We start from the raw sequence: 57,671 nt of genomic DNA, 5'->3' as shown, positions 1-57,671 counted from the left end.
GTTTGTCGTAATTTGAAGCAGGCGATCGCCCAAGTGGCGCTGACGGATTGGCTGGTGGTGAGCCGATCGGACTCAACCCTGCGTGGCCACTACCCCGTGGAGACCGACGCGATCGCGGAGGAGTTGGGGCCCTTTGATGCCCATTTTCTCGTGCCGGCCTTTTTTGAAGGGGGTCGCATCACCCGCGACACTGTGCATTACCTGAAGGTGAACGGTGTGGATACCCCCGTCCACGAAACGGAATTTGCCCGCGATTCGGTGTTTGGTTATCGCCACAGCTACTTGCCGGATTACGTGGCGGAAAAGACGGCGGGGCGCATTCCCGCAGACCAGGTGGAGCGGTTTCAATTGGCCGATTTGCGCGGCGATCGGCTGACCCTGGAGCAACGACTGCAAGCCTTGACCGGGAATCGATGCTGCGTGGTGGATGGGGAAGTGCAGGCCGATTTAAATCAGTTTGCGGCGGCCCTGTTGTCTCAGGCAAGCCAGGGGAAGCGATTCCTGTTTCGATCGGCCGCTAGCATCCTGACGGCCTTAGCGGCTCTGCCACCCCAGCCGGTGGCCGCTGAAGCGATGGCCCAGTATGTCCGAGACGGGCGATCGGGAGTGGCGATTGTGGGTTCCCATGTGCGCAAAACCACCGAACAGCTTCAGCAATTGCTGGCGGAGCCGGGGGTGGTGGGCATTGAAGTGCCCGTGGCAGAACTGCAAGGGCCCGATCTCGCTGCCATTGCCGCTAGCCTGTGCGATCGCGCGTTGACAGAGGTGCGGCGGGTGCGTGCTGATGGTAAAACACCTGTGATCTACACCAGCCGCCAGGAGCTGACCTTTGAGACGGTGGACATTCGCTTGGAATTCGGGCAAGCAGTCTCAGCCCTGCTGATGGCGATCGAGCGGGGGCTGCCGGAGGATATTGGTTACCTCATTAGCAAAGGGGGCATTACCTCCAACGACACCCTCAGCGACGGTTTAGCCTTGCGATCGGCCCGACTGCTAGGCCAGATCTTGCCCGGTGTTTCCGTCGTCAAAACCGCCGACCATCATCCCCAATTTCCGAACTTGCCTGTGGTTTTATTCCCGGGCAATGTGGGCGATGCCAATGCGCTGGCATTGGTCTATCGCCGCCTCAGCCAAATTTAGTGCAATTTCTCGGTCTGAGCGATTGCTGTTCAATCACAGTTCAGTAACTGCTCAGTAACTGCTCAGTGACTGCTCAGTGACTGCTTAGGTGCTGTTCGGCTTTTGCGCGATCGGTCGCGCTAGCCCAGATTTCCTCGCCCATGACTGGCGATTGAAGGGGCCCGACCCACCAACAACGCCTCGGAGCACTGAAGTACAACAGAAAAAGAATCAGGAGGTTTAAATTTGCCTCAAAACCCTGAAATCTCTTTGAAATCCCCCGATCCCATCCTTTTGCAATTGCCATCGACGATGATCCGACTGAGGAGGACACCTTGACTGACAATCCACGGCTTGCCCTGATTGAACGGATCGCCACCGCGAGACGTGAGTGGCGCTGGGCTAATTCTGAGCTGGTGCATTTGGAAAAAGGGGTGAACGCTTGGAACCACTGGCGCTCTCGTCAGTCGGAGGCGAAACCCGACCTCAGTGGCATTGATCTGCGCGGTGTGGATCTCAAGGGGGTGAACCTGAGCCATGCCAAGCTAATTCGGGCAGATCTCTCGGGGGCAGACTTAACCGGGGCCAACCTGACCGGGGCGGATTTGGGCCAAGCAAACTTGACCCGGGCCAATTTGCAGGGAGCGATCTTGGTCGATACGGATTTGATTTGGGCCAAGTTGGTGGAAACCAATTTGCGCAAGGCTGATTTGCGGCGATCGAAGCCGATCGAAGCGGAATTTATCGGGGCTGACCTCAGCGAAGCGAGCTTGGCCGATGCCAAACTCAGCCGCGCCAGTTTTATGGATGCGGTGCTTTGTCGGACGGATTTCAGTCGATCAAAGTTGCTGGAAGCCAACTTTAGCGATGCCATCTTGGCCCAGTGCAGTTTTGCCGATGCCATTTTGATTGGGGCGGATCTGTGGCGTGCCCAGTTAACCGGCGCGAATCTGACCAGTGCGACCTTGACGGGAGCCAAGCTGAATAAGGCTGATTTCACCCGAGCGAATCTGTCTTCGGCGGATTTGACGGAGGTGGAAGCAAGGGGCGCAAGGTTCATGGGAACGGTGCTGACGGGGGCTTGCATCCAAGGCTGGGAAATTGATTCTGAAACGTCCCTCAGTGACGCGGTTTGCGATTATCTGTACCTGACGAGGGGCGATCGCCTGCCGGAAGGAACCCGATCGTTCATGCCCGGCGAATTTGAGCAAACGGTTCGCAACGAGCTGATGGCGATCGAGTGGACTTTCCCCCAGGGAATTGACTGGTCTGCTTTTGTGAGTGCCTGTCAATCCGTGAGTGCGGTGAATCCCGACTTACAGTTGGGCTTACAGTCTTTTGAGCAGCGGGCCAGCGGAGAGCTGGTTGTGCGGCTGGATGCCACGGGGGCGCGCGATCGGGCGGCGGTGTTCCAGCAACTGCGCACGGCCTATCAGGCGGCCCTGCCTTCTCCCAAGCCTTCCGCCAAGGGAGCACCCCCGGAACAGGAACCCAGTTGCCATAGCCTTTGGGCGATCGCTCAAACCCTGTCGCGGGTGCAGCATCTGCCCATGGTTCCCTAGGGGCGAGGTTCCCTAGGGGCGAGATCGGGGCGATCGATCCCTGGTTGCCCACCTCCCCAGGGCCGAAATGGAGAAACCACCCGCAGAACCCCCTTTGGGGCCAGGGGGTTCAACAATGGTTTGGTATCCTAGAGACGGCCATCTGTGCAGTCGTCCTATTTTTCCCATCGATTATTGTCAGAATGTTGCCCAGCGGATCTTGTTAACCTCCTAATCAGATCTGGTTTATGGCGCAATTGATGACCCGAATTGATGCAATTGGGCGCTGTGCCGCTTGCCTAATCCATCCGAAAGCCTGAGAATTTTGCAGCCTTTCTACGCATCCTGAAGCATTCCCAATGGCATCCATCCGCGAGCTACACCAACAACTCGTTCGCAAAGAGCGCTCGGCCGTCGAGATCGCCCGCGAAGCGCTTGACCACATTGCCCAGACCGAGCCACGGGTGAAGAGTTTCTTGACCCTCACGGCTGATTTGGCCCTGGAGCAAGCCCAGCGTGTGGATGCCAAAATTGCAGCGGGCGAGTCGATCGGCCCCCTAGCTGGCATCCCGATCGCCATCAAAGACAACATGTGTACGCGCGGCATTCGCACCACCTGCGCGTCCAAAATGTTGGATAACTTTGTGCCGCCCTACGAATCCACCGTGACCCAAAAGCTCTTCGATGCGGGAGCGGTGATGGTCGGCAAGACCAATCTGGATGAGTTTGCCATGGGCAGCTCCACGGAAAACTCCGCTTTCCAAGTGACAGCGAACCCCTGGGACTTGGAGCGCGTGCCCGGTGGTTCCTCCGGTGGGTCGGCGGCGGCCGTTGCAGCAGGTCAATGCCTGGTCTCGATCGGTTCTGATACCGGTGGCTCCATCCGTCAGCCCGCTGCCTTCTGTGGCGTGGTTGGCCTGAAACCCACCTATGGCCTGGTGTCCCGCTATGGGCTGGTGGCCTTTGCCTCTTCGCTGGATCAAGTCGGGCCCTTTGGGCGATCGGTGGAAGATACGGCCCTGCTTTTGGGGACGATCGCGGGTTATGACCCCAAAGATTCCACCAGTTTGAATGTGCCGATTCCCAACTATGCCAAAAGCCTGCTTCCGGATTTCCGCCCCAAGAGCAAGCTAAAGGTAGGGGTGATTCAAGAAACCTTCGGTGCTGGCCTGGACGCGGAAGTGGAAAAGGCCGTTGAAGATGCCCTGAAGGTGCTTCAGGAGCTGGGTGCTGAAATTGAGGTGGTCTCCTGCCCCCGATTCCGCTACGGGCTGCCAACCTACTACATCATTGCGCCGTCGGAAGCTTCAGCGAACCTGGCGCGTTATGACGGGGTGAAGTATGGTTTCCGGGCCCCCGGCGAGAACCTGCTCGAGATGTATGAAAAGACCCGCGCCGCCGGATTTGGCTCCGAGGTCAAACGACGGATTGCGATCGGGACCTATGCCCTGTCAGCGGGTTACTACGATGCCTATTACCTGCGGGCCCAAAAGGTGCGCACCCTGATTAAGCAAGACTTTGAGCGAGCTTTTGCAAGGGTGGATGTGCTGATTTCGCCCACGGCCCCAACCACGGCCTTCAAGGCGGGTGAAAAGACTGATGATCCGGTGTCCATGTACCTGTCGGATTTGATGACAATTCCGGTGAACTTGGCCGGCTTGCCTGCCCTGAGCTTGCCCTGTGGCTTTGATCGCAACGGGATGCCGATCGGGATGCAAATCATTGGCGATGTGCTGCGGGAAGATTTGGTGCTGGAAGTGGCCCATGCTTATGAACAGGCAACTCACTGGCATGTGAAACGACCGGAGATCGCCCCCGACTAATGACGCTTCGTTTAGCGGTTTTCGACAGACTCCATGGGCTATCCCCGATCGATTAACGATCCTTCGCGACCGGTTTTGCGTGCTGTGGTGTTAGTAGCCCATGGCAGTCGCGATCATCGTCCCCGTCAAGCGGTGGAGTTGTTGGCGAGTCGGCTTTCGGCAACGCTGGCGGCGGCCAACGTGCGATCGATTGTGGCTGTGGCCCAGTTGGAGGGGGCTAGCACGCCGCTGCATCAACAGTTAGTGGGGTTCGCCCAACGCGCGCGATCGGCCGGGGCGGTGCGGGTGGAAATCATTCCCCTCTTTTTGTCGATGGGAGTCCATGCCATGGTGGATGTCCCCGAGGAAGTGGCCTTAGCAACCCAGAGTATGGGGCCCCAATGGGGCGATCGATGGCAGCTCTATCCCCCCCTGGGCGTATGGCCCGGCTTAGATCGGGTCATGACGGAGGAGTGGCGCAAGGTGGCGGTGGAGTTGCCGCGCCGGGCTTGGGTGCTGGTGGCCCATGGCAGCCGGAACCCGCTGGGCAATCAATTGGTGGAACAGTTGGCGGAGCAACTGGGCATCACGCTGGCTTACTGGGCGATCGCCCCAACGCTGCTCGATCGGCTCACGGAGTTTGCCGCTGCCGGCCACCGGGCGATCGGCATCTTTCCCTATTTCCTGTTTGCCGGTAGTCTCACCGATGCCTTATTTGAGCAGGTATATAGCTGGCAGCGCGATCACACCGATGTGGATGTGCAATGGCTGGAGCCGATCGGCCCGGCGGCCTCCTTGGTTCGGCTCATGGCCAGTCAGTTGCTCGATGACCTCAACGACTGAACGCTTTTCTTGGGAAAGCAATTCCTTGAGGAACAAAGTCCAAGCAACCAAAAACAAGACCAAAACGCGAAAAACAAAATCGGGCTAGCCACAAGGACTAACCCGATTGTTTGTTCAAAAAATAAATTGTCGAACGAGATTCAGTGGTCTGCCGGGTCACAAGGGGCCGTGACCCCTTGCAACCGAACATCCAAGCTGAGCGTTGGTGCGGGGATTAGCCGAGCAGGGCCTTAGCCTTATCCAACACGTTCTCGACGGTGAAGCCGAACTTCTCCATCAGCACGCCACCGGGAGCCGAAGCGCCAAAGGTGTCCGTCCCGATCGAAGCGCCGGCCGAACCCACGTAGCGGGCCCAACCGAAGGTCGTGCCAGCTTCCACCGACAACCGCTTGGTGACGGCAGCGGGCAGCACCGATTCCTTGTATTCGGCGCTTTGCTCTTCAAACAGCTCCATGCAGGGCATCGACACCACGCGCACCTTGCGGCCAGCAGCGGTCAGTTGCTCGGCGGCGGCGACGCAGAGGCTGACTTCCGAACCAGTACCGATCAGGATCAGCTCGGGCGTGCCTTCGCAATCGGCGATCACGTAAGCACCTTGGGCCACCTTGTCAGCGCTGGAACCGGCCAGGTTGGGCAGGTTTTGGCGAGTCAGGGCCAGGGCACTGGGGCGCTTGCGGTTAGCCACGGCCACCTTGTAAGCACCGGAGGTTTCCGTGCCGTCGGCGGGGCGCAGGGTCAGCAGGTTGGGAATGATCCGCAACGAGGCGATCGTTTCCACGGGTTGGTGGGTCGGGCCATCTTCACCCAGGGCGATCGAGTCGTGGGTCAACACGTAGATCACACCGGCTTCCGCCAGGGCCGACAGACGCATTGCGCCGCGCATGTAGTCGGCGAACACCAGGAAGGTGGCGCAGTAGGGAATCAAGCCCGAGTTGTGCAGGGCGATGCCGTTGCAGATGGCGGCCATGCCGTGCTCGCGCACCCCAAAGCGGACGTTACGGTTTTCGTAAGCGCCCTTTTGGAAGTCGCCGGAGCACTTCAGTTCGGTCAGGTTGGAGTGGGTCAAGTCCGCCGAACCGCCAATCAGTTCGGGCAGCTTGGGGGCGATCGCATTCAAGCAGATTTCCGAATGCTTCCGGGTTGCCACCGCCTTGTCAGCGGGAGTGTAGGTGGGCAGATCCGCATCCCAACCTTGGGGCAGTTCACCGCGCAGCAACCGCTCAAATTCAGCGGCATCGGCAGCGTACTGGGTCTTGTATTGGGCGAAGATGCTGTTCCACTCGGCTTCCAGGCTGGCACCGGTTTCGATCGCCTTCTTCGTCCAACCCTCAGCCACTTCGGCGGGCACTTCAAATTCGCCATAGCTCCAACCCAAGCTTTCGCGGGTCAGCTTCACTTCGTCGGGGCCCAGCGCCGCACCGTGTACGCCAGCGGTGTTGGCCTTGTTGGGCGAACCGTAGCCGATCGTGGTGGTGACCTTGATCAGGGTCGGCTTGTCGGTGACGGCCTTGGCTTCCTCGATCGCCTTCGCGATCGCGGCCAAATCCGTGTTGCCGTTGGTCACGTGGATCGTGTGCCAGCCATAGGCTTCAAAGCGCTTGCTGACATCTTCGGTAAAGGAAATATCCGTGTTACCGTCGATCGAAATGTGGTTGTCATCGTACAGCGCGATCAGCTTGCCCAAGCCCCAGTGGCCAGCCAAGGAGCAAGCTTCACCGGACACGCCTTCCATGTTGCAGCCATCGCCCAGGATCACGTAGGTGTAGTGATCGACGATCTTGGCATCGGGCTTGTTGAATTTGGCAGCCAAGTGGGCTTCCGCAGCGGCCAAGCCCACAGCGTTACAAATCCCTTGACCCAAGGGGCCGGTGGTAACTTCCACGCCGGGGGTTTCGAAGTTCTCGGGGTGGCCGGGCGTGCGCGATCCCCACTGACGGAAATTTTTGATGTCTTCAATGGTCACGCTGTCATAGCCCGTCAGATGTAGCAGCGCATACTGCAACATACAGCCGTGGCCAGCCGACAATACGAAGCGATCACGGTTAAACCAGTTCGGATTCTTGGGATTGAAACGGAGGAACTGATTCCACAGCACATAGGCCATGGGAGCCGCGCCCATCGGCAGACCGGGGTGACCCGAGTTCGCCTTCTGAACGGCATCGATCGCCAAAAAGCGAATGGCATTAATAGACAGTTCGTCGAGGGATTGGGTAGCGACAGCCATACTTGCTCGAACTCGTTCGACTGGAGAAGGTGAGTGGGGGACAGCGATCGGCGCGCGCCGCGATCTCAAGAAACAGCTAAATCCCGGGGTGTAGAGCGCGCGTCGCAGTAGGCAGATGGACTACGACCGCCCGAGTTAGCCCCTACACTATCTCACCAGAGGGGAATGGGAGCAAGCAGACCGTGGAATTGCTACATGGGGAAGTCTTTGGGAGCCTGAGTGGGGCCCCGGAGTGATTAAGAAAGGTGTGATGACGGGGCGATCGGGACGGAAATTGACCCAGGCAGTGGGCGATCGACCAATTGATTAACCCGCTCAATTAACCCGCGAATTTTCTAACCCGCGAATTTTCATTAATTTGCATCGGTTAACCGGCGCTTATAACCGGTGCTTAAGCTGCGCCGTGCCTAAGCCGCCTTGGGGAAGCACTCAAGAACGTCTTCATGGCCGATCGCTTCAGTGGGTGAGGCTGTGGGTGGATAGATCGGGAGGGGAGCTGATGGATTTGACGATGGATTTAGCGTTGAGGAGGAGGGTGGTGGGCCATGATTTTTCATGCAGCGAGATGATTCTTAATTGACTGGTAACCTTTGTTGTCATTTTGAGTTGTTATTTTGAGTTGCGATCGGGCTAGTTAATTTGCATCCCGTAGTGGGGGATACAACTTTTGGGTTGGCTTTTGCCTAGGGTATGTTTGAGGGTAAGCTAAACATACATGGCTTCTAGGGTTCCGGCAGCTTCCAGGTAATTCCAAAAGAATTTCAGATCGCTGTGACTGGTCCGAGAGAAGCAAGCTGATGACTCAGTGGCGTGACCAGTGGATTTATCCCCAATTCTCTGGCCTTGAAAACCAGCTTTGAGCATCAGCTACACGGCGGGATAAAAGCCCGGGAGGTCAAAGGCACATCGCGTGGATTGCCTGGAACCCCCGGGCTTTGTAGTTCGGATTTTCGGGAAGTTCGCGCAGGTGACCTCAGCCGAATGGAGCGATCGATTCGGCCCCATTTCCGTAGTCATTTGCAAACCCAAACCCCCATCGCGATCGATGAGTATTTTTGAACGTCCCAACTATCAGGGTGGCGAATCCGAAGCAAAACGTGCCTTGGATTTAGAAGCTCGGCTGCCCATGACCGGCTGGCAGCAGGAAGTAGATCAGGCCCTGCGGTTTGGTTTGGAAGCCGCCGACAGCATCAAAGACCGGACAATTTCGACCTTTTCCCGGGGAGAATTGCCGCACTATGCTGGAATTAATACCTTCATGAAAGCGCCCTACCTGGAAGATGTGAACCAGGTGGGAAATTATGACGTGGCCATTGTGGGCGTGCCCCACGATTCCGGCACAACCTATCGCCCCGGAACGCGGTTTGGCCCCCAAGGAATTCGGCGTATTTCGGCTCTTTACACGCCCTATAACTTTGAGCTGGGCATTGATTTGCGGGAACAAATTACCCTCTGTGACGTGGGGGATATTTTCACAATTCCCGCCAACAATGAGAAGTCTTTTGATCAGATTTCTAAGGGAATTGCCCACATTTTTGCATCGGGTGCGTTCCCGATTATTTTGGGCGGTGACCACTCGATCGGCTATCCCACAGTGCGGGGCGTTTGTCGCCATTTGGGGGACAAAAAAGTGGGCATTATCCACTTCGATCGCCATGTGGATACCCAAGAAACCGACCTCGATGAGCGGATGCACACCTGTCCTTGGTTCCACGCCACCAACATTCAGAATGCGCCGGCCAAGAACCTGGTGCAGTTGGGCATTGGCGGTTGGCAAGTGCCGCGCCAAGGCGTGAAGGTTTGTCGAGAACGGGCCACCAACATTCTGACCGTGACGGATATCACGGAAATTGGGCTAGACGCGGCGGTGGATTTTGCCTTGGAACGCGCCTTGGACGGCACCGATTGCGTTTATATCAGCTTCGATATTGATTGCATTGATGCGGGGTTTGTGCCGGGAACGGGCTGGCCGGAGCCGGGCGGTTTGCTGCCTCGGGAGGCGTTGTATCTGCTGTCGCGGATTATTCGCCAAGCGCCGATCTGTGGCTTGGAGGTGGTGGAGGTGTCGCCGCCCTACGACATCAGCGACATGACTTCCCTGATGGCAACGCGGGTGATTTGCGATGCGATGGCGAATTTGGTGCTGTCGGGACAGTTGCCGCGCCGGGAAAAGCCGTCCTATATCCATGAGGAAGCGCAGATTTTTGAGGATGGCTGGTCTTAGTGGCCCTGACGTTTTTGGGGACTGGTCATGAACCTCAGATATCTCGCCCAGTACCTGAGATCTCAACCCAGTGCCAGACCTCTAACCCAGTTAAGGAATAGGTGCGCCCATGCATGAAGTCGATATGACCCGATCGCTCGTGTTGACGTTGCGGGATTGGTGGGAGTCCCAGCCCGATCGCCCGCAAATTTCGCGGGTACATCTGCGGGTGGGAGATTTCACCTGCGTGGAACCGGCGGGACTGGTGTTTGCCTTCGATGCTTATCGAGAAGGGACATTTCTGGCGGCGGCGGAGTTGGTGGTTGAGTCGGTGCCGTTGGTGGCCTTTTGCCACGCTTGCCAAACGGAATATCGGCCGGAGATGGGTTTGCACTACGCCTGTCCCACCTGTGACGCACCGATGGAGGACATTCGATCGGGTCGGGAGCTGAAAATTTCCCACATTGAATATCAGAACGCCCATCAGGAAACCCAAACCGATCGCTGGGCTGCGGCCTAGTAACGCTTCCGAGGGGAGCGCTGCGGTGGCGGTGGCGGATCCCCTCCGGAGGGACGGCATTGAAACGGCTGATCCCAATGTGGTTTAACGCCAATCCACCCTGAGCGGCCGTTTCTGGCGATCTCGAATGCTGGTGTTGCTAGGTCTGGCTATTTTTGGGCGATCGGGCTTTTGATCCTGATTATTGGTTTTCCTTTTCATTGCCTGATTTCTTGCCTGATTTCTTGCCTGATTTCTTGCCTGATTTCTTGCCATTTTTTTGTTTTGCTGTCGTTTTGCTGTTGCTTGCCCTAGGAGTTGATTGCCATGCACCAAACCTTTGACGCGGCCTTGGAAATGAACCTGCTGCACGCAAACCAAGCGGGGGCAGACCACAACCGCGAGCATTTTGACGAGTGGGGAATCACTTGCCTGAATGTGATGAGCAGCCCCGGAGCAGGGAAAACCTCCCTGTTGGAGGCGACCCTGAGCGCGTTGCAATCGGAGTTGGCGATCGCGGTCATTGAAGGGGACATGACCACGGAACTGGATGCCGATCGACTGCGGCGGTGTGGCGTGCCGGTGGTGGCGATCAATACGGGGCGATCGTGCCATCTGGATGCGCGGATGGTTTCTGGGGGCATTCATCAGCTCAAGACGTTGGTGGATCCCCAAACGATCGATTTGGTTGTGGTGGAAAACGTTGGGAACTTGGTTTGCCCCGCCGAATTTGAGGTGGGGGAACATGCCAAGGTGGCGCTCCTGAGCGTCACGGAGGGGGAAGACAAGCCCCTGAAATATCCGGTGATGTTTCGGGAGGCCGATTGCTTGCTGATCACCAAAACGGATTTGGCCCCCTATTTGGAGGTGGATCTCGATCGAATCATGGCCAACGTGCGGCAAATCAACCCAGGGGTGGCAATTTTCCCGGTTAGCGCCAAAACCGGCGAAGGGTTAGCCGATTGGTTGAACTGGGTGCGCCAGGCCACGGGGCGATCGATCCAGCCGGCCACGACTCAACCGGGCGATCAGGTCGCCACCCTGGCCACCGTCTAAAACCTTGCAGGGCAGTTCTTCGGAATTGCCCTGTGTTTTTTGGAGGGTAAGGATTGAGGCAATCTTGTTTGCTCAACTTCTGGTTCTGGAGCCGATGGTTTTGAGTTCCCTCGTTTTGGGTTCCCTAGTTTTGAATTTCTCATCTTTCTGTCCATTCACGAAAACTGTCCATTCACGAAAATCCTCCTGAAAGCCCCTGAAAGCCTATGAATGCCCTCAAGCTGAATGCCCTGAAACGTCGTCGATTGCTCAGTTGGTTGGGCTGTTTTTTGGCCGCCCTGTTTCTGTCCATTAGCTGTGCGCCCGCGCCTGACTCCGGTGGCAGTTCCAACGGCACTCCCGGCAGCACCACCGCCCCGATCGTCCGGATGGGTTTTAGCGTTTGGCCCGGTTGGGTTCCTTGGCAGGTGACCCAAGAAGCCAAAATCTTCGATCAAAACCAAGTCAATGTGGATTTGAAATGGTTTGACGGCTATTTAGATTCAATTAACGCCCTGAATGCGGGGCAGTTGGATGCCAATGCCCAAACCCTGAACGACACGATTAGTTCTTTGGCCGCTGGGGCCGATCAGGTGATTGTTTTAACCAATGACAACTCCACGGGCAATGACAAAATTATTGTCAGTGCTGAGATTAAAACAATTGCTGATTTGAAAGGAAAACGGGTTGCCGTTGAAGAAGGAACCGTTGACCATTTCCTATTGCTCTTGGGTTTGAAAAAAGCTGGCTTGGCTCCGGAAGATATTCAAATTCAGCCGTTGGAAACTGGCGCGGCGGCGGCAGCTTTTGTGGCCGGTCAGGTGGATGCGGTGGGCGTTTTTGCACCCTTCACTACGAAGGCCTTGGAGCGACCCGGCAGCCGTGAACTCTTCAGTTCTCGAGACTTTCCGGGAGCCATTTCCGATCACCTAGCAGTTAGCCGCAAGCTGGTGGATGAGCAACCGGCAGCCGTGCAAGCTTTGGTGGATAGTTGGTTTGCCACGCTGGATTACATTAAGCAAAATCCCGAGAAATCCTACAGCATCATGGCTCAACGGGCGGGAGTTTCCGTTGAGGAATATCGGGAATATGAAGCAGGAACCAAGATCTTTACCCTGGAGGACAATTTGAAGGCCTTTCAGCCAGGAAATGATCGCTCTTCGTTGGTGTTTGCTGCCCAAGAAATTTCGGACTTTTTAACCAGTTCTGGATTGGCAAAATCGAAGCCGAATCTGAACAAACTCTTTGACGATCGCTTCGTGAAGGCCTACGCCGCCAAACGCCAACCGGCAACCTAGGGCGAGCCCGTCATCTGCTGCCCGATCGCCCCTTTCATGGCCCTGCAAACTCACCCTCTTTCCTCAGACCATGACTTCCCATGTGCCCATTCCCCACAATCCGCCCCTAGTGCGCGATCCGGGGCCCGCTCGGATGCTGCGCCCCAGCACCTTTTGGACGATCGCCGATCCGATTCCGTCCCGGCTCAGTTGGTTGTTGATGGGGTTGTCGATCGGGGTGCCCTTGGTGCTGTGGTGGCTGCTGGCCAGCACGGGCTGGGTGCGGCCCCTGTTTTTGCCCTCTCCGGCCCAAGTGGTGGGGGCGATCGGGCAGCTTTGGAACAGCGGTGCATTGCCCAAGGATATTCAATTTAGTTTGATGCGGATTTTGGGTGGGTTTGCTCTGGCCACGGTGATTGCAATCCCCCTGGGCACGTTGATGGGCACATTCGCCAGCATTCGATCGCTCCTGGAGCCGATCGTGGGCATTGTTCGCTACATGCCTGCCACCGCCTTCATTCCGTTGTTGATTTTGTATTTCGGCCTCGGAGAAGTGCCCAAAATTCTCTTGGTTTTTATTGGCACACTCTTTTTCAATACCTTGATGGTGATGGACTCGGTGAAGTTTGTCCCCAAGGAAATGATTGAAGCCACCTATACCTTGGGCGGCAACCGATTACAGGTACTTTTTCAAGTCATTTTCCCTTACATCACCCCCGGAATCATCGATACCTGCCGGGTGAATATGGCGGCGGCTTGGAACTTGGTGATTGTGTCGGAATTGGTGGCGGCTACGGAGGGCTTGGGACGGCGAATTAGCGTGGCTCAACGCTTTCTGAAAACCGACGAGATTTTTGCGGGCTTGATTGTGATTGGCTTAATTGGCTTGGCGATCGATATTTTGTTTCGGATGTTTTTGCGCTTTTCCTGTCGATGGGCGGTGAAATAATCCCACAAATAGAAAAAACAGTCATCCCTCGATCAAGCTAATTTGAACTGAGCGCGGAATCAATGGGCACAGTAATCGCTCGATCGAATTGATTGGAATTGATTGGAATTGAACGCGGAATTCATGAGCACGGGATCAATGAGTACGGAATCAATGAGCAATGCATCTAGAAGTCAAGCATTTGTATAAGCAATTTGTCACCCGTCGCGGCCCGGTGGTCGCCCTCAAAGATATTAATTTGCATGTGGAAACGGGTGAATTTGTCTGTGCGGTGGGTGCGTCCGGATCGGGAAAATCCACCATGCTGCGAATTGTGGCGGGGCTGGAGCAACCCACGGCGGGGGATGTGTTGGTGGATGGGCAGCCGGTGACGGGGCCGGGAGCCGATCGGGGCATGGTGTTCCAAAGCTACACACTCTACCCCTGGATGACCGTTGAGGAAAATATTGGTTTTGGGTTGAAGTTGCAGGGGGCCCCGATCGCCGATCGCTACGAACAGTCCCGGTACTACATGGATGTGGTGGGATTGTTGCCCTTTGCCAAGGCCCTGCCCAAGGAGTTGTCCGGTGGGATGAAACAGCGGGTGGCGATCGCCCGGGCCCTGGCTTCCCAGCCAAAGATTCTGCTGATGGATGAACCCTTTGGGGCGCTGGATGTGCAAACCCGCGAGTCGATGCAGGGGTTTCTGCTGGAACTGTGGCGCAATACGGGCACTACTATTTTGACCATCACCCACGACGTGGAAGAGGCGGTGTTTCTGTCGCAGCGGGTCTATGTGATGAGTGCGCGGCCGGGCACGATTCGCCGAGAGTTATCGATCGAGCTACCGGCGGAACGGGATGAGGCCCTGCGGCGATCGAGCGCTTTTCAGGACTATCGCTACCAAATTTTGGATCTGTTGCGACAGACGGAATCCACCGCTCCAGAACTGACAGCCCCACCTCAGTCGGCCTAGGTTTTAGGCGACGGGGTGCGCTCTGGGCTAATTAATTCCCAAACTTGGACAAATTTGGGCAGATTTCGGCCACCGCGCCATGTTCAAGACTCATCCACAATCCGAAAGCCCAGGATGCCCATGCCTAAAACCCCAACAAAGTAAACCATGACCGCCAGCACCGGACTCAGCTCCCACAGGAAATGCGTCAAGGCATAAAGCAGCGGAGTGAGCAGCAGCAGCGCCAAGAAAATTTCAGGAAGCTTCAAATAATCCATAGACCAGATCGTTACCTATCGTCGCAACGTCGTTCAACCAGACTAATGCAACTCTGTGGCGGATCAGGATTTCCGCACGGGTGTTGTTCGATTGTGCCAGTGGCTCTCTGGGGCTTGAGCGGGCTGGCGGTGAACTGATGGGTTAAATAACTGATGGGTTAAATGATTTTGGATATTTGGTGCAATGCCTGGCGCGATGAATGCCTGGTGTGATTAATGCTTGGTGTGATTAATGCTTGGTGTGATTAGTACTTGGCGTGATTAATGCTTGGCGCGACAATCGCCAAACCAGCGACGCTTCCAGCGGGATGTGGGTTCAAGGGGCGATCGCGCCTGTTCTTGGTTTTTGCGATCGAGGATCGTTGCCGCATCGTCGGTCAAGTGGGGATCGCGGTAGGGCACGGCGGCCTTGGTTTGCAAATGTTCTTGTTCTTGGGCTGAAAGGGGCGGTAAATCTAAGGGCACAAAGGCCGCCACAGTTCCGGGCCAGCGCCGGCCAAAGGGAACCGTAGCCCCCAATTGCAACCCCGCCGCCAATAGGGCCGATCGCACCGCCGCCGCGCAGGAATAGGTGGCCAAGCGGCCGTCGGGAGCCAAGCAGCGGCTCACCATTCCCAAAAATTCCACCGTCCACAGTTGCGGACAGCGGGGTGGTGAGAAGGGATCCAAAAACACCGCATCTGCCCGAAAACCCCGATCGAGGACGGGCCGTAAGGTTTGCCGCGCATCCCCCCACAGCAGTTGCCCGCGAAATTGGGGGGTTGGCGATGGGCTGGTGATTAATTCCGGGGTGCTGAATTTTGGAGTGACAGAGGCCGGAGCCGGCCAAGCCGCTTGCCCCTGTTCTGCCAGATCGGTCAACAATTGGGCGATCGCCCCGAGGATGGGTTCCGCCAACCCCAACGCTGCCCCAGCCGATTGCGCCGTGGCCAACAGGTAAGGCAAAGCCGCCCTTGTGGCCACTGGATCCAGTTCCAGACCCACCCACTCCACCGCACAGGCCGGATTGAGGGCCCAGAGGGCGGTGAGGGCGGCCGCCGTGTTGTAGCCCAAGCCATAGCAGATATCCAGAATCCGAATCACCGGTTGACTGGTTGCCCGTTGGGGTAAATGGGTGGGTTCCACAAACTTACTCAGCGCCTCTTGCCAGGCCCCTTGGCGGCTGTGGAAGGTTTCGCCAAACCGCTCTGAGCGAAAGGTCATAGACCCGTCCGCTGTGGGTTCGATCGACAAATTGCCATTTTCAGCCGAGACCCAATCGATCGCCCCTTCAACCACCCTGGAATTCATCCTGCTCGATTACCGATTTCGCAAGTCAACGCAATCCGCTAGGGCACAAAGCGCCGCACCGTTTGCATCAGCTCATCTGGATCGACTGGCTTTCGTAAATAGGCATTGGCCCCCAACATCGTGCCCCAGGTTTTGTCTACGTCCGTTCCCTTCGTGGAACAAATCACAACGGGAATGCTTTTGGTGGCTTCGCTTTGCTTCAGTTGCCGACAAATTTCAAAGCCACTTTGACCGGGCAAAATCACATCGAGAACAATCAAGGCGGGCTTTTGGGTGTCCAAAACCTTCTGGGCTTCTTCCCCGCTGCCCACGGCCACCACCGTCAAACCAGCGTCTTGCAGATATCGAATCATCACGCCGCGATCGGTCGGGCTATCTTCAACAACCAAAATCGTTTGCATAGGGAGAAGGCTGAGAGGAGGAGTTTGAAAGGATGATGCTTCGTTAACTTGGAGCCAACCCTGAGTGTCAACTCCGAGTCAATTCGTCGTCAACTTGGGGCTAACTTGGGGCTGACTTTGGGCTAACGCTGGACTAATTCTGAGTCAATTTTCGGTCAATGATGAGTCGAAAAACAGAGCCAATCCAACAGAGTAAACAGCGGTGAACAGAATAGATAGACTAAGCAGAAAAGCATCAGTCAAGCAGCAAATTTGAATTGCTAACGCTTGAATGGCGATCGACCCAATGATGATCGACCCTCATCCCAATTGGAGAGCAAATCTCCATCGTGCATTCTAAGCGTTTACTGCGAGGGGTCAAGGGATTGATTCACGATGGAAACCTGAGTCATTTCATGGCCCAGAATGGGGCAGGAATCGCGAACCTTCTGCCTTTTCAGGCATCGAAAATTGCTTGGCGGTGGAGTCAGCATGGGACATGGGGGGCGAAACAACAGCAAAAATCGAGAGGGGATGGGGGCGAGACCGTGCCAAATTGGTTCAAAAAATTTCAAAAAACAGAGATTTCAGGCATTGATCAGCCAAAAGTGCTGAAAAGCGAGCTTTTTAGCTCCAAATGAGCAATTTTTAGCCCGTTTTGGGGTTCAAGCTGGCAGCCGTTGCCCCAGCGGGACTATTCACCGGAGCGGTGGCGGCGCTCAGATATTTTTGAATCAGGGTCAAAATTTTTTCGGTTTCAACGGGTTTGCTGACAAAATCCGTGGCTCCCACCACTTTGGCCCTGACGCGATCGATGATGCCGTCACTGCCGGTCAGGATGGCGATCGGGATATCCCGAAACAGGGCCACCCGCCGAATTTGGGCACAAATTTCGTAGCCATTGGCCACGGGCATAATCAAATCCAGAAAGATCAGTTTGGGCTTGCGCTCCAGCAGCACCGTGAGCGCCTGGGTGGAATCCTGGATGCAAAGGGGAACATAGCCTGCCTGTTCAATGATTTGGCTCATGGCTGCACAAACCTGGGGGCTGTCGTCAATGCAGGCGATGGTGGCGGCGGTGGCGGTGGTGGCAGCGGCGGGGGTGGGGACTGTTTGGCGGCGATCGCTTGATCGACCGTTGCCCTCTGCTCCCGGCGTGGGAAGCACCACCAAGGATGGCAAATCCTCGATCGGGTGCAGATCAATAATGTTGCGGCGAATGTAGGGAACCAGCGATCGGGTAATGGTGGGCACGTCCTTCCGCATCAGCACCGCCAGATCGCGGACGGTGCGTTGGCCATCGATCGCCAAGGCCAGTTTTTGATAAACCTCCGGGGCCAGCCGTTCCCGCAACTGATCCGTGCTGCGAATGGCCAAGGCCCAGTCGGGATGAAAATCGCCCAGTTGGGCTTCTTGCCAAGCAGCCCAGGCCTGGGCCGCTTCCGTAATTGCCGCATGGCTTTTCACCGTCACCGAAGCCATCTTCAGCACGTCCAGGGGGTCGTAGGGCACTTCAGTTCCCACTTGCACCGCGCCGCCGGTTTGCCAAAGCAGATCAAACACCGCCTCGGCAATCACCCCATTCACCACCTGGCAAAACAGTTCCTGGGACAGAACACGGCGGTGCAACAACACCATTAACAGACTGTAGTTTTGGGCCGCAAAAGCATCCCCTTCCCGCAGTGCAAAGCGCTTTTGTTTGATGCTGGGACAGACGGCCTGCAACAGGCGCAGGGTGCGGCGGTTATCGCTTTTGCCGTCATCGACCCAAAACAAACGACCGAGACAGAAAAAGAATGACCAACGTTGTTGATTGCCTTTGGTGGGAACTAGGGTGATTTGACCGGTGAACTGTTGCTGTCGGTATCGATCGAGCGATTCATTCAGGGTGTTGGGGGTCGCATCGTCTGGAGTCATGGTCAAAGTTGGGGTTGGCGGGCCAAGCGCACAGGGGCGATGTTATGGAAGAGTCATGCGGTTATGGTTGGTCTCATGCACCCGATCGAAATTGACGATCAGAATCGAAATTATAAAAATTATCGAAAATTAACGATTCCGATGGTCAAAATTGACGATCACGATTGATTCCACGATCGAGCAATGAATTGAGCTGGCGTTTGCCGGTCCGGTTTGCTGATGTCTCAACTGGCTGAGCCTGGGGAGCCGGAAGCTGTTGTGCCCATGACGCTGTTGGCTTGGTCGAGGGCCTGGGGCAGGCTGAGCAAGAAGAGGGTGCGTGGGGTGGTGTCTGGAGACAGCACGACGGCACATTGGGCCAAGTGAGCCAGGGGCGATCGCTCAAAGCGGGCCGGCAACGGCAGCACCTGATCGCGCGGCAGGTCGATCGAGTCCGGTGGCGAATCCGTGGGCAGTCCACAGAGCGTGTTTCCCGATCGAGCAATCACGAGAAATTGGCCCATGCCCTTGGGCGATCGTTCCGGACAATCCAGCAGCAGAGCCAAGTCCAGCACCTGAATAAGCTGACTGTCGATGTAGACCAAGCCCGATCGACTCCAATCACCATTGTCCAGCGGCGGACAGTGCGTCACCTTCAGCACCACCGCCATCGGCAGCGCGAACTCATACCCACCGGAGCGAAAGCAAATGGCCCGAATGGTGGGTAACTCTCGGGCACGGGAGCGGCCGGAAGCCGCCGTGGGCCCCGTCAAATTAGTTGACAGCATCGTTCCGTTCTTCTCCGTTGCGCCATCGCCTTGGGGTCTAAAGACTCGATCGCCCAGTGGTCAACCCTCATCACCCGTCGCCCGATCGAGATTCCAAAGGAATCATGATCGATTGCGGCTTGGGCGATTGGTTGGATTGATCACGATCTTGACCAACGATTAGGAAATCCACCGCTAGCCCTCTCAAGTCAGGCAATCTTGAGTTAACCAATCCGGTCAACGTTGCTTAACTATTCACCCTACTTTTACCCTACCCAAAACAGCAATCAATTGAATCGCCTTTTGAGATAGAAATTTGCCAGTCCCTAGCCCTTCCTGGGCAGCTTGGGTTAAACCAGGAATCGCTCGCATTTGACCAGAATCTTGGCGTGAATGGGTTGACTGGTGAGCGCTTGGGATGGATCAGACTCCTACCGCGAACCGTTGAGAAAAGTCTGCGTAGTTTGATGTATGCAATGATGCCAACTTGACCATAATTCACCGAAAAACTAAGAAAGGCACATGCAAAACCAGACCTAAATGCTCAAAGGTAAAGTTTTGAAAATTGCAATGCACCCCAAAGCAAAATTGACTGTGATGAATTATTGTGGCTGGTTTTTTGGGCTGATCTCCTTGGAATTTTCCGCAACCATTTCTCCTCACTTTCCTGGTTGATTTGAATCGGTCAGCATCAACCAGCATCAACTGGGAGTAGCTTGGAGCGGTTTGGATTGATTTTTGCCTGATTCGGGCGAGTTTGTCAGAGCAAGCGATGAGCCTTTAAGTCCATTCTAGGCAGATTCTTGATCGAGATACAAGCACTGAGAACCGCGACAGAATCATGGCAAAATTTCAAAAAACCGTTGAAGATTGCACAAAATCAGCCAATAGCAACCGTATGGCTCCCTGAACCTCCGGGGAGAGGCCAGGGCAGCCCAGGACGAGGCTGGCGGTGCGGCCTCACGATCGACTCCAGGGCGATCGAGTGGGGCTGGGCTGGTCATCTCCGGGATTATTTCTGAATTTTAAGTATTAAAAATAACGTTAACTTTCTCCGGGCTGAGTCCTGTGAGGAAGTCGATCGACCCAGGGAGTTAACCGAGGCGATCGGGTGAGGCGATCGACCCAGGCGATCGGTTGAGGCATTTAATCCGCCATGAGTCCACGGGGCTGCACCCCAACCGATCGGCCTCAGGAGGTCATTTCCTAGGCATCGGGGCCCAAAATGCTGACCAACAGGGCTTTTTGCACATGCAGCCGATTTTCGGCCTGATCCCAAACCCGTGATTGAGATCCCTCGATCGCCCCATCGGTGATTTCCTCGCCTCGGTGTGCGGGCAAACAATGGAGCACGATCGCCTCCGGATCCGCCTTGGCCAGCAGATCTTCATTGAGCTGATAGGGAGCAAATAGGCTCTTGCGGGCTTCCGCTTCGTCTTCTTGGCCCATGCTGGCCCACACATCGGTGTAGAGCATTTGGGCCCCGGCCGCCGCCGCGATCGGATCCGTGGTGACCACAACACTGGCGCGATCGCCCGCCAACTCGATCGCCCGCTGCACCATTTGTCCATTGGGTTCATAGCCCGGCGGCGTGGCAATCCGCACATTCACCCCCGCCATGGCACAGGCCATCATCAAGGAATGGGCCACATTGTTGCCATCACCCACATAGGTCACCGTCAGGCCCGCCAAAGTGCCAAAGGCCTCCTGCACCGTCAGCAAATCTGCCAAGGCCTGACAAGGGTGGGCCAAATCGCTGAGGGCATTAATGACCGGCACGCCGGAATAATCCCGGAAGGTTTCCAAGTCCGCTTGGTCAAAGGTGCGAATGGCCATCACATCCAAGTAGCGCCCCAGCACCCGCGCCGTATCCTCTAGGGGTTCCCCTCGGCTCACTTGGGTCACCATCGGGTTCAGGTCAATCACTTGGCCGCCCAGTTGATACATCGCCACCGTGAAGCTAACGCGGGTGCGGGTTGAAGCTTTGGAAAACAGCAGACCAAGCACTTTGTTGCAAATGGGCGTGATCGTCCCAGCTTTGAGCTGTGCTGCCAGAGACAGCAACGCTTCTAATTCATCGCGATCAATATCCGCCAGACTCAGGAAACTGCGCCCTTTAAGTTGTGCTGGGATGGCATCCATAAAACGATATTCCCAAGAAATTTGGAGTTGGGTGATGGGGCTTGGTACGGGGCTGTTGTGATGGGGCGATCGGGCCAGGGCAAGCAGCCAACAGCCCAGGAGCCACGGCCAACCCAAGGGGCTGGCTCCCGCTGTGCCGTCGCCAAAGGCCAGTCTCCCGATCGAGCCGCGTCCCGGAAAGCTCCAATCCTACTACTAGGCGTTGGTGGAAACAGCGTCGAAATGCACTGCTTTTGGGGGCTGTCATCTGAAATATGGACTGCGATCGCCTGTTTTGCGATTGCCGGTTTAAAGAAAACTCCATTCGCCAAAGAGATTGTGGGTTGTGCTTTGGATCTCCGCTTGGTGACCATAAAAGTCCACAACCTTTTGGGTCATGTGGGCGGCCCGCTCGGCAATGGTGGAAGCCAAATGGAGGGTGACGATGGCACAGGCCGCATCGCCGCCATAGAGCCGGGCCCGCAACGTGTTGAACCCAATGGCGATCGCGGAAACGTCCGTGGCCGTGGTCACATTGGCGGAACTCAGCTCGCCACTGAAAAAACTAATTTCGCCCAAAATCGTGGGAGCTGACAGCACATTCAGTTCCCGTTCACCCAAGTCAGTGTTTAAGGTGATGCGAACCTGACCGCTGGATAGGAAGAAGATGTGGCTGCCGGGTTTCCCCTGGTGAATGATGGTGCGATCAGCTGGGATGGTTCCCGACTGGCAGGAGGAGAGAAATCGCTGAAACTGTTCAGCGGTCAGGTCTCGGAATGCAGGAAAATCGCGAAAATTCATCTTCGCTCACTCGGCGGCCCCTGAAGATTTCCCATAGTCTATCCCGGGGGCCAAAGGGGCAAGGCTACGGTTGCGACCGTTCAATTGAGTGGTTTTTGACCCGCAGCCTGTGGATGGGCCAATGGGCCTGTGGGTTGCGGGTCGTTAACTCGCTAGTTAACTTGCTAGTTAACTCATGGATGGTTAACGGTTGGTTGTTAACTCATGGATGGTTAACGAGTGGTGATTAACGGTTGGTGGTTAACGGGTTCCTAACGAAACGATCGCATGATGGGTCAGCCCTTGGCCGCCAACTGCTCGATCGCCCATTGGGCCCGCAGCCGCACCACGAGATCCGTATCAGCAGTCGCCCGATCGCGTAACAAACCTAACACGCGATCGCCCAGCGTCGGTTGCGATTGCGCCAGCCCCTCCAGCCCCGCGATCGCCGCATAGCGCACCACCCATTCCAAATCCGTTGCATTCACCGTCAAGACCGCCAACACCCGATCGCGTGCCATCGGCACTTGCTCCGCCGCCATTCGTGCCCAATGCAACGCCCCCAACCCTTGGGCCGCCGCCCGCCGCACGCTGGGGGCAAAATCCGTTTCAGCCGCCGCCAACAACAGTTCCAAAGCCCGAGGGTCGGCAATTTGGGCCAGCGCTCGCAAGGCCCAAGCCCGCGCCGTGTAGTTATAGCCATCCACCTGGGCCAAAATTGGCTCCACCGCCGTTTCCCCCAGGGCCACCAGCCCTTCCACCGCTGCCACCGCCGCTCCGGGGTTGTTGTATCCCAGCACGGCCATCAGGGTAGGAATCGCCGCCGGATCCTGGGCTGCCGCGAGCGATCGCACCGCGCCAACCATCTTGGCCACCGAGTCCGCCTCATCCACCGCCCGGATGAGTTGCGACAGATCAGGAGACAAATCCGAAGACAGCTCAGGGGAAGGGGCGATCGACATGGGTATAGCTCCGTTGGAATTGAGTAACTGTTGTTTTGAGTGACTGTTTTTTAAAAATTGGGATTTTTTGAAATTGGGATTTTTGAAAATTGGCTTTGAAATCAACAACTTGAAATCAACAACTTGAAATCAACACAGAGCCAATGGGGACGTTTTCAAGCCCCTTTCAGGGCGATCGCCTCAATCGCCGCTTGACCCAGCCTTGCTGATGCGATCGATCAACCAAAGATTGGCCGTCAAATTGCAAAAATGAGCAAACATCCCGTGCGTGTTTCCCAACACCACAAACACATCCAACGCTTGAATAAAGCGACTCGGATCCACAAAACCCAAATTAAACGGACTGCTTTGCATCAATAGTTTATTCGTGAGCTGGCCCGTCACGGCCTCCGCCCCCACCAGCGCCAACCCCAAACCAAACAGATTAATCAAAACCCCCAGCCGGAGCCGCTTGAGGGTATCGGCTTTGGATGGTCGGGCGTTTTTCGGGGCCTGGAGCCGCCGCGCATGTTGCGTGTTGGTGAAGGTGTAATAGATGCTGGCCAGCAAAGTCAGCATCGCCACCACGGCCACCGCCAACCCCCCGATCGAACCCGGGCCCGGCCCCACCGGAACTGCGCCGGGCGTGGGGCTGGTGCGCGCAAACAGCATGGGCGTGGTCAGCAACAGCAGAATACTGCCGATCACCCCAAGAAAAATTTGGATCCAAAAGCTGATGGTGCTGGTGCGACCCATCAGGCGGGCAATGCGTTCAACTTGGCTAACCACGGTGGGCTGGGAGCGGATACGACTGATCACCTTAACATGCTCGATCGCGCGGCCCCGAGTCCGATATGCTGATGGGAGCTGGGTTTGTAACTAATTGTTGCAGTTGTTGCCAGAAACGCCACCAGCCCAGCACCTTCCTCATACCCCATCGCCCCACATCCCATCACTCGCCATGTCCAACGATGTCGTTGTCTCGTCCACGCTGTTCTTGACGGTGTTGATGTTAATCGGCCTGGTCTTCTTCATCCGCGCTTCCGCCAAAGACCGCACGGAACTGGCTTGCTACATCCCCGAAACCATTCCGGAAACCGAACTGCGCGATCGGCTCCGAGGCTACTTCTCAGGGCGATCGTATCGCTTGGTGAATCGGGATGCAGACAACGATCGCGTCACCTTTGAAGGCCTGGTGGCCGCCAGCCCTACCCTTGCCATTTTCCTTAGCATCCTTGCGGCCGGCGGGTTGCTGTGTCTGGGACTCGTTTTGTCCATGACCATTCCCCAAATCCAGAATGCCGGATTAGCCCTAGTCCTCCTGGCCCCGGCTGCCGGTTGGTTCTATCAACGCAAAGCCCAGCGCACCGAACAAGTGCAATTGCAGCTCGAAACCAATGATCAAGGGGCGATCGCCCGGCTCTGGGTCAAAGCCCACCGCGACGAACTCATCGCCCTCGAAGCATCCCTCGGCCTCGAACCCACCCGACCCGCCAGCCACTAACCCAATCATGCAAAGCTGGGCTGGTTGCTGGGCAGAGCCAAAGAAACGTTTGGGCAACACTCAGCAATCGTTAAGGATGCAATTAACAATCGATTGAAACCCAGTCTAAAAGTCGGCTAACTGACTAATCAGATCACCCCTCCGAAAGGTTGCAGACAATTGCTGCAAAGAGAGGGCGGAAGCTGAATAAAGACGGTGAATTGCATCCTCAATATTTTTGACACTGCGATCAAAATATTCGGATCCCTGATTTTGAATTAGCTCCTGTACTTTAAAAAAGTGCTGATGATTTAAATCATCCACTCGCTGTAATTTCAAATCTTGTAAAAGATACTTCCCCATTTGCATGGCAATAAAACAAGAAGCATAACGCACAAAATCCGGGTCACTATTTGCCGGTTGGCGACGACGATGATCTGCAATCCTATACAGCAAAGTAGCACTTATAATCTGTGTGCCATTTAAGCTGCCAGTAAAAATTCGATTATAAAGTTTTCCAAAATGCTCACGAGTAGAAGATTTTGCCTGATGAGGGGCTTTTCTCCAAACAGCTAAAACGGCTGCGGCTGCTTCCGATGAAGTAATATCCTGCTGAGTTGGGCGCTCTGAGCTGCGTTTTCTTAAATAACGATAACCCAGTTGCGCAATATCCAGCTCTAATTGCGCTTGACGCTCATCATTTGCCTTCAGGTCTCTCAAATCAACCGGATTTTGGTTATTGGTAGCGAAGGTGATTTTCTGAACTAAATCAGTGTTGAAACTGGATAATTGATAAAGGCGAATCAAAATATAGGCATTCGCTGAGCGAGCCTGGTCGAGTGGTAGCTGCTGTTGTGCATTGACCCATGTTTTATAAATGGTCATGCAAGTTTGACCACCATTGATGATTTGTAGATTTTGAATCCGTACCTGATGATCGCTGCCTTGTAGAGTGTTGTATTCAAATTTATCGCAAATTAGCGTTAAACCATTGTTATAGAAATAGAGATAGCTGGCGTTAGTTTCAATGGTTTGGCGAATGCCATCATTAACTCGATTATTCTGAAGCCCCAAATATCGGCGAATATTACGCTCAAATAACCGCTCTCCATGGCGATCAACCAAAGTGGCAATCTCGCTAATGGCAACTCGCCCCACTAAGATTCGGTTGAATTCAATATCCTCAACCAGAATTTTTCCCGAAAGCTGGAGCGTATCATTAACGGGCTTCTTGGATTGCTGTAATTTAATTAGGCGATCGGGGTTGAGGTGCTCCCACTCCACTTGATCGCCAAATCCCGCAATTTGAATCAGGCGATCGGTCTGTTCATTCCATCGCAACCCGTTATTACAGGCGATCGCCCGTACTTGAGGAATATAGCCATCCCGAATCAGGCTTCTAATTTCTTCGACTTTGGCTTGGAGTCGGCGATTCAGGCTCTGATTTAAATTAATACTCGGATCAAATAAATACCGAACTGCATTAATTAAGCCCTTGATCCCTTCTTCGGGAAAATGACTAGTTCCATCCAGTTTCTGTTTATATTTACCCTGGAACAGAGAAACCGTGAATTCACCATCCTGCTCTTCAGAGGCATAGATCGCATCCACGCCAAAATCTTGACCTCCATCCACAATGCAATCAAGCGTGGCTAGGTCGTCAAGATCTAGGATTGACCGAACACATAGATGGATGAAGGCTAAGGATTTCAGTCGCCCTCGATCGCCCTGTAAATTGAGATCGAGCTGTGCCTGCAACTCGGGTTTTAAGCGTTCTGCTAGGCTCTCGACCTGCTGATCAATAATCGAAGCCTTAATATCCATTGATCTTGACAAGACTTTGGATCAAACACTGTGGATCAAACAAAGATTGGATCGATCTATAGAGTCCGATCCAATCTCTATTCAAACTCAAGCGACTAGGCGATCGCTACACCACAAAATTCACCAGCTTGCCAGGGACGACGATCGCCTTTTTTACCTCCTGACCAGCAATGTGCTTTTGGGCCACATCGCTGTTGAGGGCGAGCTGTTCTAGGGTGTCCTTGTCAGTGCCTGCCGGGACTTGAATCGTGCCGCGCGTTTTGCCCTTGATTTGAATCACGATCGTCACCTCATCGGCCACCAACGCGGATTCATCCAAAGTGGGCCAAGTCGCCGCATGGACCGAGCCGGACTGCCCGATCGCCCCCCACAATTCTTCGGTTAAATGGGGTGCAAAGGGAGCCAGCAACAACACCAGGGTTTGAATCCCTTCCGCAAAAACCGGCGTGGTTTTGTTGGCGTAATCGTTCAGGGCGTTGCTGAGCTTCATCAACTCAGAAATGGCCGTGTTCAATTGATAGTCTTCGGCCAAATCTTCCGACACTTCCTTGATGGCGGTGTGGATGGCGCGGCGCAGGTCTTTTTCGGCTTTTGGATCGGGGGCGATCGCCTCGCCGGACTGGGCTTCTAGGTAGGTGCTGACCAACCGCCACACGCGATTCAGGAAGCGGAATTGCCCTTCCACATCCGCATCGTCCCACTCCAAATCCTTCTCCGGCGGCGCTTTGAACAGCACAAACATCCGCGAGGTGTCCGCGCCGTATTTGGCCAACACGCCCTCGGGATCAACGCCGTTGTATTTGGACTTGGACATTTTTTCGTAGACCGACACCAGCGGATCGCCCGTGGCCGGGTCTTTCGGCTGGCTAGGATCGCTGAAGTCCACATCGGCCGGGGCGATGTATTTGCCCGTGGTCGGATTTTTGTAGGCCATGGCTTGCACCATGCCTTGGGTCAGCAGGCGGCTGAAGGGTTCATCGAAGTTCAGCAAGCCGCGATCGCGCAGCACTTTCGTGAAAAAGCGCGAATAGAGCAGGTGCAAAATCGCGTGCTCAATGCCGCCCACATATTGATCGACCGGGGCCCAAGCGTTGGTCTTGGCCGGATCGAAGGCGGCGGACTCGTTGCGCGCGTCGGGATAGCGCAGGAAATACCAGGAGGAATCGATGAAGGTGTCCATGGTGTCCGTTTCCCGCTTGGCCGGTGTGCCGCAGGTGGGACAAGGCACGTTTACCCAGTCGTCCAGCTTGGCCAGGGGCGAGGGGCCGCGCCCGGAAAACTGCACATTGCTGGGCAATTCCACTGGTAGTTGGTCGTCGGGTACAGGCACTGCGCCGCAGTTGGGGCAATGGACGATCGGGATCGGCACGCCCCAATAGCGCTGGCGGGAAATCAGCCAATCCCGCAGCCGGTATTGCACCTTGGCTTTGCCCCAGCCTTGGGCTTCGGCAAATTCGGTGATTTTGGCCTTGGCTTCGGGGGAAGGTGTGCCGTCAAATTGCCCCGAGTTCACCAACAGGCCCGTTTCCGTGTAAGCCGCCGTTAGATCTGCGGCCTCGGCTGACGCGCCCGCTTCCGGCACAATCACCACCTTCAGGGGCAAGCCGTTGTTTTTGGCGAATTGGAAGTCCCGCTGATCGTGGGTGGGCACGCCCATCACCGCGCCCGTGCCGTATTCGTAGAGCACGTAATCGGCAATCCAAATCGGAATTTCTTCGCCGGTAAAGGGGTTCAGCGCCGTGCCGCCTGTGGGAATACCGCGCTTGGGTTTGTCGTCGGCGGTGCGATCGATCTCGCTTTGGGCGGAAATTTCCTGTACGAAGGCTTCCACGGCTGACTGGCGATCGGCCGTCGTCACCTGGGCCACGAGGGGATGCTCGGGAGCCAACACCACGTAGGTCACGCCATAGACCGTATCGGGGCGGGTGGTGAAGACGGTGATTTTGGTGTCCGCCAGGGCGGCATTGCCAACGATCGGGAAGTCCAGTAAGGCCCCGGTGGATTTGCCGATCCAGTTAGCCTGCATGGTTTTCACCCGTTCGGGCCAGCCGGTCAGCTTGTCCAAATCCGTCAGCAATTGTTCGGCGTAGTCGGTGATTTTGAAGAACCACTGACGCAGCAACCGTTTTTCGACCAACGCGCCCGATCGCCAGGATTTGCCCTCGCTATCGACCTGTTCGTTGGCCAAAACGGTTTGGTCGATCGGGTCCCAATTCACCGTGGCTTCCTTTTGGTAAGCCAACCCGGCGGCGAAAAATTGCAAGAAAATCCACTGAGTCCAGCGGTAATAGTCTGGGCGGCAGGTGGCCACTTCCCGCTCCCAATCGTAGGAGAGGCCCAAGCGCTGGAGCTGACCCTTCATTTGGGCGATGTTTTGCTCCGTCCAAACGGCGGGATGCACGCCCCGATCGATCGCCGCGTTCTCAGCGGGCAAGCCAAAGGCATCCCAGCCCATCGGGTGCAACACCTGGTAGCCCTGCATCCGTCGCACCCGGGCGATCGCATCGGTGATCGAATAGTTGCGGACATGGCCCATGTGCAAATTCCCTGAGGGGTAGGGGAACATGGACAGGGCGTAAAACTTTTTGTGCTCCTGGGGGCGATCGGCTAGGTCAGGCGTGCGATCGGCGTTTTGCTCGGCCCAAACGGCTTGCCACTTTGCTTCGATTTCGTTGGGGTTATAGCGAGCGTCCACGGCGATCGATCCTCCTGGGGGCAACGGTTGGCGATTCTATACTGTATCGCAACTCACTGGCCTCACTGGTTTCAACCCGCTGTCTCTGGGGGGCGGTGCTATGATCGCTAATAGTTCACGATGCATAGATTGGTTTCAAACCATTAAAAACTATGGAAGCTAATCTTGTCCCCTCAGAACCAGTATTAGACGATCAAGTTCTAGAAGAAATTTCTGAGGCTAAATCTGCCAGCTCAAATGGAAACTCAGAAGCTGATTTAGAAGGGGATGTTGATGATGGAATTTCCCCTTCCTACTATTCCATTACAAGTTATGGTGCAGACTATCCTATTGATGGGTTAATCAAAAGACTAGAGCAGGGCAACATTGTTATCCCTAAATTTCAGCGATCTTATGTTTGGAAAATTGAGCAGGCTTCTCGATTAATTGAGTCTTTTTTGCTCGGACTTCCTGTTCCTGGAATTTTTTTAGCCAAAGAAAATGAAACCAATAAACTCATTGTTATTGACGGTCAACAAAGGCTAAAAAGCCTACAGTACTTTTACAGTGGTCAGTTTCCTGAGCGCCCTGGATCTGATCAATATATTCTTTTTGCTTTGTCAGGTAAGATCGCCCCTCAGTTTGTAGGCAAAACTTATGCAACACTGAATGCCAATGATCAGCTAAAGCTTGATGATTCAATTATTCCCGCCACGATCGTTCGACAAGACGCACCGAGCGAAGATAATGAACAAACCAGTATGTATCATATCTTTGAACGTCTAAACACCGGAGGAAATCAACTGGTTGCTCAAGAAATTCGAGCTGCCATCTATCACGGGAAATTTAACGAATTACTATCTGATTTAAATCAATATGATCAATGGCAAAAGATTTTTCAAGGTAAGACCTCTGCAGAATCACCTGATTTGAGCAAGAGAATGAAAGATCAAGAGTTGATTTTACGATTTATAGCGCTTTACTTTGAATTACAAGCCTATAAGGGATCCATGAAAGACTTCCTGAATACTTTTATGGAAAGCAATCGATCTCTTGATCGAAATTATGGTGCTTCTGAAATCAGGCTGATTTTTGAAAAAACAATTAGCTTAGTGTACTCCAGTATTGGAGAGAAAGCATTTCGCCCTCGCCGAGGTCTTCATGCTGCTGTTTTTGATGCAGTGATGGTCGCTCTAGCCAAGCGATTAGATCAGAAGCCGGTACAAGACCTAATAGCACTAAAAGAAGCCTACACTAAGCTACTAAATAGTGAAGAATTTCGGCAAGTCAGTATTGATTCCAGACAAATGACGAATACTGAAAATGTTCGTAAAAGAATTGAGCTGGCCACTCTAGCTTTTGCCAATGTGCCATAGCAAAGATGAGCCAAGTATCTCTGCGTTTTCATCAAAGGAAAACTAAAATAGAATCCTTGCTCAGACAGGCAAAATCAGTTGAGAGCGATGAGCTTCAGAACGAACTAGCTCGATACATTTGCATCAGGATTTCTGGACTCATTGAAACGACAGTTCGCGATTGCTACGTGGAGTATGTCAAATCTAGATGCGCTCCAGATGTGGCCCAATATGTTGGTCAGCAACTGAAAAGGTTTCAGAATCCAGATATGGATAAGCTGATTGATCTTGCTAGAGGATTTAATGAAAAATGGTCTTCTGAGTTAGAAGACATTGACTCGGAAATCAAGGAAGCTGTGATCAGCATTGTGGCTACTCGGAATAGTGTTGCACATGGTGGCGATCAGGGAATTAGGCTGATTACAGTAGAAGGCTATTATCACCAAGTCATCAGACTTTTATTAATAATTCAGAATCAGTGCAAAATTTCTGAAAACTAGTTTGTAATTTACGACTACTAGCATCAAAAATAATTTGAATTTCTCGTTATGCTGATGACTACGTTACTAGCTGATAATTTACCTACTCTGCCCCAGGCTGGACGATCGGATCAGCGGTTGCTGATGCCGGGAATCAGTTGGCAGCGCTATAGCCATTGGCTCGATCACTTGGGGGATGAATCGGGCTTACGGCTGTTGTATTGGGATGGGGTTCTCGAAATTTTTATGCCGTCGCCAGAGCATGAATTAATCAAAAAGGCGATCGCCCGATTGCTGGAACGCTATGCCGAAGAAGTGGAAATTGATCTTCATGCCTACGGCTCCACAACGTTTCGGCAATCATCGAAGGCGGCGGGCTTAGAACCCGATGAATGCTATTGCGTTGGGATCCTGAAAGCCCAGCCGGATTTGGCAGTGGAGGTCAACTTAACCAGTGGCGGGCTAGACAAATTAGCGATCTATCGGGCGATCGGGGTGCCAGAGGTCTTGATTTGGCAAGATCAGCAACTCACGCTCTATAACCTGCGGGGGGATGAGATCCAAATTGCTGATCGCAGCGCATTTTTTCCCGCTTTGGAAATTTCGCAGTTGGCACAATTTGTTCAGCCCCAAAATCAACCGGCGGCGATTAAGGCCTTTGTGAATTGGGTGCGATCGGGAACTGAGAATCCAAGGGCAAATTAGCGCCAGGGAATGGATTGGGTTTGGACTTTAAACCAAGCCCAGGTCGGCCGCCACTCGGTGAGCACAGGCGAACCCGGAGAAAGCCACCGCGTTGAGGCCTTGGCCAGGAAAAGTGCTGTCGCCCACGCAATAGAGATTTTTAACGGCGGTGCGGTTAAAGGGCATGGTGAGCAAGCCGGGAAGCTTGCGCCGGGGGATCGGCCCATAGGAACCATCCACTCGGCCCAGGAAGCGGCGGTGGGTGCGCGGAGTGCCAATTTCGATGTAGTCGATCGCCGCGTCTAACTGGGGAATGATCGGGGCGAGGCGATCGCACAGTTCTTGGGCTTTCTGTTCCTTTTGAGCTTGGTAGTCTTCGGGGCTGAGATTGAGCCAATCGCTGATCCAGCAAGGGGTAAACACATGCAGGATGTGATGATTGGGCGGGGCCAAGTCTGGATCGAGCAGGGTGGGAATTGACACAAATACCGTGCCGTAGGCGGCTTCCATCTGTTCCCAATCCTGGACTAGGATGTGGTGGCAGTCTGTGCCAGCGGGCAGGGCATCGGCGCGCACACCCATGTGGACGCTGAGGAAGCTGGGGGATTTTTGATAGCGCTCTTGCCAACGATCTTCGTCCAGGGGTTGATCCCGATCGAGCAGTTGGCCGAAGGTATCCCAGCGGGTGGCATTGGAAATCACCCGTTTGGCCCGCAACAGTTCGCCTGAAGCGAGCTTCACACCCACGGCGCGGCCCCCTTCCGTCACAATTTGGGTCACCCGTGCTTTGTATTGAATTCGGCCGCCGTGGGTTTCCAGCCCATCCACCAGCTTTTGGGCAATTTGACCCACGCCGCCTTTGGGATAGTTAATGCCGCCGTAGTGGCGATCGCTGAAAACCATGCCTGCGTTGATGGCTGGGGTGAGATCCGCCGGAACCACTGACCAGCAGTAGCATTCGATATCAATGAATTTCAGTAGTTCCGGATCGCTGATGTAGCGTCGGGCGATCGCCCCGACATTTTGGGGTAAATATTTCACCAAGCCCAAACAGGCCAAGGGATTTTGGAAAAAGACCCGCATGAGGTAGCGCAGTTCTTCGAGCGACAGCAGCTCCATCGCATTCAGACAGTTAAAGATCGTCCAGCACTCGTCATAAAACTGGCGAATGCCTTGGCGCTCGTGGGGGAATCGATCGCCCAATTCCTGCAAAAACTGTTCGTAGTCCCGATGCACTTTCACTTCCAACTGGTTGGGAAGGTGGTAGTGAATTTGCACGGGGTCAGGAATGGTTTCGATCGTTTGGCCCACCGCTGCCAGAGCGCGGGTTAGCAAGTTGGTTGTGCCCTGTTGCCCAAAGCCAAAAATCATCGATGCGCCCACGTCGAAGCGGTAGCCCTCGCGCTCAAAATAGCCAGCGCTGCCGCCAGGGATGAGGTAGCGCTCTAACACCAGCACCTTGGCTCCCTTAGCAGCCAATTGGGTGGCCGTGACCAATCCGCCAATACCGGAACCAATGACGATCGCATCCCAATCACGGGGCAATGGGTCGGTTTGCAGAGCGGTGGTGGTCGGGGCGATCGAGGGCTTATCCACGGCGGTCATGGCGACGGAAAGGGCGAAACAGCAACGGCAAGGCCCAGGGGCGCGGCCATGTTTGAGTGTAGCGTTCTCGTTGCGCGGCTCCAACCCGATCGCCCAGAGATGCCGCTGCTGCTGGTTTTCTCGGGTCGATCGGGCAATAGGTTCAAAGCAATCACCCAAAGCGATCCATTACCCAAAGTGATTAATCACCCAATCCATTACCCAAAGCGAAGGCTCTGCTGAATTGCTGGGCGTTCAAGGATTGTGGTCATTCAACACCGGAGGCCGATCGGGGTGTTGCCTCTGGGGCATTTTGGAGCCGATTGTGGTTGGGGTGTGCCAACGACTGTTCAGGATTTATTGCAAGAGTTTATCGATCAAGATTGAACCTGAATCACCGGGCCGGGTTGAAGTGATGGGGGCGATCGGGTCTCGGTCTTAACCGGAAAATAACCAAAAAAAAAGGACTAATCCGCAATCGCAGACTAGCCCCACCCGCCGTTTACTAGAGAGAAGAACACGCTCAATACAATAGCGGCTACTAGGAATCTTTGTCAACTCTCTTGCAAGATATTCTCATTAGAATTCTTTTCTGACCCCATGCATCCCCCGATCACCCCGCAATCGCCCCACCACCGATCCTTGCTGGGTGTTGCTTGTATCGATCTCGTATCGATCTCGCGCAATCCAACTCGCGCAATCCAGCCAGTACCCGGCAAGCCCGTCCCAACAACCGGGTAAAATCAACCTGAATCTGCCCGTCATCCTAAAATTTCCAGTCGCCGAATTGCGGCCTTTGGCCGTTGTCGGCAGCTTCAGGCCGGGTTGATGGCTCCTTAAACCTTTCCCTTCGCTCTTCCCATGCCGTTGCAACTTCGCGTTTACGTGCCACCCCATGCCCTCATTCAGCATTGGCTGGGTGTGGTGCGCGATGCCCAAACGCCGCCGACTTTGTTTCGCAGTGCGCTGACGGAGTTGGGGCGTTGGCTGGCCTATGAAGCGGTGCGCGAATGGTTACCCACGGAAACGGCAGAGGTGGAAACGCCTTTGGGAACTTGTCCGGCAACGTTTATTTCGCCCGCCACTCCGATGGCTGTGGTGCCAATTTTGCGAGCAGGGTTGGCGTTGATGGAAGGGATTTTGCCCGTAGTGCCCTTGGCCAGTGTTTATCACTTGGGTTTGGTGCGCAATGAAGAAACCCTGGAGCCATCCTGCTATCTCAATCGGTTACCGGCCCAGTTTCCGGCGGAGGCGCGGGTGCTGATCTCAGAGCCGATGTTGGCAACGGGTGGGTCGATCGAGGCGGCCATGAAGGAATTGACCCAACGGGGCCTCACGCCGGAGCAAATTCGGATTATTTCGATCGTGGCGGCTCCTCCGGCCTTGCAACGTCTGAATCAGCAATTCCCAGGCTTGGTGATTTACACGGCGGCGATCGATGAGTCCGTGAATGATCACGGCTGGATTGTGCCTGGGTTGGGCGATGCGGGCGATCGCGCCTTTGGAACCTTCTAGAGTGGTTTTCTTAGGGGGTTTTTCAGGGGTTTTTCAGGGGTTTTTGTCGCTTCAGCATCGGTCTCTGCCTTGTCTCATCGATCGCCTTGATTAGTTTGATAGGTCTGATCAACTTGCCGATCGCGATGAAGGCCATTCCCCGGATCATCATTCCCAGCATTACTTTCTGAGCATCATTTTCTAAGCACATTCTAAGTACAAGCAACATTCTCAACGTAGGACGAGTTATGGCAAATCGAGAGGGTTTTGGTAGTGGATTTTTTTGGGGGGCCCTGTTGGGGGGGGCTGTGGGGGGCCTGGTGGGGGCTGCCCTGGCCTCGCGCAACTCCGATGAGGGACTGGAAGAGCTGACGGAAAAGGGCGATCGGGAAGGGGCCGAGCTGCCGCCGCGTCCCCGCCGTCGCCCCCGGTTGGCCGCCAGCGAAAGCAGTGAAGCCCGCATGGAAACGGCGCGCCAAGGCCTGGAGGACAAGATTGCCCAGTTGAATGACGCGATCGACGATGTGCGCCGTCAATTGGGTAGCCGGAATGGTCGTCCGGGCCCAGATGCAAGGGACAAGCCCCTCAAGCCCGAAGAGTCCTAGGGCCTGTCGTCCAATCGCCTGAAACCCTGATGATCTTGTTCTCCCACGTGGGGGCGGGGTCTCCTCGCCCAGTTCCCGTGATTCTTGGGTGTTCCCAGGGGTGAACAGGGTTGTAGCGATCGCCCGGGTTAGGGTTGGGAGACCCAACCCCTACGGCGATGGAAATGACGACAGGCCCTAAGCCCCTTGTGACGACGATTGGGGCCTGGGCAATCCATCATTTCTGAGGACGCGCTGGCCCGGACTGGCCAGCTCGATCGACCGCCTTGGCCACTTTGGGCACAGAAATTTAACCAGGGCCCTTGGCAAATCAAATAAACATGCTATAGTAACTGGGCTATCGGGGCGTAGCGCAGCTTGGTAGCGCACCACTTTGGGGTAGTGGGGGTCGTGGGTTCGAATCCCGCCGCTCCGATTTGCAAACAGTTTCCATGAAAACTCTTCAGCATGAACTGTTTTGCGAAAGTCCGAAAACCCCGATCTGAGAGCCATTCCACTCCCAGATGACTAACAGTCCACAAGGTAAAAGGTAGCGATCTTCGCTGCCTTTTTTGTTGGGCAGTTGGTGTTGGGTTGCGGTCAAGGTTGAGCATGTTTTGACCGGGTGGATATGGGCCGGGCGGATTCCGGCTTGATGATTTTTTGACCCATTCGGTTGGTTATGGATGTGCCCTTGTCTTCCTGTACTTTGACCCCTTGGATTTTGCGCGATCGCCCTTGGACTTGGGGCGATCGCACCTACTTGATGGGGGTGCTGAATGTCACGCCCGACAGTTTTAGCGATGGGGGGCAGTTTGACCAACTGGAAACGGCGATCGCCCAGGCCCACCAACTGGCGGCTGACGGGGCCGATTGGTTAGACATTGGCGGAGAATCGACGCGCCCCGATGCCCAGCCGGTTTCTGCCCAGGAAGAGATCGATCGGGTTGTGCCGGTAATTGCGGCCCTGCGGCGGGGGTGGCGGGACTTTGCGCCGTTGGATTTGCCCATTTCGATCGACACAACCAAAGCGATCGTGGCCCGCGCGGCGATCGAGGCGGGAGCCGATGTGGTGAATGATGTGTCTGGGGGCTTGTATGACCCGGAACTGCTGCCCACGGTGGCAACCTTGGGGGTGCCGGTGATTTTGATGCATTTGCGTGGCACGCCCCAAACCATGCAGCAGCTTACGGATTACAGTGATTTTGCGGGGCAGGGTGGGTCGGGTGAGTTGCCTGATCAACACTTGCCCGACGTGGTGATTGCCGTGCGATCGAGCTTGGCGGAACGGGTGGCGGCGGCGATCGAGGCGGGGATTCCGGCGGCCCAAATTGCGATCGATCCGGGCATTGGCTTTGCCAAAACCGCTGAACAAAACCTCGCCCTCCTGCGGCATTTGCCCAGCTTGCGATCACTCGGTCATCCCCTTTTGGTGGGCCCCTCCCGCAAGAGCTTCATTGGCAAAATTCTGGAGCAACCGGATCCGAAGCAGCGGGTTTGGGGAACCGGGGCGGCCTGTGCGGCCTGTGTGGCTGGCGGGGCCGACTGGGTGCGGGTGCATGATATTCAGCAAATGCGCGACGTGGTGCGAGTGGCAGACGCGATATGGCGTGGGTGGCAATTGGGCGAGGGATAGGATTTCAGCAATGGTTTAACCGCTCGCGGATCTGGGGGGTTGGGATCTGCTGGGCTTTGGCGATCGGGTGTGGGTGGCTGTGGGCGGCCAGTCCTGTGCAGGCGGCTCCGGTCGATCGCCCGGCCCTGACCCTGGAGGTTTTGCGCGATCGCCTGGAACATCCCCAACTGTTGGATGGCAAGCCCGCGATCGACCTCAGCCAGAGTGCGATCGACCTGCGCAGCGACAATGGCAACTTTCGGGAAGCCTTTTATCAACAGGTCGCCAGCAAGTTGCAACAGGAACGCCTGGGCCTCGACTTACGCGGATCCAGCATCCAGGGCGATTTGGATTTAGCTCGGTTGGGCCTGCGTGCGCCGCTCTATGGCAAGGCCCTGTCGCCCTTGCTGACCCCCACGGAACAGGAACAACTGGGGCGCGATCGACTGCGACTCTTGCACCTCAGCCGATTGTCTCGATCGCTGTTGCTCGATGAAGGTAGCCCCCTGGATTGGCAAATTTCCGTCTTTCGCGGCCCGATCGTCCTTGAAGGTCTGCAAATTAGCGGTTCCCTGCGCCTAGCCAACACCTATTTTTTGGAACCGGTGGAAGCCAGGGGCTTGAGCCTGGGCGGAGCCTTGGTGGGTTCCCTCAGCCGCTTCAGCCAAGGGGCCCGCTTTTCCGGCTTAGTGGCCCAAAGTGCCCAGTTTCGGAACAGCCTATTCACGGGCGAAGCGCGGTTCGATGGGGCTAAATTTGCCGGAAATGCTAGCTTTCAGTCCAGCACCTTTGAGCGGGGAGCCAATTTTTATCGATCGCAATTTCAGGCGATCGCCAACTTCAGCAAAAGCCATTGGAATGGCAGCGCCGACCTCACCCAAGCCGACTGGCAAGGCGAAGTGCGGTTTGATGGGGCCAGTTTTGCCAGCTCCTTTTATGCGATCGACAGCCTATTTCATGGCGAAAGCTCCTTTCGGAATGCTCGGTTTGCCAAACCCCTGAACCTGCGCGGGGCAACCATTCTGGACGAAGCCGACTTCACCAGCGCCAGCTTTGCCCCCGGAGCCTATATCAACGTGTCCGGGCTGGACTTTGACAGCGACCAAGCAAAACTAATTGGCTCCCCCGGGGAAATTGGGCGCATTTTGTCAGTACCGGTTTTGCAGGGCAATGAAACGGTTTTGCGAACCCTGGTGCGGAACTTTCGGCGGGTGGAACAGATTGCTGATGCCAACCAAGTGGATTACACCCTGTTTAAATTGCGGCTCAAGACCCTGCAACAGCGGCTCACGGGGGTGAACCTGAACGCGGCCAAGCCAGCGGTGTTGGTGTCGATCGGGTTTTCGCCCACCCAAGCCCAGGCGATCGCCCAAGCCCGCGATCGGCAACCCCTGCGCACCGTGGCGGAAATGCTGTCGATCGAGGGCGTTGACCTGGCAACCTATGTGAAAGTGCGCGATCGGGTCACGGCCGATCGCACCAGCACCCCCCTCTCCTGGGGGACGATCGCCCTGCAATGGCTGGGAACCAACCTGTTGATTTTGCTGAGTCGGGCTGGCACCAGCGCCGGCCTCGTGTTGGGGGTAGGGTTGGTGGCTATGACCTTTTTCGCCCTTTGGTTTTGGCTGGTCGATCGGCTTCGCAAGTTGCGCCCCCAACCGATCGTGCCCACCTGGCCCGAAACCCTCTGGATGGGCGGCAGCGCCGGACTGTTGTTCAGCCTGGGTTTAGCAACCATTTTCCAAACCAGCGATCGACCTTGGTGGACGCTGGCCAGCATTGCCATCTCGATCGGCCCCGTCCCGATCGCCCTGCTGATCAAGCTCTATTGGCGCGGCCGGTTCCATGACCTGATGGATGTGAGCTACTTTGTGGAAAATGGTGAAATTCGGCAAGTGCAACTCCCGATCGCCCGTTTACCCCTCATGCCGCGCTATCACTTCTTTCGGGAACGATTCATGCCTCTCCTTTGGAACCGGCGTTGGGCCTGGCTGAATTATTACGACCTCAGCGCTATCAATCTTTTTCGGATTGGGTTTAGCGATGTGCGGATGCGAGATGAGCATTTACCCGCCGAAATTTCACTGGTAGTTTGGTATCAATGGACTTTGGGCTTAATGTATATTGGTCTGCTTTTGTGGACGCTTTCCCGAACTATTCCGGGGCTGAATTTACTCATTTATTTTGGTTAGTTTATATCGATTGACCTTGACTGACCTTGACTAATTTTTGTTGATTAGATTAGATAAATATTTAGGCTAATTGAATTGGATTAATTGAATTTTATTGATGGCGACTTGATGGCGATCGGGGGCGTGGGGTTGCATTGTTTCATAATAACCTTTGAATGAATTTCAAGGTGCTTTAAAACAAAAATGCTTTAAGTGATATAATTCATGCGTTAATTATAGCCGCTTCAATTGTGGATATTCGAGAACTCAGCTTTCAATCGCGTAAGCCCCTTGGCGCTGTACCTGCCCGGCGCGATCGACTGCGAATCGTCGGCAGTGCCACCCCGATCGACACCCTCTACTCCCTCGCAAGATTCTGCAAATTTCGGCTCAATCAGTGGGTGACCAACGATCAATCCAGCCTCGCCCTGATTTCCGAAGACCGGGGACAGGCCGCGAACTTATTAGCCTGTTTGCGGCAGTTTTGCGAAACTTCCTCAGAACCTTTGGAAATTGAGATCCTCAAGAGCGAGGCGATCGATCTGAGCGAACCCAGGTATCAGAACTGGCTGTTTCAACTCTGTAATTATCGATTGTGCAGCATTTTCAAAACCATTAATCCCCATAGCGCCAAGAAAGTTCAAGAAACTCGCAAACGAATTTATTCTAACGAACCGCCGATGCAAATTCGGGATCCCCAAGGCCGAATCATTGCCGAAGCGAGACGATATTTAACCTTTGATTTTTGGCAAAACTCGGCAGGATTTCTCTTCCTAACCTTGCACTTTCGGAATGAATATCAATCCATTGGCACGATCGACCAATTCGATTGGCAGCAGTTTCCACCCAAACAGCGCTTGATTCATACTTACGATGGCAAAAGTTGCCAATTTCTGGGCGTTGCACCGATCACCATTGGTCAACCCCTCGCAGAATTAGGTAACCAAAGCCTATTGAACTATCACTGCGATCGGCAAAATCTGGCCCCAGAATTGGCCGCACAACTGGATCCCAATCAACCCGCCGTTGCAGTGGGCTATCCGCCTCGCTACCAACCGTTTCATCATCTACCGCAACTATTAAAACGAATCTATGCCCGTGAAGATCTACCCAGCAAATCGCTGAATCATTGCATTTTGCCACTGGCTAAGCGTCGGGAATTGATGCAGAAAACTATCGAGCTTTTAAATAAACGAGAATTTATTTGTGGCGATCGAATTAAATTTGATCCCAACCCTTGGCAGCCCGATCGCCTCACTCAATTGACCGCTGGCTCCATGGCTAGAAACCTATCCTTTGGAGCAGATCCACAACAGCCCGATCGACCAATCCTCGTAGACGAAGCTTGGCGTGGTTGGAAACAACGTGCCCTTCACCAAAAACCAGCAGAAATTTGGACGCAAGTGCTGTATCCCCAAGCCTGGGAAGCAGAGGTGAAAAAGTATATGTCAGCCCTCAAAAGTCGGTTCCAAGAATTTGGAATTACACTCACGAGGGCTGGCGATTTACGTCCCTACGATCCGCAAAATTCCCTTTCCCTACGTCAGGTTTGCCAGAACTTGCCCGTGAATGCTAATGACCTAATTTTTGCCTTTGTCCCCAACGGAGCAGACCCAATTTACAACGCTCAAGTTAACCCCTACTTCACCTTAAAAAGAATCCTCAATCAACAGAGTTACTGTTCGCAAATGGTGACGCGCGAAACCATGCGCTTGGTTAACGAGGAGAACTATAACCAAAAGCTGCATGAGGGGCGCGATCAAAACGTGGTATTCGGCATTCTGGCCAAACTCGGCTATGCTCCCTGGCAGTTGCACCAAATGCCGGGAACTGCCCAAGCTTTTGTGGGGCTAGATTTGGGCCGCAAAGAGGAACGGACGATCGGGGCTTCTGCCTTTGTGGTCAACCGCCAAGGCCAGGCGATCGGCTGGTCAAGCGCCTCCATGCAGCGGGGCGAAACCTTCAGCGAAACCAGCCTGCGTAATATTTTGCTCGACTTATTTGGCGCATTCACTGAGCAAAGCGGTGAACCCCTGCGCCACGTGGTAATTCATCGCGATGGAACCATCAAAAACAGCGAATTAGCTACCCTGCAAGCCCTAGAAGCCGAATTGCGACCCCATGGGTTGGAGCAATTGGAGGTGGTGGAAGTGGTGAAGGATGTGTTGGCGCGGGCGGCGGTGCGGGCGATCGACCCCAACACCAACCAAGAACATTGGCAAAACCCCGATCGAGGTTGGGCTTGGGTTCACAACGATCATGAGGCGATCGTCCTCACAACCGGTGCTAAACAGGCCAAAGTTGCCCCCAACGCCAGCCCCCAGCCCCTTTTGGTGCGTCGCCGCCATGGCCAAACGGACATCCTGACGATCGCCGCCCAAATCTATTGGCTCAGCGAAATGCACATCGGCAGCACCCAAGTGATTCGCCTGCCGATTACCACTTACTACGCCGATCGAATTGCCGAAGTTGCCCTCAAGGATTGCCTTCCAGCCGATGTGCGCTGCGAACGCCGCCTCTATTTTGTTTAGGTTTGTTTTTCGTTTAGGTTTGTTTAGGGAGTATCAACCCATTCAAAGTCATTGGGGCCTGACCCAAACTAACACTAATCCAAGCCTCGATAGAGTTGCTCAAGGGGGAAGGTTAAATTAATACTTTGAAGCGTAATTTGATCCCCTGTTCCATAGATCACCGTTGTCCAAGTATTGTCCGGTTGGCGGCGGCGGCATTCCACCCAGCGCTGATCCTGATCGATGAGAACGTATTCCTCTAGGTCTGGGATTTGCCGATAATCCTCGAACTTTTGACCCAGATCAAAGGCTCGCGTGCTTTGGGATAGGACTTCGGCAATCAATTTTGGGTGGCGTTTGATGTAGCGGTCGGCGCGATCGCGGGGATCGCAGGTCACGAAGGCATCAGGGTAATAGTAAAACTCATCTGCGTAGCTGACTTTGACATCACCGTTGTAGAAGCGGCAGTCAGTATCGCCGAGATGGAGGTTGATCGCGCTGAGGAGATTAATGGCAATTCGGGCGTGACTGTCGCTGCCGCCTGCCATCGCGTAGACGAGGCCGCGACGGTATTCGTGGCGGGTGGGACTATCGCGTTCAATGATTAGGTATTCGTCAGGGTTGATGTAGTTTGGAATGGCGATCATGGCGAGAATAGCTCAGGAAATAAAATACCCGTAGGGTGGGCACTGCCCACCACACTTACCATCCTACCGCCATGCAATATTTCTTCACAGATGCCCTCTAAGCGGCGACACTACCCAATCGATTGGGCCTGCACCTGCCAAGGGCCATCACTCCCGCCGTTGAAATTTAGTAACCTTGCTGCCTACATCAAGGAATAGCCCAACAACAAATCAACACAACTGAACAACCAAACAAAAACCGTAGGGTGGGCATTGCCCACCAACCCCCGTCACCCCCAAGCAGCCGAATCAGAGAAAGAAGTTATTGTTTTCTACTTCCTCAAGATCGATTCTGGCTTTGTAGGGATGGGAATGGTGGTGGGCAGTGCCCACCCTACCGGCCACTTGAGAATGTTAAAGCTAATTCGATAAGCGATTAGCACGCTATATCGCAGATGTCATGAAGTAATTATTCGGTGGTCATTGCTCACCCTACAGGCTACTGAACACTTTGGGTGGGCTGTGAAGGTTACGATAGGGTAAGTTGTGTGCTGTGGCCTTCATGGACAAAAAGCAGCTTTCTGAGCGAGATATTTGCACAAAATTCATTACGCCAGCTTTGGAGCAAGCGGGCTGGAATCTGCAAACCCAAATTCGGGAAGAGTTTTATCTAACGCAAGGTCGCGTGATTGTTCGGGGGCAAATGCATACGCGCGGTCAGGCCAAACGCGCTGATTATGTGTTGTTTTATAAGCCCAATATTCCCCTTGCTGTTTTAGAGGCTAAGGATAATAGCCACACGGTGGGAGCGGGGATGCAGCAGGCGTTGGGCTATGCGGAATTGCTGGATGTGCCCTTTGTCTTTAGCTCCAATGGCGATCGCCTGCTTTTTCACAACAAACTCCAGACCGAAGGGGCGATCGAGCGCGAATTAAGCTTCGAGGAAATGCCCTCACCGGAGACCCTGTGGCGGTGGTGGTCAGAGGCTCAGGGGTTCACCGCAGCCCAAACCCAAATCATTACTCAGGACTATTACAGCGATGGGGGCGACAAAAGCCCCCGGTATTATCAACTGCTGGCGATTCAAAAAACGATCGAAGCGATTGCCCAAGGTCAAAATCGGATCTTGCTGGTGATGGCAACGGGGACAGGCAAGACCTTTACGGCTTTTCAAATTATTTGGCGGCTGTGGAAGTCCCGCACGAAAAAGCGAATTTTGTTCTTGGCTGATCGCAACATCTTGGTTGATCAAACCATGACCAACGACTTCAAGCCGTTTGGTACAGCCATGACCAAGATCAAAAAGCGCCAGATTGATAAGTCATACGAAATTTACTTATGTTTGTATCAGGCGGTGACAGGTTCCGAGGACGATCAAAACGTTTATCGGCAATTTAGCCCTAATTTCTTTGATTTGGTCGTGATTGATGAATGTCATCGGGGGAGTGCGGCGGAGGATTCGGCCTGGCGAGAGATTTTAGACTATTTTTCCTCGGCAACGCAGATTGGCTTAACGGCGACTCCCAAAGAAACCAAAGACGTGTCCAATATTGACTACTTTGGTGAACCGATCTATACCTATTCGCTGCGGCAGGGCATTGAGGATGGATTTCTTGCGCCCTATAAGGTCGTCAAAATCAATCTTGATAAGGATTTGGAAGGCTGGCGGCCTGTGGGCGGACAACGGGATAAGTATGGGAATGTGATCGAGGATCGGATTTATAATCAACGGGATTTTGATCGTAGCCTGATTCTAGAGCGTCGGACTGAATTGGTGGCTCAAAAAATCACAGAATTTCTGAGAAACACCAATCGATTTGATAAGACTATTGTGTTCTGTGAAAATATTGACCACGCAGAGCGAATGCGACAGGCGATCGCCAATGCCAATTCTGATTTGGTTGCGGAAAACTATCGATATGTAATGCGAATTACGGGCGACAACCAGGAAGGAAAAGCCGAACTAGACAATTTCATTTTTCCTGAAAGCATTTATCCAGTGATTGCCACCACTTCCAAGTTAATGACGACGGGCGTGGATGCCAAAACCTGTAAGTTAGTTGTTTTGGATCAGCGCATTCAGTCCATGACTGAGTTTAAGCAAATCATTGGGCGTGGCACTCGGTTGGATGAGGATTACAACAAATTTTTCTTCACGATCATGGACTTCAGGGGTGCGACAGAACTCTTTGCTGATCCTGATTTTGATGGTGATCCAGTCCAAATCTATGAGCCAAAGGGGGATGAGTCGCCCGTCCCGCCCGACGAGGTTGAGACGTTTGGGGATAATGCAGTCGATCGCCCGGCCCAGTCCACGGAGCAAGCTTGGGCAGACTGGACTCAGGATGACTCGGCTCCCGTGAAGCGCTATGTGGTGGCTGATGTGGAAGTGCAGGTGCTTTCGGAGCGAGTGCAGTATTACGGCCCAGATGGCAAGCTGGTGACGGAATCGCTGAAGGACTATACTCGCAAGGCGGTTTATCGAGAGTTTGCTTCGCTGAATGACTTTTTGCGTTGCTGGACTGCGGCGGAGAAAAAGCAAGCCGTGATTGATGAGCTAGCGGAACAGGGCGTTTTATTTGAAATCTTGGCGGCAGAGATTGGGAGAGACTGCGATCCATTTGATCTGATTTGTCATATGGTTTGGGATGTGCCGCCGCTGACGCGCAAAGAACGGGCGCGAGAAGTGAAAAAACGCAACTATTTCACAAAATATGGTGATCGGGCTCAACAAGTGCTGGAAGCGCTCCTAGACAAGTATGCAGATGAGGGAATTGAGGCGGTAGAAGAGCCGCAGATTTTGAAAATCCCACCTTTTAATCAGATGGGAACCCCGATCGAGCTATTAAACTTGTTTGGGGGAAAAAGCGGTTATCTCAAGGCGGTTCGGGAGCTGGAAACGCAGCTTTATCAGGCTTAGACGTAGCCTACAGATCATTGAAATCAATCGAAATTGAGTGAAAAATGGCGATTACGACGTTGGTGAAAAGCATTCAAGACATCATGCGCAAGGATGTGGGCGTGGATGGGGATGCCCAACGGATTAGCCAGTTAACTTGGATGCTGTTTCTGAAGATTTTTGACGATAAGGAGCAGGAGTGGGAATTTACGCTGGATTCCTATCAATCTCCGTTGGAGGAGCGTCATCGCTGGTCAAATTGGGCGAAAAATGACGAAGGAATGACCGGCGACGAGTTAATTAACTTTGTGAATAATGATTTGTTTCCAGCGTTGAAGCGGCTGGCGACGGCGGCGGGGGTGTCGAAATATGGGCGAGTGATCGGTTCAGTTTTTGAGGATGCTTATAACTATATGAAGTCGGGGACGCTGTTGCGTCAGGTGGTGAACGTTATTGAGGAGGATTTAGATTTTAATTCCTCAGAAGATCGCCATCTTTTTAATGACATCTATGAAAAAATTCTGGCGGATTTGCAGTCGGCGGGCAATGCGGGGGAATATTACACACCCCGGGCGGTGACGCAATTTATGGTGGATATTCTCGATCCGAGGTTGGGAGAAAGCTTGCTGGATCCGGCTTGTGGCACGGGTGGATTTTTGACCTGTGCGATTGAACATTTAAAACAACAGGTCAAAACAACGGACGATCAGCAGTTAATTGAAATGACGGTGCATGGGGTGGAAAAGAAGCCTTTGCCCCATATGTTGGCGATGACGAATTTGATGTTGCACGGGATTGATGTGCCGACGAATGTGCGCCACGGCAACACACTGGAGCGGCCGCTGAAGGATTATAGTCCGCGCGATCGGGTGGATTTGATTGTGACGAATCCGCCGTTTGGGGGCGTTGAAGAAGACGGGATTGAGGATAATTTTCCCAAGAAATATCAGACGCGGGAAACGGCTGATTTATTTATGGCGTTGATTATGCACCTGCTGAAGGCCGATCGGGGGCGGGCTGGGGTGGTGTTGCCGGATGGGTTTTTGTTTGGGGAGGGGGTGAAAACGACGCTGAAAAGGGAACTCTTGGAAAATTTCAATCTCCATACGATCGTCCGTTTGCCGAAGGGTGTGTTTGCACCATACACATCAATTTCGACCAATATTTTATTTTTTGAAAAGGGTCAGGCGACTGAGAATATTTGGTTTTTTGAGCATCCCTATCCACCGGGTTACAAGTCTTATTCAAGATCGAAGCCGCTGACGATTCAGGAGTTTGATCGCGAGAAGGCTTGGTGGAGTCAGCGGGAGCAAAATGAATATGCCTGGGTGGTTTCGGCAGCGGAAATTGCGGCAAAAAATTACAACTTAGATTGCAAAAATCCCCATGAGGTGGTTGTTGATCATGGCGATCCCGAAGAACTGATGGCGGAGTTTTTGGAGTTGTCGGAACAGGTGGCGGCAATTCAGGCGGCGCTGAAGGCGGAGTTGGTCGCAGCGTTGGAAAAGGAATAGGGAGTAACGGCTTTTTCTATGAATACTCAATCATTGCTCGATCGATATTTTGAGGTGGCTTTTTCGGCTCCGGAAGGGGTGAAACGGCTGCGGGAGTTGATTTTGAATTTGGCGATGCGGGGATTGCTTGTACCGCAAGATCCGACGGCACAACCGGCGCGGGAACTGTTGCGGGAAATTGAGGCAGAAAAAGAGCAATTAATTCGGGCAGGAAAACTTAAGAAAACCAACAAGCTACCGGAGCTTTTACCAGAGGAAATTCCTTATGAATTGCCGAAAAGCTGGGAATGGGTAAGACTAGGAAATATTGGAGAAAGCAACATTGGATTAACGTATAAACCCAGTGATGTTGGCACAGCAGGAATACCTGTTCTACGATCAACTAATATTCAAAATGGAAAGCTAAATTTGCTTGATCTAAAAAGGGTTGATTTAAACATCAAAGATTCTTTGTATGTCAAAAAAGGTGATCTTCTGATTTGTGTTAGGAATGGCAGCAAAGATTTGGTAGGAAAAACTGCGCTAATTGAAAACCTTCCTGAAGAAATGACTTTTGGCGCTTTCATGGCTATTTTTCGCAGTCCTATTAACGAATACTTGCTTCGCTTTATCAATTCATCACTCTTTAAGAAAAACATTAGCGACGTAAGTACAACGACCATCAATCAGATCACACAGAAGAACTTAAAATATACTGCTTTTCCTCTTCCTCCGCTTGAGGAGCAGAAGCGGATTGTGGAGAAGGTCGATCTCCTGATGGAGCAGTGCGATCGCCTGGAACAACTCCACAAGGAACGGGAGCAAAAACGGATTATTGTTCATGCGGCGGCGCGCGATCGACTCTTGAACACAAAGGGCGATCGGGAATTGCAGACTGCTTGGGAATTTTTGCGCGATCGCTTTGGGGACTTGTACGCTGTCAAAGAAAATATCAGCGAACTGCGGAAAGTCATTCTGCAATTAGCCGTCATGGGTAAGCTAGTCCCCCAAGATCCCAACGATCCCCCCGCTAGCGAACTCCTCAAGGAAATCCAAGCCGAAAAACAGCGACTAGTTAAGGAAGGAAAAATCAAGAAGGCAAACGCTATAGTTAAAAGCCCACTCATAAAAACTCCTTTTGAACTACCCGAGACTTGGCAATGGGTTTATCTTGAGGAAATCACTTCAAGGGTGACAGATGGTGATCACAAGACACCGCCCAGAATCTCTAAAGGTTACAGACTTCTTTCGGCTAAAAATGTTAGAGATGGTTTTGTAGATCTTAATAATTGCGATTACATTTCCGAAGAAAATTATATAAAATCAAGAGAAAGATGTTTGCCAGAGCATAATGATTTGTTGATTGTTTCGGTTGGTGGAACTATTGGGAGGTCATCTTTAGTTCCTAAAGATTCTCAATTTGCGTTAGTCAGAAGTGTTGCTTTAATCAAACCACTTCTCATTAATTCTGAATTTTTAAAATACGCGATGGATTCAGATTTTTTGCAAGCATCTATTCATGACAGAAAGCGAGGCGGCGCACAACCATGTTTGTATTTATCGGAAATTCAAAAGTTTAACTTCCCACTTCCACCTCTTCCTGAACAACATCGCATCGTTGCCAAAGTCGATCAACTGATGGAACTTTGCGACCAACTCGAAAGCAAAATCGACCAACAAACCCAAACCCAAACCCGCTTGCTGAATACCCTGATGGCTGAATTGAACTAGACCAAAATTAGGGGATTGGATTCATCTCAAACTTTGCTTCCTCAGCCCAACAAAGCAACCCATCACCCCTTGGGCCTCAAAAACTAAAAGCACGTCGATCGGGTGGATCGGCGTGCTTTTGTGAAAACGGGATGGACTTCGGCAAGAAGCCCCAAAACGGTGCGGTAATGGTACTGCTGATGCTGGCCAGTTCGTTGCTTACCAGCTCGACTTGACCACACCGGGCAGCAAGCCTTGGTGAGCCATTTCGCGCAGAGCATTCCGGCACAGACCAAAATCGCGGTAGTAGCCACGGGGACGGCCAGTTAACCAGCAGCGGTTTTGGTGGCGGTTCCGGGCGCTGTTGCGGGGCAGGCGCTGAATTTGGCGATGCAGGGCCAGCTTTTCCATCGGATCCTGGGCGGATTCAAACTGCGCCTTCAGATCGGCACGCTTGGCGGCATATTTAGCAATCAGGCGATCGCGCTTCTTTTCGCGCTCGACCATGGACTTTTTAGCCATTGCGGTGTTTCTGCTTGTTGACTAAGGGTTGGACTGTCGAAACTCGACAGGGGCTAATGCTTGAGACCGCTGGACTGCACAGCCCTAAACAGATGCTGGGTCTTGGCGGCAAAAAAGGGTATAAGCAAGCATCCTATTGTACGGCAAGGCGACCGATCGCGATCAACGGGTCATGATCAACAGGTTGCAATCAGTTGCAATCAACTGGTGGGCGGGATTAACCCGATCGGGGGGTGGTGGCTTTGGGTGGCGGCCGGCTCCAGGGACTGACCGATCCGCAACTCCGCGATCGCCCGGCCCAGTTCCCAGCGTTGGGCATGGGCCACGGCTTTTAGGTAATGGAATTCGGGCACTCGGGGAGCCAAGGCTAAGGCTTGTTGGATAGCGGGCCAGGCGGCATCGGTTTGAAATTCATAAAGCCGCACCACGGCCAAATAGGCCTGGGCCCAAGGGTTGCGTGGTTCCGCTTGGGTGATTTGCTCGAAGGTGGCGATCGCGCCGCTGGTGTTTTGATCCAACACTTGGGCCAAGCCGAGGGCATAGCGCCAACCGAGCCGATCGGGCTGTTGACTGAGGCGATAACGGAGGGTCAGTTCCGCTTGGGCCACGTAGGTTTGATTGGGATTGTATTGGTTAATCCGGCCAATGGTGTTGAACACGGATTCCAAGCCCGATCGCCCCGATCGCAATTGCAATCCCAGCAGCCGCAGTTGGGCCACGCCGTCCAGTTCGGGAGCCGGTTGGGCCGGGGCGGCCGGGTCAATCACCACGGTGGCTTCTGTGGGAATCGCGATCGGCTGGGCCCGATCGCCCAATTGGGGATCGTTGGGCAACAGACTCGCCCAAAGACGATACCGACCGGGGGCCAAGTCCGGCGGCAAGACCATGGCCGATCGATCCCAAACCTCCCAGGCCTGGCCGGTGGACGGGGGAAGAGGGGTCATTAACCGGCCGCGACCAATGGCCCGATCGTCAATCCAACCGGTGCGACCCGCCGGGCGATCGGGCGTGGGTTCGCGCTGCCAGGTCAACAGGGCCAAGCCCCCTTGCAGTTGGGCCGCCGGGCCCTGCCAACGATAGGTGACCGGCGCAACTTGGCCCGGGGGCAGCCGCTCCGGCAGTTGGGCCATGAGCTTCAAGGGAGCCGGATTGGCCAAGGGGGTGACCGTCACCGATGGGGATCGCCGCTGCCAAAGTTGCCATTCGGAATCCGCCGCCACGGGCCAATGTTCCACCAACTGTAACTCGGAACTTTGGCGCAGGGTTTGGCTGGTGGCCGCTTGGGCTTCCCGCCGTCGTCGGCCGCGCATCGATCCCTGGTCACCGGTCTTCAGCAAATACCAATCGAGCGATCGGGCATCTTGGGCCACGGCTTGCGGATCAGTGCCCACCTGCCGGCCATAAACCTGAAAATTTCGGGCAGCTCCAAAGAAGTTGAGGTTGTGTTGATTCAGTTCGGCGGTGGAGGGCAACACGCCCACGGTGGATTGCAGATAGGGTGCGCGATCGATCACGGCCTGCACCACTTGGGCATGGGGCAAGGCGGGCCCCCATTGCACCACCCGCATCGGCCCGGGAACCAAGGGAGCCACCCCGGCGGCCGTGGGCGGCAACCAACTGAGCACCGACAGCAACACCGTCAGCCCCAACAGGCTCCACCGTACCCGCGCTCCCCAAACCAGCCAGCCTCGGGCCAAGACGATCGCCCCCACGGGCCAATAGGGCAAAACGTAGCGCCAGTCTTTGTTTACCAGCAAGGAACACAACAGATAGGCTCCGAGCCAAAAGCCCAACGTCCAGAGCCACCCCCGGCGATCGTCCTTGGGGACTGGTGAACTGGGCCAGGGCCGATCGGGCCAAGCCAGTTGTTGTTGATATTTCAGAAAGGCCAAACAGCCCCCCGCGATCGCCAGGCCCAGCAGGGGCCAAGACAGATGTTGCGGAAAAAGCTTCAGGTAATAAATCCAAGCATCAAGGGTGTTGAGGGCCGGGTCACCTTCCACGATCGCGGAATCCACCGTGGCCCGCTTGCCGCCACTGAGCACAAAGAGCCAATTTGTCTGATACCAAGGAGCCGCTACGATCCAACTGATCCCCAGGGCCAACAGGCCTTGGGTGACCCGTTCCCAGCGCGATCGCCAGAGGGCAACGGCCAGCAATCCCGCCCAGGGCAGCCCCAGGAAGAAAACCACCGGTTGCTTGGTCAGCAGTCCAGCTCCCAACAACAGCCCCAGCCCGATCGCCCACAGCCAATGGGCCAAACGTCCGCGCCAGGGGCCAAACCGGCCCCCCGTTGCCCAAAACACCAGGGCCGCAAAGGCTGCCGTTACCACGGTCACCAAGGGGAATTCGGTGAGATAGTCCAGTCGCACGCGCCACAGACCGGGCATCACACTGCACAGTAGGGCGGCCCACCAGCCCGTGGTGCGATCGAACAATCGCCGCCCGATCGCATAAACCGACCCCAGCAACAGCAGCGAACAGGCGGAATTCAACGCCGTCGCAGCATCGGCCGTGGGGCCAAACAGCCATAAAAACGGCACGGTGATGATTGCCACCAGGGGTGGCACTTTGGGGGAGAGTCGCCAAAAATCCACCCACCAGGAACCAGACAACCACTGGGGATCCCGCAGGGCATCGGCATAGGTCAGGGCCGCCGTCAGATATTCCGCTTGATCCCAGGCGGGGGCTGATTGGTCGATCGCGAACCAAGCCCGATCGACCAGCAACACCAACAGCCACAGACCCAACAGCTTGGCCCAATCGGTCTGCCACCGACCCTGCCACCAGCTTTGCCAATGGTTTGGATTGAGCCAGTGGTGAAACCTGTGAATTCTGAACCCGTGAACCTTGAACCCGCTGCCTAGTTGGCCGGCGCGATCGCCCAAATCTTGACCCATGCTCAAAATGCTCTCCCAAAACCAAAGGCAGGGGATGATCAGCCGATCCCCTGCCCCCATCGGCGGGCCCAACGCAGTACCCGATGGACTTTCTCTGTCCCATGTTCGATCGTCGTTGGTTGACCCGCCACGCCTCTTTCTCAGTTTTATATCCGTGCTCGATTATCCTTCCGGCATCGGATTATATTCATCACTTGGCTCAGTGGCCCCGATCGCCCCTTGATCTTGGTTAATGCAACCTCCCCGATCGGCTACAAATTTACAAACTCGGCTCCAGAGACGCGCCCTCGTGCCTGGGCTGCCATAGGAAAACAGCACTCGATCACCCAGCGGATTCATTTCAATCCGCACACCGCAAGTCGAGCAAGTCTGCACATTAGCCATAGGGGATCTCCTCGCGCCAAAATTTGGCATAGGGCGGCACTCGTGAACCGATCCCCAAGGCAATTGTCGGGGATCGGCACAAGTTCCATACACCATAGCGCGCCAATTTAATTTGGCAATTGGCCTAGGCAAATCACTCGATTCGGGGAATCTAGACTCTATTTGGCAATTTGCCCAGGCAAATCAGCCGATTCGGGGAACACAGCAGCAATGACTTCAGCGGTTCCTACAGCGGTAAATCCATGGTGGAATTGGGGGCATTCATGGGAGCGTTGACCGTTGGGTCGATCGCCCCGGGCGTAGGGTTAGCCGGTTGCATTGCGGTCGCTGTTGGTTGGGGCTTGGCCGTGGCTCGGGTGCTGGCGGAGCGGCTGGCTTGGGCCCGCAGTTGCAAGAGTTCCGGCATGGTGACGAAGCGGTAACCCTGGGCTTTCAGTTGCCGAATGATGATGGGCAAGGCTGCCACCGTGTTGTGTCGATCGCCCCCGCCATCATGCATCAGCACAATATCGCCCGGGTGCATGGTTCGCATCACCCGATCGACAATGGTGGCCGCCGGAGGTCTGCGCCAATCGCCCGTATCCGTGCCCCACAGAACCGTGGCGTATCCATGACCTTGGGCGTAGGTATCCATCCCATTGTTCAAAACGCCACCCGGCGGCCGATAGAGGCGAGCCACCTGGCCGGTTTTGGCTTGGATGATGGCGGCAGTTTGGTCAATTTCACGGGCCGCCGCAGCCGGAGCATGGCGATGGTAACCATGGGACCAGGTGTGATTCGCAATCACGTGACCTTCCCGGGCCACGCGCTGCCCGATCGTCGGGAAGGCCTGGAACATGCGACCAATCACAAAGAACGTGGCCTTCACGTCTTCCTGTTTCAAAATGTCCAGCACCTGATCGGTGTAACGGGGGGCTGGCCCATCGTCAAAGGTCAACGCCACCACCTTCTCACCACTGGCCAGGCGCTGATCCCGCACCAGTTTGCCCACAAAAGCTTGGGGCAAATTCCCCAGAGCCATCAAAATTTCCTGCTCTTGGCTGGTCACTTGCTGGCGAAAGTTACCAATGCTGCGATCGAGCGCTTCACCTAGGGAAAGGGGCGGAGCCGACTGAGAGGCCACGGCGGAATTGTCCAAGGCGGTTTTCAGCGAAGCATTGTTGGTTGTCCAGGCATAGCTGCCTCCCAACACCGCCGCACAGGTCACCAACGCCAACAGCCACCATCGCCAAGAAAACCGCGATCGCTGATTGAAGTTTTGCCCCACCTTACTGGAACGATAGCCACGGGCGGCTTGGGATCGCGAAGAACCAGATCGTTTAGAAAACAGCCGAGTCATAGGGGCAACAGGAAGAGCCGGAAGGGTAGGAATAGCGGTTGAGAAAACATCGCGGAGCAACGAAATGAACCAGCAGGCTCAGGATGCGTGGGGAAAGTTAAGGGTTGATGCGGTCAGGGGACGTGAGCAATAGATATCGGTGGTTATCAATTGCTGAAAATTAAGGGTTCTAAATCCATAGAATTGAATGATGAATAGAGTGAAATTCCGTTTATTTCAAGAAAAGCTTTTGAAAATGAAACTGCAATGGCGTGAAAAATGACATGAAGAACAGCAAAATTCAGACGAAATTAGAAATTTAACCAACTCCCAAGCATTTTGAACGGGTTATTTAGAGGCAAATATTTAGGGTGCATGGGAATGCTACTTCGCCTTTCAGCAAACTCCCCATCAGTTTTACCCGATCGCGCCGGTTATGCCACCTTGATTGCATAACCCGATCGCTCGGTGCTGAAAACCGGATTGTTCATGGAGATTTTGAACAACGGCTTTGAACAGCGGCTTTGAACAGCGGTTTGGAATAGCCGGGGGCGGGGTGAGCGATGATTGCGGCCTTGGCACGATACAGCGCAAGGTAGCAGAAATTTTGGAAATTGAGGGGGAAATTCTGTCCCTAGCGCAAAATACCGTGGCCGACCGCCATGGACTGGCTAGATTTTTGACTCAGCGCCTGGTTAATGCCGGGTCAAGGCTTGGTCAAAGGCTTGGTCAATGGTTAACGGGGGCGTTAAACGAGGGGTGGCCCATTTGGGATGCGGTTTGAGTCTGTGGAAGAGCCTTCACGCTAGGGTTCCAGCGTTGCGGCGAATCTGCTCGATCGCCCCAATTAACCGGGTCGCAACTCGATCGATCGTGACGAAGTCATGGAAGCGACCCAACCCAAACCGCAGCGTTGTGGTGAGAGGGCCCGCCGACTGCCCGAGCGCCTTGAGCACATGGGATTGGCGGCCGGTTTCCGATTGGCAAGCGGAGCCAGAAGAGACAGCGGCGATCGACTGAATGGCTTTCAAAACGGCTCCGTTGGGCAAGCCCTCGATCGTGACGTTCAAGTTACCCGGCAAGCGGAGGCTGGGGTGGCCGTTGAGTTCCAGGGCCAAACCTGGCGCGGTGGCAAAGTAGGTTTGCAATCGCTCCCAAAGCCGATCGCGCAGCATTTGCAGTTGTTCTGCTTCCGTGGCCAGGTGCTCCATCGCCAGCTCGATCGCCCGGCCAAACCCAACAATTTGCGATACGGGCAAAGTTCCCGCCCGCAGCCCCCGTTCCTGGCCGCCGCCGTGCAATTGGGGAGCCAAGGCCACGCGGGAGTTGCCCCGCCGCACGTACAGGGCCCCAATGCCCTTGGGCCCATAAACCTTGTGAGCCGTCAGGGACATGAGATCGATCGACTGGGTTTGTACATCAAGGGGCACTTTCCCGATCGCCTGGGCCGCATCCGTGTGAAACAGCACGCCCCGATCGCGACAGAGGGCCCCAATTTGCTCGATCGGCTGCAAAACACCAATCTCATTATTCGCCACCATCACCGACACCAGCACCGTTTCCGGCCGCATGGCCTGGACTAGGGCCTCCAGATTCAACAAACCCAGGCGATCGACCGGCAAAACCGTCACCTCAAACCCCAGGGACTGCAAATAGCGACAGGGATCCAGCACCGCCGAATGCTCCGTGGCCACCGTAATCAAGTGCCGCCCTTTGTTGAGATAGGCCTCGGCCACGCCCTTGATGGCCAGATTGTTGGCTTCCGTTGCACCGCTGGTGAACAAAATTTCCTCAGGGCTGGCGTTGATCGCCGCAGCCAAAGTAGCCCGGGATCGATCGACCGCGGCCGCCGCGGCCCAACCGTAGGCATGGTTGCTGCCTGCGTTGCCAAAATAGTCCGTTAAAAAAGGCCACATGGCCTCCGCCACTCGGGGATCGATCGGGGTCGTGGCATGACAATCTAAATAAACCAAATTCGCCATCTTGGGCCAGGCGGCTTTGGCAAGTGGGAGCTGCTGTAGTTTAGTCATCGTCCATAATTGCGTTCATATCAAAATTGCGAGTTAAACGCCGCTCCACCCCATTCAAGCGCAAGACTAGGAAAGCCATCAGGGCCCCCAGGGTGGCCACCCCTAACAAGCCGCAGCCCGCCGCGAACCCCAATCCGGCCGAGACCCAAACGGCTGCCGCCGAGGTCAATCCCTTCACCTTCTCTTCGCTGCGTTTGGTGCGTAAAATTTCCCCCGCGCCCAAGAAACCCACCCCGGTGGCCACACCTTGGGCTGATCGACTAATGGCATCAATATTCGCCCCCATTTCCGCCGGAATGATGGCAAACAGGGCAGCTCCCAAACTCACCAGCATATGAGTGCGCATTCCGGCGGGCTTGTGTCGCAACTGGCGATCGATCCCAATGGCTCCCCCCACAAACAGAGCCAGCCCTAAACGAATCAACAAATGGAACCAGGAGGGATCGGGGGGAAGATTCATCAGAAGTTGAGGAGAAGTTCAGAATCGGCGGTATTTTAAGGAGCGGTTTGGCGGTGACCGTTTGGCAACGGCCCGGGGCGGGGGCCATAGGGCTAATCAAGGGCGAATTAACAGGCAGCGAATGACGGAAACGATGGCGCAATTTACGGGCGATCGGGCAGCGGACGATGGGACAACGCCGACGGCAGCACCGACGGCAGCACCAAAAGCAATACCCACAACAGTACCCACGACAACACCACTAACAGCGCCAGTCACGGCAAAAATAACGCCGCAGATGGAACCTTTGCCTTGCCCCCAGGACAGCGATTCGACTTCGGGGCAGAATTTGGCGGATTCCATGGATCTGGCACAGAGGGAGCCAACGTATTCAATACCCACGCATTCAATACCCAAGCCTTCAACACCCAAGTATTCAATACCCAAGCATTCAGTATCCTGTGCGATCCCCTGTGCGATCGCCCTGGGGGGCAACTTGGGCGACGTGGCCGCCACCTTTGAGCGGGCCTTGGCGGCTTTGGATGCCACACCGGGAATTCAAGTCACGGGTCGATCTCGCTGGTATCGCAACCCGCCGATGGGCCCGCCCCAGCCGGACTTTCTGAATGGTTGTGCCCTGTTGAAGGTCGCCCTTAGCCCAGAGGCCTTGCTTGATCGGCTACAAGCTCTGGAAAACGAGGCGGGGCGAGTGCGGACAGTGCATTGGGGGCCGCGCACCTTGGACTTGGATTTGTTGCTTTATGGCGATCGGGTGATGCAAACGCCTCGGCTACAAGTGCCCCATCCAGGATTGGGCGATCGGGCATTTTTTGCGGTTCCCCTGGCGGAAATTGCCCCCGACTGGGTGGAACCGCTCACGGGCCGGGCGATCGCGCAAATCGTCCAAGCGCTAGACTGTTCAGCAGTCATTCCCCTAGCCTAACTCACGATTCATCCGTCCTATGCCCCTTGGAACCGAACTCGCCCACAAACTCCGCGATCGCCTCACCTATCGCGGTCGTAAGTTTGCCTTTGAGGTTGCCCAATTGCGGTTACCCAACGGCGCAGAGGGGGAATGGGAATGTATTCGCCATCCCGGCGGGGCCCTGGCCGTGCCGGTCACGAACGATGGGCAACTGGTGTTGGTGCGGCAATATCGCTTCGCCATGCAAGGGCGCTTGTTAGAGTTTCCGGCTGGAACCGTGGAATTGGGTGAAGATCCGGCGGAAACCATTCGGCGGGAAATTGAAGAAGAAACAGGCTATGCGGCCGCCACTTGGCATTGTTTGGGAGATTTCCCGATCGCCCCGGGCTATTCCGATGAGCTAATTTATGCCTTCTTGGCCACAGATTTGACCAAGCTAGAAAAACCACCGCTACAGGATGACGATGAAGATATTGAAGTAGTGTTGATGACTCCTGAAGTGTTTGAAGAAACAGTGCGATCGGGGGTGATGGTCGATGCCAAAACTGTCACCAGCTATTTTCTAGCCAAGCCATTCTTAGCAGGATCAAACTAAGCCAATTGCCTCAGAAGCGCCATACAGATCAGCGGCCGAGTTTTGAAATTCGCAATGCGCGATCTAAAGTGTACGATCTAAAACACAAACAAGACCAGATCTATGAAAGAGATGAGTCTCCTTTTTTGCAGGCCTATTTAGTGTCTGATTCAGGGACTAGAGTAAACTCTGAAACCATATTCCTTAATTCGTTACTCTGAATCATTGGCAGAAATCATGACTGACTTAATTCTGTTTTGGCATCGAAAAGACCTGCGAATTTCCGATAATTTAGGTCTAGCCCAAGCCGTTGCCCGATCGCCCAAAGTTGTCGGTGTTTTCTGTCTTGATCCTGGAATTCTCGATCGAGATGATGTGGCTCCCGCACGGGTGGCTTATCTGATCGGTTGCTTGGCAGAATTGCAGCAAACCTATCAAGAACGGGGTGGGGATTTCCTGATCCTCAAAGGGGATCCCACGGTGGAAATTCCCAACTTAGCCGATCGCCTCGGAGC

46 protein-coding genes, 1 tRNA gene and 1 riboswitch (2 of these 48 cut by a window edge) are annotated in these 57,671 nt (G+C 54.5%); of the genes, 27 read left to right on the top strand and 20 right to left on the bottom strand.

What is annotated here, in order from left to right; translation table 11 throughout:
* The 4 genes from ACZA91_RS04815 to ACZA91_RS04800 all read left to right on the top strand — a co-directional run.
* Positions 1 to 1,140, top strand: partial view of a four-carbon acid sugar kinase family protein gene (locus ACZA91_RS04815; RefSeq protein ID WP_463184981.1) — the 3' portion only. Its footprint begins 219 nt before the window's first position; only the last 1,140 of its 1,359 coding nucleotides appear in the window; the start codon falls outside the window, past its left edge; it ends in the stop codon at positions 1,138 to 1,140.
* A 314-nt stretch (positions 1,141 to 1,454) separates the two neighbouring features.
* Complete coding sequence (locus tag ACZA91_RS04810) at positions 1,455 to 2,681, top strand: pentapeptide repeat-containing protein (protein ID WP_099535202.1); 1,227 nt, start codon at positions 1,455 to 1,457, stop codon at positions 2,679 to 2,681.
* A gap of 338 nt (positions 2,682 to 3,019) precedes the next feature.
* On the top strand, positions 3,020 to 4,483 hold the full coding sequence (gatA, locus tag ACZA91_RS04805; RefSeq protein WP_099535200.1) for an Asp-tRNA(Asn)/Glu-tRNA(Gln) amidotransferase subunit GatA: 1,464 nt from the start codon (positions 3,020 to 3,022) through the stop codon (positions 4,481 to 4,483).
* Positions 4,484 to 4,516: 33 nt separating this feature from the next.
* Positions 4,517 to 5,305, top strand: a complete 789-nt coding sequence (locus tag ACZA91_RS04800) for a sirohydrochlorin chelatase (protein WP_463184979.1) — start codon at positions 4,517 to 4,519, stop codon at positions 5,303 to 5,305.
* 214 nt (positions 5,306 to 5,519) lie between these two features.
* On the opposite strand, the gene tkt is transcribed toward ACZA91_RS04800, so the two are convergent.
* Positions 5,520 to 7,529, bottom strand: coding sequence for a transketolase (gene tkt, locus ACZA91_RS04795; RefSeq protein ID WP_463184977.1), 2,010 nt, complete (start codon positions 7,527 to 7,529; stop codon positions 5,520 to 5,522).
* A gap of 711 nt (positions 7,530 to 8,240) precedes the next feature.
* Positions 8,241 to 8,425, top strand: a riboswitch (guanidine-I (ykkC/yxkD leader).
* A gap of 149 nt (positions 8,426 to 8,574) precedes the next feature.
* On the opposite strand from tkt, the gene ACZA91_RS04790 reads away from it, so the two are divergent.
* From ACZA91_RS04790 to ACZA91_RS04765, 6 genes are all read left to right on the top strand, one after another.
* Positions 8,575 to 9,753 carry an agmatinase family protein gene (locus ACZA91_RS04790; protein ID WP_099535192.1) on the top strand — a complete coding sequence of 393 codons (1,179 nt, stop codon included), beginning with the start codon at positions 8,575 to 8,577 and terminating at the stop codon, positions 9,751 to 9,753.
* A gap of 109 nt (positions 9,754 to 9,862) precedes the next feature.
* Positions 9,863 to 10,252, top strand: a complete 390-nt coding sequence (gene hypA / locus ACZA91_RS04785; RefSeq protein WP_463184976.1) for a hydrogenase maturation nickel metallochaperone HypA — start codon at positions 9,863 to 9,865, stop codon at positions 10,250 to 10,252.
* A 306-nt stretch (positions 10,253 to 10,558) separates the two neighbouring features.
* On the top strand, positions 10,559 to 11,287 hold the full coding sequence (gene hypB, locus ACZA91_RS04780; protein WP_463184974.1) for a hydrogenase nickel incorporation protein HypB: 729 nt from the start codon (positions 10,559 to 10,561) through the stop codon (positions 11,285 to 11,287).
* 230 nt (positions 11,288 to 11,517) lie between these two features.
* Entirely contained in the window at positions 11,518 to 12,564 is a 1,047-nt protein-coding gene (locus tag ACZA91_RS04775; RefSeq protein WP_463186389.1) for an ABC transporter substrate-binding protein, read from the top strand.
* Positions 12,565 to 12,634: 70 nt separating this feature from the next.
* On the top strand, positions 12,635 to 13,492 hold the full coding sequence (locus ACZA91_RS04770; protein WP_190353990.1) for an ABC transporter permease: 858 nt from the start codon (positions 12,635 to 12,637) through the stop codon (positions 13,490 to 13,492).
* A gap of 160 nt (positions 13,493 to 13,652) precedes the next feature.
* Entirely contained in the window at positions 13,653 to 14,447 is a 795-nt protein-coding gene (locus ACZA91_RS04765; protein ID WP_463184973.1) for an ABC transporter ATP-binding protein, read from the top strand.
* An 83-nt stretch (positions 14,448 to 14,530) separates the two neighbouring features.
* Here the strand turns inward: ACZA91_RS04765 and ACZA91_RS04760 are convergent, their stop codons facing one another.
* From ACZA91_RS04760 to ACZA91_RS04750, 3 genes are all read right to left on the bottom strand, one after another.
* Positions 14,531 to 14,704 carry a hypothetical protein gene (locus ACZA91_RS04760; RefSeq protein ID WP_158234544.1) on the bottom strand — a complete coding sequence of 58 codons (174 nt, stop codon included), beginning with the start codon at positions 14,702 to 14,704 and terminating at the stop codon, positions 14,531 to 14,533.
* A gap of 261 nt (positions 14,705 to 14,965) precedes the next feature.
* Positions 14,966 to 15,907: a tRNA (5-methylaminomethyl-2-thiouridine)(34)-methyltransferase MnmD gene (locus ACZA91_RS04755; protein ID WP_463186388.1), complete on the bottom strand. Its 942-nt coding sequence runs from the start codon at positions 15,905 to 15,907 to the stop codon at positions 14,966 to 14,968.
* Positions 15,908 to 16,032: 125 nt separating this feature from the next.
* The gene (locus tag ACZA91_RS04750; RefSeq protein ID WP_099535178.1) at positions 16,033 to 16,395 is read right to left on the bottom strand and encodes a response regulator transcription factor; all 363 of its coding nucleotides are present in this window, start codon (positions 16,393 to 16,395) and stop codon (positions 16,033 to 16,035) included.
* A 329-nt stretch (positions 16,396 to 16,724) separates the two neighbouring features.
* Between ACZA91_RS04750 and ACZA91_RS04745 the strand changes: the two genes are divergently transcribed.
* Positions 16,725 to 17,015, top strand: a complete 291-nt coding sequence (locus ACZA91_RS04745; RefSeq protein WP_143473179.1) for a hypothetical protein — start codon at positions 16,725 to 16,727, stop codon at positions 17,013 to 17,015.
* A gap of 7 nt (positions 17,016 to 17,022) precedes the next feature.
* On the opposite strand, the gene ACZA91_RS04740 is transcribed toward ACZA91_RS04745, so the two are convergent.
* From ACZA91_RS04740 to ACZA91_RS04715, 6 genes are all read right to left on the bottom strand, one after another.
* Entirely contained in the window at positions 17,023 to 18,291 is a 1,269-nt protein-coding gene (locus ACZA91_RS04740; protein WP_463184971.1) for a response regulator, read from the bottom strand.
* 224 nt (positions 18,292 to 18,515) lie between these two features.
* Entirely contained in the window at positions 18,516 to 19,058 is a 543-nt protein-coding gene (locus tag ACZA91_RS04735) for a chemotaxis protein CheW (RefSeq protein ID WP_099535171.1), read from the bottom strand.
* 1,185 nt (positions 19,059 to 20,243) lie between these two features.
* Positions 20,244 to 21,179: an ornithine carbamoyltransferase gene (argF, locus tag ACZA91_RS04730; RefSeq protein ID WP_190529111.1), complete on the bottom strand. Its 936-nt coding sequence runs from the start codon at positions 21,177 to 21,179 to the stop codon at positions 20,244 to 20,246.
* Positions 21,180 to 21,467: 288 nt separating this feature from the next.
* Positions 21,468 to 21,959, bottom strand: a complete 492-nt coding sequence (locus tag ACZA91_RS04725; protein ID WP_099535169.1) for a Crp/Fnr family transcriptional regulator — start codon at positions 21,957 to 21,959, stop codon at positions 21,468 to 21,470.
* A gap of 275 nt (positions 21,960 to 22,234) precedes the next feature.
* Positions 22,235 to 22,900 carry a HEAT repeat domain-containing protein gene (locus ACZA91_RS04720; RefSeq protein WP_463184969.1) on the bottom strand — a complete coding sequence of 222 codons (666 nt, stop codon included), beginning with the start codon at positions 22,898 to 22,900 and terminating at the stop codon, positions 22,235 to 22,237.
* A gap of 180 nt (positions 22,901 to 23,080) precedes the next feature.
* A complete protein-coding gene (locus ACZA91_RS04715) occupies positions 23,081 to 23,668 on the bottom strand; it encodes a DUF3611 family protein (RefSeq protein ID WP_158234543.1) in 588 nt (195 codons plus the stop codon).
* Between the two features lie 172 nt (positions 23,669 to 23,840).
* Here ACZA91_RS04715 and ACZA91_RS04710 point away from each other — a divergent pair, with 172 nt between their 5' ends.
* Complete coding sequence (locus ACZA91_RS04710) at positions 23,841 to 24,383, top strand: cofactor assembly of complex C subunit B (RefSeq protein WP_099535163.1); 543 nt, start codon at positions 23,841 to 23,843, stop codon at positions 24,381 to 24,383.
* Between the two features lie 105 nt (positions 24,384 to 24,488).
* Here ACZA91_RS04710 and ACZA91_RS04705 read toward each other — a convergent pair whose 3' ends face one another.
* Positions 24,489 to 26,186, bottom strand: coding sequence for an AIPR family protein (locus tag ACZA91_RS04705; protein ID WP_463184967.1), 1,698 nt, complete (start codon positions 26,184 to 26,186; stop codon positions 24,489 to 24,491).
* A gap of 106 nt (positions 26,187 to 26,292) precedes the next feature.
* Complete coding sequence (gene leuS / locus ACZA91_RS04700; RefSeq protein ID WP_463184966.1) at positions 26,293 to 28,881, bottom strand: leucine--tRNA ligase; 2,589 nt, start codon at positions 28,879 to 28,881, stop codon at positions 26,293 to 26,295.
* A 152-nt stretch (positions 28,882 to 29,033) separates the two neighbouring features.
* Here leuS and ACZA91_RS04695 point away from each other — a divergent pair, with 152 nt between their 5' ends.
* From ACZA91_RS04695 to ACZA91_RS04685, 3 genes are read left to right on the top strand one after another with little or no spacing between them, the layout of a single operon-like run.
* Positions 29,034 to 30,236 carry a GmrSD restriction endonuclease domain-containing protein gene (locus ACZA91_RS04695; RefSeq protein ID WP_463184963.1) on the top strand — a complete coding sequence of 401 codons (1,203 nt, stop codon included), beginning with the start codon at positions 29,034 to 29,036 and terminating at the stop codon, positions 30,234 to 30,236.
* Positions 30,237 to 30,241: 5 nt separating this feature from the next.
* Entirely contained in the window at positions 30,242 to 30,715 is a 474-nt protein-coding gene (locus ACZA91_RS04690; protein ID WP_463184962.1) for a HEPN domain-containing protein, read from the top strand.
* 54 nt (positions 30,716 to 30,769) lie between these two features.
* Positions 30,770 to 31,399 (top strand): Uma2 family endonuclease, encoded by a 630-nt coding sequence (locus ACZA91_RS04685; RefSeq protein WP_463184959.1) that lies wholly within the window; start codon positions 30,770 to 30,772, stop codon positions 31,397 to 31,399.
* A gap of 27 nt (positions 31,400 to 31,426) precedes the next feature.
* On the opposite strand, the gene crtH is transcribed toward ACZA91_RS04685, so the two are convergent.
* Positions 31,427 to 32,983 carry a carotenoid isomerase gene (crtH, locus tag ACZA91_RS04680; RefSeq protein ID WP_463186387.1) on the bottom strand — a complete coding sequence of 519 codons (1,557 nt, stop codon included), beginning with the start codon at positions 32,981 to 32,983 and terminating at the stop codon, positions 31,427 to 31,429.
* 840 nt (positions 32,984 to 33,823) lie between these two features.
* Between crtH and upp the strand changes: the two genes are divergently transcribed.
* The 6 genes from upp to ACZA91_RS04650 all read left to right on the top strand — a co-directional run bounded on the left by upp (position 33,824) and on the right by ACZA91_RS04650 (position 41,357).
* Entirely contained in the window at positions 33,824 to 34,477 is a 654-nt protein-coding gene (gene upp / locus ACZA91_RS04675; protein WP_099535149.1) for a uracil phosphoribosyltransferase, read from the top strand.
* 227 nt (positions 34,478 to 34,704) lie between these two features.
* Positions 34,705 to 35,061, top strand: a complete 357-nt coding sequence (locus tag ACZA91_RS04670; protein ID WP_190354001.1) for a ssl2009 family thylakoid membrane protein — start codon at positions 34,705 to 34,707, stop codon at positions 35,059 to 35,061.
* A gap of 341 nt (positions 35,062 to 35,402) precedes the next feature.
* Positions 35,403 to 35,476, top strand: a tRNA-Pro gene (locus ACZA91_RS04665).
* Positions 35,477 to 35,722: 246 nt separating this feature from the next.
* Entirely contained in the window at positions 35,723 to 36,676 is a 954-nt protein-coding gene (gene folP / locus ACZA91_RS04660) for a dihydropteroate synthase (protein WP_463184957.1), read from the top strand.
* A gap of 56 nt (positions 36,677 to 36,732) precedes the next feature.
* Positions 36,733 to 38,847 carry a pentapeptide repeat-containing protein gene (locus ACZA91_RS04655; RefSeq protein ID WP_463184955.1) on the top strand — a complete coding sequence of 705 codons (2,115 nt, stop codon included), beginning with the start codon at positions 36,733 to 36,735 and terminating at the stop codon, positions 38,845 to 38,847.
* 230 nt (positions 38,848 to 39,077) lie between these two features.
* Positions 39,078 to 41,357 carry a Piwi domain-containing protein gene (locus ACZA91_RS04650; protein WP_463184954.1) on the top strand — a complete coding sequence of 760 codons (2,280 nt, stop codon included), beginning with the start codon at positions 39,078 to 39,080 and terminating at the stop codon, positions 41,355 to 41,357.
* Positions 41,358 to 41,431: 74 nt separating this feature from the next.
* On the opposite strand, the gene ACZA91_RS04645 is transcribed toward ACZA91_RS04650, so the two are convergent.
* Positions 41,432 to 41,983, bottom strand: a complete 552-nt coding sequence (locus tag ACZA91_RS04645; protein WP_463184952.1) for a Uma2 family endonuclease — start codon at positions 41,981 to 41,983, stop codon at positions 41,432 to 41,434.
* Between the two features lie 541 nt (positions 41,984 to 42,524).
* Between ACZA91_RS04645 and hsdR the strand changes: the two genes are divergently transcribed.
* Genes hsdR through ACZA91_RS04630 form a run of 3 tightly spaced genes read left to right on the top strand, consistent with a single transcriptional unit; the run spans position 42,525 to position 48,085 of the window.
* Positions 42,525 to 44,882 carry an EcoAI/FtnUII family type I restriction enzme subunit R gene (gene hsdR, locus ACZA91_RS04640; RefSeq protein WP_463184951.1) on the top strand — a complete coding sequence of 786 codons (2,358 nt, stop codon included), beginning with the start codon at positions 42,525 to 42,527 and terminating at the stop codon, positions 44,880 to 44,882.
* Between the two features lie 44 nt (positions 44,883 to 44,926).
* Positions 44,927 to 46,375 (top strand): type I restriction-modification system subunit M, encoded by a 1,449-nt coding sequence (locus ACZA91_RS04635; protein ID WP_463184949.1) that lies wholly within the window; start codon positions 44,927 to 44,929, stop codon positions 46,373 to 46,375.
* 18 nt (positions 46,376 to 46,393) lie between these two features.
* Complete coding sequence (locus ACZA91_RS04630) at positions 46,394 to 48,085, top strand: restriction endonuclease subunit S (RefSeq protein WP_463184948.1); 1,692 nt, start codon at positions 46,394 to 46,396, stop codon at positions 48,083 to 48,085.
* A gap of 198 nt (positions 48,086 to 48,283) precedes the next feature.
* On the opposite strand, the gene rpsN is transcribed toward ACZA91_RS04630, so the two are convergent.
* From rpsN to ACZA91_RS04600, 6 genes are all read right to left on the bottom strand, one after another.
* Positions 48,284 to 48,586, bottom strand: a complete 303-nt coding sequence (gene rpsN / locus ACZA91_RS04625; protein WP_099531687.1) for a 30S ribosomal protein S14 — start codon at positions 48,584 to 48,586, stop codon at positions 48,284 to 48,286.
* Between the two features lie 200 nt (positions 48,587 to 48,786).
* Positions 48,787 to 51,486 carry a glycosyltransferase family 39 protein gene (locus ACZA91_RS04620; RefSeq protein WP_463184946.1) on the bottom strand — a complete coding sequence of 900 codons (2,700 nt, stop codon included), beginning with the start codon at positions 51,484 to 51,486 and terminating at the stop codon, positions 48,787 to 48,789.
* A 162-nt stretch (positions 51,487 to 51,648) separates the two neighbouring features.
* The gene (gene nblD / locus ACZA91_RS04615; protein WP_099531689.1) at positions 51,649 to 51,870 is read right to left on the bottom strand and encodes an NblD family protein; all 222 of its coding nucleotides are present in this window, start codon (positions 51,868 to 51,870) and stop codon (positions 51,649 to 51,651) included.
* Positions 51,871 to 52,096: 226 nt separating this feature from the next.
* Positions 52,097 to 53,209 carry a polysaccharide deacetylase family protein gene (locus ACZA91_RS04610; RefSeq protein WP_463184944.1) on the bottom strand — a complete coding sequence of 371 codons (1,113 nt, stop codon included), beginning with the start codon at positions 53,207 to 53,209 and terminating at the stop codon, positions 52,097 to 52,099.
* A gap of 779 nt (positions 53,210 to 53,988) precedes the next feature.
* Positions 53,989 to 55,218 (bottom strand): cysteine desulfurase family protein, encoded by a 1,230-nt coding sequence (locus ACZA91_RS04605; RefSeq protein ID WP_463184941.1) that lies wholly within the window; start codon positions 55,216 to 55,218, stop codon positions 53,989 to 53,991.
* On the bottom strand, positions 55,211 to 55,678 hold the full coding sequence (locus ACZA91_RS04600; RefSeq protein WP_463184940.1) for an MgtC/SapB family protein: 468 nt from the start codon (positions 55,676 to 55,678) through the stop codon (positions 55,211 to 55,213). The genes ACZA91_RS04605 and ACZA91_RS04600 overlap by 8 nt, the downstream gene beginning before the upstream one ends.
* Before the next feature lie 277 nt (positions 55,679 to 55,955).
* Between ACZA91_RS04600 and folK the strand changes: the two genes are divergently transcribed.
* From folK to ACZA91_RS04585, 3 genes are all read left to right on the top strand, one after another.
* Positions 55,956 to 56,600, top strand: a complete 645-nt coding sequence (folK, locus tag ACZA91_RS04595) for a 2-amino-4-hydroxy-6-hydroxymethyldihydropteridine diphosphokinase (protein WP_463184938.1) — start codon at positions 55,956 to 55,958, stop codon at positions 56,598 to 56,600.
* Positions 56,601 to 56,619: 19 nt separating this feature from the next.
* Positions 56,620 to 57,177 (top strand): NUDIX hydrolase, encoded by a 558-nt coding sequence (locus tag ACZA91_RS04590; RefSeq protein WP_190529044.1) that lies wholly within the window; start codon positions 56,620 to 56,622, stop codon positions 57,175 to 57,177.
* A 216-nt stretch (positions 57,178 to 57,393) separates the two neighbouring features.
* Positions 57,394 to 57,671, top strand: partial view of an FAD-binding domain-containing protein gene (locus ACZA91_RS04585; protein ID WP_463184936.1) — the start only. Its footprint extends 1,141 nt past the window's final position; 278 of the gene's 1,419 nt are visible here — the first part of the coding sequence; it begins with the start codon at positions 57,394 to 57,396; the stop codon falls past the right edge of the window.

The sequence above is a fragment of the Limnothrix sp. CMB-01 genome, assembly GCF_055193175.1.
This window is presented reverse-complemented; position numbering and strand designations above follow the sequence as displayed.

Coding starts and splice junctions, on each gene's coding strand:
- gatA (WP_099535200.1), top strand. CDS start 3,020: ATGGCATCCATCCGCGAGCTACACCAACAACTCGTTCGCAAAGAGCGC.
- ACZA91_RS04800 (WP_463184979.1), top strand. CDS start 4,517: ATGGGCTATCCCCGATCGATTAACGATCCTTCGCGACCGGTTTTGCGT.
- tkt (WP_463184977.1), bottom strand. CDS start 7,529: ATGGCTGTCGCTACCCAATCCCTCGACGAACTGTCTATTAATGCCATT.
- ACZA91_RS04790 (WP_099535192.1), top strand. CDS start 8,575: ATGAGTATTTTTGAACGTCCCAACTATCAGGGTGGCGAATCCGAAGCA.
- hypA (WP_463184976.1), top strand. CDS start 9,863: ATGCATGAAGTCGATATGACCCGATCGCTCGTGTTGACGTTGCGGGAT.
- hypB (WP_463184974.1), top strand. CDS start 10,559: ATGCACCAAACCTTTGACGCGGCCTTGGAAATGAACCTGCTGCACGCA.
- ACZA91_RS04770 (WP_190353990.1), top strand. CDS start 12,635: ATGACTTCCCATGTGCCCATTCCCCACAATCCGCCCCTAGTGCGCGAT.
- ACZA91_RS04765 (WP_463184973.1), top strand. CDS start 13,653: ATGCATCTAGAAGTCAAGCATTTGTATAAGCAATTTGTCACCCGTCGC.
- ACZA91_RS04760 (WP_158234544.1), bottom strand. CDS start 14,704: ATGGATTATTTGAAGCTTCCTGAAATTTTCTTGGCGCTGCTGCTGCTC.
- ACZA91_RS04755 (WP_463186388.1), bottom strand. CDS start 15,907: ATGACCTTTCGCTCAGAGCGGTTTGGCGAAACCTTCCACAGCCGCCAA.
- ACZA91_RS04750 (WP_099535178.1), bottom strand. CDS start 16,395: ATGCAAACGATTTTGGTTGTTGAAGATAGCCCGACCGATCGCGGCGTG.
- ACZA91_RS04740 (WP_463184971.1), bottom strand. CDS start 18,291: ATGACTCCAGACGATGCGACCCCCAACACCCTGAATGAATCGCTCGAT.
- ACZA91_RS04735 (WP_099535171.1), bottom strand. CDS start 19,058: ATGCTGTCAACTAATTTGACGGGGCCCACGGCGGCTTCCGGCCGCTCC.
- argF (WP_190529111.1), bottom strand. CDS start 21,179: ATGGATGCCATCCCAGCACAACTTAAAGGGCGCAGTTTCCTGAGTCTG.
- ACZA91_RS04725 (WP_099535169.1), bottom strand. CDS start 21,959: ATGAATTTTCGCGATTTTCCTGCATTCCGAGACCTGACCGCTGAACAG.
- ACZA91_RS04720 (WP_463184969.1), bottom strand. CDS start 22,900: ATGTCGATCGCCCCTTCCCCTGAGCTGTCTTCGGATTTGTCTCCTGAT.
- ACZA91_RS04710 (WP_099535163.1), top strand. CDS start 23,841: ATGTCCAACGATGTCGTTGTCTCGTCCACGCTGTTCTTGACGGTGTTG.
- ACZA91_RS04705 (WP_463184967.1), bottom strand. CDS start 26,186: ATGGATATTAAGGCTTCGATTATTGATCAGCAGGTCGAGAGCCTAGCA.
- ACZA91_RS04695 (WP_463184963.1), top strand. CDS start 29,034: ATGGAAGCTAATCTTGTCCCCTCAGAACCAGTATTAGACGATCAAGTT.
- ACZA91_RS04690 (WP_463184962.1), top strand. CDS start 30,242: ATGAGCCAAGTATCTCTGCGTTTTCATCAAAGGAAAACTAAAATAGAA.
- ACZA91_RS04685 (WP_463184959.1), top strand. CDS start 30,770: ATGACTACGTTACTAGCTGATAATTTACCTACTCTGCCCCAGGCTGGA.
- crtH (WP_463186387.1), bottom strand. CDS start 32,983: ATGACCGCCGTGGATAAGCCCTCGATCGCCCCGACCACCACCGCTCTG.
- upp (WP_099535149.1), top strand. CDS start 33,824: ATGCCGTTGCAACTTCGCGTTTACGTGCCACCCCATGCCCTCATTCAG.
- ACZA91_RS04670 (WP_190354001.1), top strand. CDS start 34,705: ATGGCAAATCGAGAGGGTTTTGGTAGTGGATTTTTTTGGGGGGCCCTG.
- folP (WP_463184957.1), top strand. CDS start 35,723: ATGGATGTGCCCTTGTCTTCCTGTACTTTGACCCCTTGGATTTTGCGC.
- ACZA91_RS04645 (WP_463184952.1), bottom strand. CDS start 41,983: ATGATCGCCATTCCAAACTACATCAACCCTGACGAATACCTAATCATT.
- hsdR (WP_463184951.1), top strand. CDS start 42,525: ATGGACAAAAAGCAGCTTTCTGAGCGAGATATTTGCACAAAATTCATT.
- ACZA91_RS04635 (WP_463184949.1), top strand. CDS start 44,927: ATGGCGATTACGACGTTGGTGAAAAGCATTCAAGACATCATGCGCAAG.
- ACZA91_RS04630 (WP_463184948.1), top strand. CDS start 46,394: ATGAATACTCAATCATTGCTCGATCGATATTTTGAGGTGGCTTTTTCG.
- rpsN (WP_099531687.1), bottom strand. CDS start 48,586: ATGGCTAAAAAGTCCATGGTCGAGCGCGAAAAGAAGCGCGATCGCCTG.
- ACZA91_RS04620 (WP_463184946.1), bottom strand. CDS start 51,486: ATGGGTCAAGATTTGGGCGATCGCGCCGGCCAACTAGGCAGCGGGTTC.
- nblD (WP_099531689.1), bottom strand. CDS start 51,870: ATGGCTAATGTGCAGACTTGCTCGACTTGCGGTGTGCGGATTGAAATG.
- ACZA91_RS04610 (WP_463184944.1), bottom strand. CDS start 53,209: ATGACTCGGCTGTTTTCTAAACGATCTGGTTCTTCGCGATCCCAAGCC.
- ACZA91_RS04605 (WP_463184941.1), bottom strand. CDS start 55,218: ATGACTAAACTACAGCAGCTCCCACTTGCCAAAGCCGCCTGGCCCAAG.
- ACZA91_RS04600 (WP_463184940.1), bottom strand. CDS start 55,678: ATGAATCTTCCCCCCGATCCCTCCTGGTTCCATTTGTTGATTCGTTTA.
- folK (WP_463184938.1), top strand. CDS start 55,956: ATGGAACCTTTGCCTTGCCCCCAGGACAGCGATTCGACTTCGGGGCAG.
- ACZA91_RS04590 (WP_190529044.1), top strand. CDS start 56,620: ATGCCCCTTGGAACCGAACTCGCCCACAAACTCCGCGATCGCCTCACC.